Genomic DNA, 57,671 nt, shown 5'->3' with positions numbered 1-57,671 from the left:
TCATCGATGTGCCAACAATGATTAAAATATCAGCCTTAGAAACGATATTTGAGGCCTCTGATATGGCTGGTACAGCTTCTCCAAACCAAACGATGTGTGGTCTTAAGCGAGAACCTTTTTCACACTTGCTTTCTGCAGTCAGCTCCCAGCTATCTAATTCATAAATAAGATTTGGATCTACAGTACTTCTCGCTTTTTTTAACTCTCCGTGTAAATGGAGTATTTTTGAACTTCCTGCTCTTTCATGCAAATCATCCACATTTTGAGTGATGACTTCAACATCGAAATATTCTTCAAGTTCATGTAGAATTAAGTGACCATCATTGGGTTGACACTTGAGTAGTTGTTGGCGCCTTTCATTATAGAAACGTGTAACTAACTCAGAATCTTTCTCCCAGGCTTGAGGGCTTGCGACTTCCATAACATCGTATTCTTCCCATAAACCTCCCATTTCCCGGAAGGTTCTTAAACCACTTTCAGCGCTAATTCCAGCTCCGGAAAGCACAACAAGTTTTTTCTTAATAGGCATGTTTTCTCAGTTTAATCTCGTTCAGAAATTAAAGATAAGAAATTCGATGTAGATAAAATAGGGTGTTAAAAATCTCAGCTCAGGAAATGAACTGATTTGTAAGAAATATAATAGAGGGAATGCTTGTCTTGATAGACTATTTCACAAGCGTATTCTTGTTTTGAATTTTGCTTGTAGCTTCTACAGCTTCAAGTTCTTCAGAATTGTAATGGCTTGGAAGTGTGAGGTGAAAAGTAGAACCTTTACCTAATTCTGATTCAAGTTTTAAAGAACCTTTCATCAATTTCATATAACGGGAACATAGGCTTAAACCAATGCCAGCACCAGATTGCTTACGAGTATATGAGTTGTCAACCTGATTGAACCTTTCAAAGATTGACTGTTGTTGCTCTGAACTAATTCCTAAACCAGTATCCTTCACAGTGATGTTAATCTTCTGATTATCATGTAAGGAACAAGAAAGTCGGATTTCTCCAGATTTGGTAAAATTAATGGCATTATCTAATAGGTAGCTGATAGATTTCTCCAGCTTTTCACCATCAATTATAATGTTGGGATTAAGGCAATTGACCTGATAATCAATTGTAATGTCTTTGCCTAGAACTTTTATCTTCTCTTCGTAGATTGTATATAATCTAGTGATAATAGCTTCTAGATCAACTTCGGATTCATTGACTTGCATGATGCCTGAATCCAATTGGGATAAATCTATAATTCGATTGAGTAAATCGAGGAGTGAACGACTGCTAATATTCAGGATAGAAGCAAATTCATTTCGTTCGTCATTAGTTAATGATTCGTCTCGTAGGATGTCCGATGCTCCTATTATAGCATTCATGGGCGTGCGTATTTCGTGTGAAATATTCGCAAGGAAAGAATTTTTTAAATCTTCTGCTCCTTCTGCTCTTAGTAATGCCTCTGCTAACTGTTCTTCAAGCTCGCAGTAAGTCGGACGTTTATCCATTCAGTAATCTTTTCTAATGGTACTATGTTGTGAGAGTTTGTGATAATAATTGTATCACTTATTTATTATAACTTGGAAGGGGAACTAAACGATACACTCTTCAACAACATCTTTTTGTGTAAGTTCATTATGACCACCTTTTACTTCTAATAATTGCTCTGCACTAAGAATTTCAAAATTATTCATAATAGTAAGTTTTGGAAAATTAATAAAAAAATCAAACGATACACTCTTCAACAACGTCTTTTTGAGTTAGCTCATTATGTCCGCCTTTTACTTCTAATAATTGCTCTACGTTAAGAATTTCAAAATTTTCCATGGTTATTTAAATTATAAAGTGAATATTGGAATCGTTTTACATCCCTTTATTCCCTTTTTGGTTAAAAAGTAACCCAGAAAGTGAAAGTTTTTTTTGAAAAACATAAATAAGTTCTATGTTTTGAATAATTTTGCAGGGTCTATTTGTCACAAATTCAGCTTTTTAAAACTATTTTTCTACAGTGAAAAAAAATCAAGAAATATTTCGATATCTGCTGATTACTGCATGTTTTTTTGTGTTTTCTGGATTCAATTTTCATGTAAAAGCATCAAAATCTTCACCAATTTTTCAATCAGATGTGTGCACATCTGCTGATTCGTCCTTGCTCATTTTATTAAATAAGGCAGTAAGTGAATTACGTTCCCGAAACAATAAGGGGGCGGAGAGCTATTTTCAACAAGCAGAAAGCACTATAAATGAAAGTGAGTTGAAGAATTTTCAACTCCTTTATAGATTTAAGGTCAATTATGGGGTAACTCTTATAAGGTTAGGGAAATTCAAGGAAGCTTTGATTAATTTTAATGCAGCAGAGGCTATTTGCAAAAAATACTTTGGTGAGACATCCGGGAAGTTGGCTCCCATATATGTTAATATGGGTAATATCTATTTTAATTCGAAGGATAATTTAAAAGCTCAAAAATATTATGAGGCCGCTCTTTTTATTATTGAAAAGAATCCAGATGCCATACGTTGGAGAGATCGAATAATTAGTAATCTTGGCTTGGTATCAAAAAGCAATAAAAAATATAATAAAGCCCTCAAATATTTGATAGAAGGTCTTGAAATCAAGAAAGCTAGGAATGTGAAAGATCTTTCTTCTAGTTATACTAATATAGGTAATTGTTATCAAGCATTGGGCTATGATAAGAAGGCAAATCATTATTTCCAAATGAGCATAGAGGAGTCCATCAAACTGAATGGAGATGGTAATTCAGATTTGGCTAACTTTTATTTGAATTATGCCATATTTCATTCTTCGAAGGAAAATGGAGGATTGGCTAAAGAGTATTTAAATAAATCATACGAAATTTATATAAATAAGTTCGGTTTGAGACATCCTGACACGGCTCTTTGTTTGAGGAATTTGGGTGGTATATATTTTAAGGATAAAGATTATATTAAAGCGTTGGAGTACTACCAAAAAGCGCTTGTTTCCAGTACTTATGACTTCCAAGGTGAAGAGTTTGATAAGAATCCAGATATACAACAAGTTGATGGTCAGTTGTCGACATTTGATATATTAAATGATAAGGCAGCAACTCTTCAGGAATTATATGGTGAAACAGAACAAATCAAGTATCTGAAACAATCCTTGAGTACATTCGATTTGTGTGTTGAGATTATTGATCAAATCCGAATTGCCTATCAGGATGAAGAATCAAAGTTGGCATTAAGTGCCAATGAAAATGAGACCTTTTCTTCCGCTATTGAAGTGGCTGCTAAATTGTTTGAAATTACGGGTAAGCCTTTTTATAAGGAAAAAGCTTTTGGATATTCGGAACGTACTAAGGCATCTAGTTTGCGTAACTATTTAAATGATGTCGACGCTAAAACATTTGGAGGTATTCCTATCGACCTTCAAAATTTGGAGCATAAATTAAAGCAAGATATAGCTGATTATCGTGATAAGATCTATCAAGAGAGAAAGCAGCTTCATCCGGTTGAGGATTCTATCTCGAGTTGGCGTCATACTCTTTTTGGTCTGAATGCTGATTATGAGCATATGGTGAAGCGTTTCGAGACGGATCATCCAGATTATTATGCCTTAAAGTATGATAATGCGAGTATTTCAGTAGAAGAGCTCCAAAAGCAGTTGAAGGAAGATGAAATTCTGGTTGAATATGCCTTATCTGATTCTACTTTGTATTCTTTTGCCTTAGGTTCTGATCTTTTTGAAATGAAAAAAGTCACCTTAAGAAAAGGAGAATTGGAGAAAAGTATCAATAATATTCGAACCAGTTTAAAGACCAATGATTTTACTGGCAATAGTATGAAATATTATCAGGATTATATTGATGCAGCTCACAAGCTTTATCTATTTATGCTTGAGCCTTACGAAGATGTGATTCGGAATAAGCATTTAATTATTGTTCCTGAAGGTAAATTGGCCTATGTACCCTTTGGTGTATTGCTGAAGGAAAAAGGAGATCCTGAGAGCTTGAATTACCGCAATTTGGATTATTTGATACGGCACAACCCTATAAGTTATCAAAACTCAGCTACGATTGCTTACAAGCGTCCTAAAAAAGGATTTTATTTGTCTTCAGGAAAAAGACTATTAGCCTTTGCGCCTTCCTATGATAATGTGAGCGATTCAATTCTTGTAACCAGACAAGTTCATAACAATAAGCTTTACCCTTTACCTGGCGCTAAATTAGAGGTTGAAAATATTTCTAAAATATTTGCAGGTAAAACTTATATCGATGAGCTTGCTTCTGAAACGAATTTTAAGAAAAATGCAGAAGATTATGATATTCTGCATTTAGCCATGCATACCATTTTAGATAATGATAACCCTATGTATTCAAAACTGGTTTTTACTCAAACAGATGATAGTTTAAATGATGGTTTACTAAATACGCATGAGATCTATAATATGAATCTTAAAGCAAGAATGGTTGTTTTAAGTGCTTGTAATTCTGGAGATGGTAAATTCCTTAAGGGAGAGGGTGTCATGAGTTTGGCTCGTGGTTTTTTCTATTCTGGTTGCCCAAGTTTAATTATGACATTATGGACTGTGGAGGATTTATCGGGGGCTAGCTTGATGTCTTCATTTTATAAGTACTTAGCCCAAAGCTTTCCTAAGGACGTTGCTCTGCAGCAAGCTAAACTTGAATACCTTGAAACTGCTGATGCTCTGAAATCACATCCTTATTTCTGGTCAGGCTATGTTGCCATTGGAGATACAGAAACCTTGTTCAGATTCAGTATGATTCATAAGATTTTGATGCTTCTGGGACTAACTCTTCTGTTTGGTGGTATCTACTTCATTTGGCAACGTTCAGGCTCTAAAAAGATCAATGAACAAACTCTAGATGAGTTCCACTTAGTTTAAACCAGTTTAAGTCTCTTTTAAGGCTTTTAGAAGAATCAAATTATTGACTTAGGTCTTATCTTAAAGAAGTGTGAAAACGTCTCTATTGTGGGAAATTTACGTCTTAAAAAGACTGTTTAAAAGTTTTTATACAAAAGAAAGGACTGCTCCTTTGAGAACAATCCTTATATATTAACGATAGTATGACGAATTGATTTATTCCAGTTTATTAAGAATTTCTTTAGCCTTAGTTCTGTAGAAACTATTCCCTTTGGCAATAGCGCTATAAGTTTCCTTAGCCTTTTCTCTTTCGTTAGTCATTAGGTAGCAAATTCCTAAATACCACTCAGATTGCTCTATAAACAGGTTGTTTTTGTGTTTTAATACCCGAATAAAATTCTTATTCGCTTTAGGGTATTCCTGGACTTGAATATTAGAAATACCGGAATAGAAATTACTCGTTATATTGGTACTATCCTTATCTAGTATTGTTTGAAATAATGATAAGGCAGCACGATAGTTCTTAGCCTCATATGATTGGAGAGCTTCTTCTAGAACTTTATCTGTATTATCAGCATCAGCAGCGGAACGTGTATTGATCAAAATACCGTATGGCTTGTAGTAGTTGCTGATTATCTCTTCATTGGTATATGTTTTATTGCCAAGCATAGAATAGATACCAGCCATACCAATAAAAAGAATCATAGAAGCAGCAGCAATCCTCCATTTGCCTTGGAATCTTACTTTGCGTTTTTCAATAGGAGCTGGAATATCAATAGCTTCGAGTTTGCATCTAAGCTCCATGACATCTTCTTCCATAATCGCGTCGTTAATCTCGTTATGAAGATTTAATTCCATCTCCAAATCTAAATCATCCATTAGATCTTTTTCAAAACCTAAGATTTCATTTTCGTTAAGCTGATCGTCTAGATAATTTTCTATGCGATCAAAGTTTTTTTCGTTCATCATACTTCGGTAAATTGATTATCGCTTTTAATATTCATTATAAGTGTTTGCTTGCACTTATACTTCCTAGATTTCACGTAATCTTCTCCGGCAAAGCCCATTTTTTTTGCAATTTCTTTTGCAGATACTTTCTCAAGATACAGTCTCATTATTTCCTGACAATCAGCAGGCAGTTTCTTAAAATGCTTCTGATACAGACGGTACTTTTCAGTTTGCTCGTAAGATTGACTTACATCGTCAACCTGTTGGTCGAGTACTACATCTGATTTGATAATGTCAAGATTATCATCTCTCTTCTCAAGTTTTTTTAACCACAATAGTCGGCATACAGAGTAGATATACGTTCTAAAGTTACAAGTCAGCACAATAGGTGCTTTCTTCATCTTTCGAAAGATTACAATAATAGCCTCCTGAAAAAGGTCGCGTGCGTCCTCACTGGTTCCACTATTATTTTCAACGAATCTGCAAGTGTCAGGAAAGAACTTGCGATAGATGTAATTCAATACATCATTATTGCTCATTCCAATTCCTTCTAGAATTGCTTCTGTTGTGTAATCCATGTTATCTACCCCTTTATTCCTACTTTTTGTAAAAAGTAACCCAATAAAATGAAAAAAAAATAAATGTCAATTAATTATATTATACAACACTCATATTATGAGTGCGTTGTGTATTAAGAAAAAATTATATTTTTTCTTAATCTGTACATAATATGATGGGAATATTAAATAATAAAAACTCAATAAATATGTGACGAAGTTATTTAAAATACTGATGAATTCTTCCTTTATTTGTGTGAATGTAAATATATGCAAATAAAATATAGTTTTTGATAAATTGATAAACCCTTTTTTTTTTTGACATAAACATTTAAGATGCCTTCCGAGTGTTCAGAGCGCATGCATTGCTATCAAATTTATATTAAGTTTTTTGAGTTTTATGACTTGAAGGTGAAGGATGGAATTATTATTAAACATTTCTGTTTAATAGGAACATATTTAGAAGAGGGTGTAAAATAAAAAAAGGAAATTTTCATGTGAAAATTTCCTTTTTTATTTCTCGAAGTGGGCGATATAGGATTCGAACCTATGACCCCTTGGGTGTAAACCAAGTGCTCTGAACCAACTGAGCTAATCGCCCGAGAAGACTGTGTGTATGTAATACAATTGTGGGCGATATAGGATTCGAACCTATGACCCCTTGGGTGTAAACCAAGTGCTCTGAACCAACTGAGCTAATCGCCCTTTCCCTTAATTGCGATGCAAATATAGGAGGGAATTTTTTTATACGCAAGCCCTAATTGAAAATAATTCAAAAAAAGATGCTTACAGCCCTTTGTTTTTGGTGAAATTCTCTACTTTTAGGACTCATAAAAAATTGATTAGATGGACAATAATTTAGAAAGTGACTGGAATAAACTTTTATATAAAATTTCTGAAGAATTTAATGTTGATGCTGATTTAAATGGCACTTTGTTGCTAATTGGCATCCAAGAACGTGAAGAAGGCTTCAAAGAAAATTATTCGAAAGATGATAAAATGGCCTTAATTAATCTTGCAACATGTCGTTTGTTGATGAAATGGAACTACTATTCGATAGATGGCTATGATGAAGATAAATGGCCAATCTTCAAAAAGAATAAAATGATACCTCCTTTTTCTAAGGAAAAAGAAGAGCAACTTTTGAAATCTTCAATCGTTGAATATTTTAAAGAGAACGCTTATCTTGAGGCATAATTTTTATTAATCTTACTTTTACTCAAAATAACGATTCAAATAAATACGAAACAAAAAGCTATGAACAAACTCATCACTCTAAGTTTAATTATTCTTTTGGCAGGAGCTTATTCTTGTAAAACTGCAGTAAAGCTTGGTAAAAAAGATCGCATTGTTCAGATCGATACTGAATATGGGGCTGTTAAAATTAAATTATATGATGAAACTCCAGGTCATCGAGATAATTTTATCAAGTTGGCTCATAAGGGTTTTTTCGATGGGACTCTATTTCACCGTGTAATCGATGGTTTTATGGTTCAAGGTGGTGATCCTGACTCTAAGGGTGCAAAACAAGGTATGATGTTAGGTGAAGGAGGTCCGGGTTATGATATACCCTCTGAATTTCATCCTAATCTTTTTCATAAGAAAGGTGTGATTGCAGCGGCTCGTGAAGGTGATCAAGTTAATCCTAAAAGGGAATCTTCCGGATCTCAGTTTTATATCGCTCAAGGAAAAGTTTATGAGCCTAAAGCTTTGGAGGCCCTAGTTGTTAGTATCAATAAGAAACGAGCTAATGCTGTTTTCGAGAATCAAAGAGCTCAATATAAGGAGGAATTGACTCAACTACAGAAAGATGGTGAATTTGATAAATTCAATACCAAGATGGAGGAGATGAAGCTGAAGATAGATTCAATTTCTAAATCTCAATTCCTGATTTTAACTGATTCAATGAGGGAAGCATACTCAACTGTTGGTGGTATTCCTCACCTGGATCAAGCCTATACGGTTTTTGGCGAAGTGATTGAGGGACTGGATATTATTGATAAGATTGCTGCCGAGGAAACTGACGGTAATGACCGTCCTTTAAAGGATATGAAAATGAAGATTACGATCGTTCAATAAACAATTTGAGATTATAATTTTGAAAAAAGCTTCGAACATTCGGAGCTTTTTTGTTTTTTTGGATTGACTAAGTTAAATTTCGCCATGACTCAGATTAAGAAGATATTATTACTTGCTTTCCTATTGTTCATTTTTTGTTCAAAAGGAGAATTAATGGCTCAGGATAAGCGTACAAATTCAATTGTAGTAATTGAAACGAATTTGGGTAATATGAAATTGATGCTTTACAAGGAAACACCTAAGCATCGTAAGAATTTTTTGCAGTTGATCGAAAATAAGCACTTCGATGGGACCTTATTCTATCGGGTGATAAAAGGATTTGTCCTACAAGGAGGTTCTCAAGATTCGAGAAATGCATCCGCTGGAAGACAGATTGGTTATGGAACTTCAAACAGAACCATTGAGTCTGAATTTCGTCCACAATATTTCCACAAAAAGGGAGCATTGGCCGCAGCTCGCCAGCCAGACAAGGTCAATATTTTCAAGGAATCGGATGTTTCGCAGTTCTATATCGCTCACGGAAGAGTTTACACGATGGAAGAATTAACTGCCATGGAAAAAGCTGTCAATAAGCCTTTAAGAAAACAGATTGTAAAGCGATATCTAACACCTAAAAAACGCCACTTACTTGATTCACTAAAAAAATTGAAGAAGGTAGAGGAATTCAGAGAGATCGCAGGAAAGATAAAATCCAACATTAGTTTTGCTTATGAGAGTTCCCATGAAAAACTTGTATTCACTACAGCCCAAAGAAAGGCTTTCACAACTGTAGGAGGTGTCCCTCACTTAGATAAAAATTATACCGTTTTTGGTGAGGTTATTTCCGGTTTCGATGTGATGGATAAAATTGCAAATCTAAAAACGGATAATCACGATAGACCTTATCAGGATGTGAAAATAAAAGTTCGAATCCTGAAATATTAACTTTCTTAGAGTTTTTTAAATTATCAGATAAATTAATAAAATCCTTTAAAATTTATCTGATAAATGAGGTGTACTTGATTGAAATTATCTGATAAGTTATTTTTCGAACTCTATGCATTGAGACTTCTATTTGCACTGTATTAATATTCAACAATCTTTTGTAACTTCGCCGCCCTATTTAGTTGACTAAACAATACAATGATGGTAGGTAAGATAAACGAATTATTAGAGGAATTAAGAGCTTTTTCAGCGACTAATCTCGACGAGGTAGAGCAATTCAGAATTAAACATCTTAGTAAGAAAGGAACAATTGCTGCTCTTTTTGGCGATTTTAAGAATGTGCCAAATGAAGAAAAGAAGGCTGTAGGACAACTTTTAAATGAGTTGAAAACTACTGCACTTGATAAAGTAAATGAACTGAAAGATAGTTTTACTAATTCTGATTTTGACAAATCGGGTTTAGATTTAAGTCTTCCTTCTGATTCAGTAAAGTTAGGATCTCGCCATCCATTGTCATTAGTTAAGAATGAAATTATTGAGATCTTTTCACGTTTAGGTTTTACCATTTCTGAAGGTCCAGAAATTGAAGATGATTGGCATAACTTCTCAGCATTAAATTTCCCAGAGGAGCATCCAGCTCGTGATATGCAGGATACTTTCTTTATAGAGAAGGATCCAGATATCTTATTGCGTACGCATACATCATCGGTTCAGGCTCATGATATGTCTGAAATGGAATTGCCAATTCGTTGTTTGACTCCAGGTCGTGTATTCCGTAACGAAGCTATTTCGGCAAGAGCACACTGTATTTTTCATCAAATTGAATGTTTGTATATCGATGAGAATGTTTCTTTCGCTGATTTGAAGCAAACGCTTAGTTATTTTGCAAAAGAATTCTTTGGTGAGAAAACTGAGATTCGTCTTCGCCCATCCTATTTCCCATTTACTGAGCCATCGGCCGAGGTTGATGTAACGTGTTCACTTTGTGGAGGTGATGGATGTAATGTATGTAAGGGTACAGGATGGTTAGAGATTTTGGGTTGCGGTATGGTTGATCCAAATGTTTTGGATCTTAACAATATCGACAGTAAGAAATATACAGGTTTTGCATTGGGAATGGGTATCGAGCGTATTACCATGTTGAAATATGGAATTAAGGACCTTCGTTTGTTCTTTGAAAATGATATTCGTTTCCTTGAGCAATTTTCTGCTGCAGGATTCTAGATTATACATAATCATAATATATAGATCCCGAGAGCTTTATAAGCTCTCGGGATTTTTTTTTAAGTAAAGTTTTAGAGCTTGTTTTTCTCGAAGTTAAATTGCTATATTTATCTGCCCATTTAGGAAGCGAAATACCATTCTAAAATGATCTTTCAAAACCGAAATAAGTATGTATAATGGGCTTTTTTGATGTGTTGAAAATTTAGTTCTTTAGATTTTAATAGCTTTGAAAATGAATCAAAATCAAGCTTTTCCAAATTGTGATCAATTAGCCGAATGTTTTGCCAAAAGGTTTAAACATTTAAATGGCGATCAGATGAATCTTCTTTTTTGGGAAGAGGAATGCGAATTGCTGAAAAGGGGTAAGGTCATATATGCTGAAGGCGATTCTGCACGTGGTTGTTATTTTGTTTACTCAGGTGTTCTGAAAGTCTTCAAAACAGGACTTGAAGGTAAAGAACAGATCATTCGTTTTGCTAAATCAGGCGATATTATTGGATTCCGATCTGCTCTTAGTCATGAGCCAGCATGTACCTCCACTAAAGTAATTGAAGATGCTCTTGTTTGTTTCATTCCTAGCCATACTTTAACTCAATTGATACAAGAAAACCCTGAGTTCTCTATGGAGTTGATTAAAATGACTTGTAAGGAACTTGGAGAAGCTAATAGTTATATTACTGACATAGCACAGAAATCGGTTCGAGAACGCTTAGCAGAGGTCTTAATGCAATTGATGGAGACCTTTGGTCTTGCTCCCGATAATACACTTCAAATTTCTCTAACACGCGAAGAACTTGCCAATATGGTTGGAACTGCAACAGAATCAGTCATTCGTTTGTTATCCGAATTTAAGAATGATGGCTTGATTGAGATAAAAGGTAGAAAGATTAAGATTGTTGATGTTCGCTCACTCAAAAGAGTTGGAGGCGTTTATTAATATTAATTTGTAGACTTTGGATTGATGATTTCAATCTGACTAAAATATACTAAAGCACTGTTCGTTTATTCGGATGGTGCTTTTTTTTATATCCAATCCCGACAGATTTATTCGCGTTCTGCTGTTTAATCTGTCAAGTTTAATATTACAGCACTATGTTAAAAGATGTTATCTACATCTTGATTCTACTATAAAAATAGTAGATTTGATTTTGTTAACCCAATTCTCACTACCCAATTAATTATCATGAAGAAGACCCTAAACTTATTAATCATCTTAAGTTGCCTTCAATTCACACTTTTTGCCCAGAATACTGAATTACTTGAGCTCTGGCAAAAGAAAGATTGGAATAATCTAATCACGACCTCTAACGCGAAAATACGAGCGAATCAAAGCAATTACCAAGCCTATTATTGGAAACAATATGCCTTACTTGAACAAGGTCAGAATGCTGATGCCATAGAGGTTTTAAAAGCTGCATTCAAATTTTGTGAAAACAAGCTGGAGATTAGAAGTGAATTGGCAAATCTCTATTTTTCGCAGGGCATGTACCTGCAAGCTAGAACTGAATTAGATGTACTACTTAAGGAACAGAGACCAGACTTTAGAACTTTTGAGCAACGGATTTTAATTCATGAATTTTCTAAAGAACGAATTGCCGCCATAAACTTGCTTCACAGAGGGAATAATAACGATGCTTCTCAAATATTTTATTGGATTCATTTAGGAGATAATTACAAGCAACTAGGTGAGTACGACGATGCGATTAAGTATTACGAAATGGCTATGGATATTAATCCATTAGACTATGAAACCAATAGTAAATTAGCTCGTGTTTATTTGAAAGTTGATCCTGATGCAGCTCTCGATGTATGCGATATGGTGTTGGAAAAAGATTCAACCAATATCCGTTTTATTCAAATTGCTGCATCGGCATATATCAAGATTGATCAAGAAAAGAAAGCACTCAAGCAATATGAAAAAGCCCTAAGTCTTGGAGACTCAACCATAAACACCATGCGTAATGCTGGTATTCTTTATCAAAAATTTCAGAAATCGGATAAAGCTTTAAAGCTCTTAACTAAAGCTTATCAGGTAGATAGTACTAATGTGAAGGTTGTCTTCTATTTGGCCATGGCTGAATCACATCTTTTCAATCCTGATAGGGGCTTGGAGTTGTTTGATGAATCATTGAAATTGATGCGACCCGACTCTTCCATTCTTTCAATAATTCATAAAGAGAAAGGAATTATTTTTGCAGATAAAAAACAACATAAAGAAGCATTGGATAATTACTTAATTGCTCATAAACTAAACCCAAAAAAGAAGTTCTATTTATATTTAATTGCTGAGCAATACGATGCTTTGGATAAAAAGAAAGAAGCTATAAAATTCTACCAACTAGTGTTTGAAAGTATTGATGAGAAGAAGGGGCTTGATCTTTTATCCGCTTCTATTCGTGATTACTCCAAATCAAGAATTGATAAATTGAAAGAAGATCTGTTTATGGAGCAATAAAATATTATTGGTATGTTCTTAGTTTAACCTAGTAAACTACATTAATGAATAAGAAAGTTATAGGATTAGCATCAATAATTGTGCTATCAATTTTGGGATTTTACATGTTTCATGATAAAGAGTTAACTATTAAAGAAACACAATTACAAGATAGTTTGTCTTTTGAACTGGCTCTAATTTATGGCTCAGATCAAGGGATTAGAGACATGAAACTTATAACACGTAAAGAGACTGGTGCGATAAAGCTTTCCCCCTATTTAGATTCCATTAATTTCTTTAAAATTTTAGATTTTGTAAAAACACATGGTATGCCGTCTGAGAAATTATTAGGGAAGGATAACTTTTCTCGTGAATGTGTACAGTCTGCTTTTGTAGCTGTTATGTTGCATAATCCACACATGCTTGTAAATCAATGAAGAATATTTGTCATTTTTCGTTGATTTGGTGAAGAAGGGCGAATTAAAGGAGGGAACTTTATAGTCTATTTTGGATAAATACTATTGGGCCAAAAATTCACGAAGAGTTTTATATGGATCTCAATTCTGAATGCCACATATAGAGGATAAAGTGAAAACTAATAGGGCCAGAGCTGAGCTTGGTATTACTCCCCTTCCCGATTCTCTTTTTATTAAACATTAGTGATTTTACCACCTTGTTAGAGCTGTTTATCCATCAGATTTTGATCTTGACCATAAATACTTTCTAAATTATAGCTGAAAATTCAATTTTCAGCTATATTTTTAAGCTTTACTAAACACATGTTTTTTATAATCAATTGATTTGTTTGTAAATGACTGGTCCTGATCTATGAAAAAGAAATTTCCCCATTTTCGTCAACTCGATGCCATGGACTGCGGGCCGACTTGCCTGCGTATGATATCGAAGTTCTACGGTAAAACCTATAGCTTACAATCCCTACGTGACAAATCCTATATCACTCGTGAAGGTGTGTCGATGATGGGTATTGCTGATGCGGCCGAGAGCATCGGTTTTCGTAGTATGGGGGTACGAATCACCTTTGATCAGTTGGCTGACCAAGCTACATTGCCTGCTATTTGCCATTGGAACCAAACCCATTTTGTAGTGGTTCACAAAATCGAGAAAAAGAAGAATAAAACTATCGTTCATGTTGCTGATCCAGCATCTGGCTTACTGAAGTTTACCAAGGAGGAATTTGTAAAAGCCTGGGCATCGACTAAGGTTGATGGTGAATTGAAAGGCTTGTGTTTATTGTTGGAGGCAACACCTGATTTTTATAAAGCGAAGGATGAGAATGGCTCTAAGAAAAATAGTATTGCCTTTTTATTACGCTACTTAAAACCCTACAAGAAGTTTCTTTTTCAATTGTTCTTGGGCATGCTTTTCGGAAGTATGTTGCAGCTTATTTTCCCATTTCTGACTCAATCGGTTGTTGATATCGGTATCAATACGCAGAACCTCAGTTTCATTTATTTGGTTCTGATAGCCCAGATGGTACTTTTTATATCGCGCATATCAGTTGAGTTTATTCGTTCCTGGATACTTTTACATATATCAACCCGAATCAATATTTCCTTGATATCCGACTTCCTAATAAAGTTGATGAAGCTACCTATTGGTTTCTTCGATATTAAGATGATTGGTGATCTTTTACAACGTATACAGGATCATACCCGTATTGAAAACTTCCTTACATCATCGACCTTAAATATTTTGTTTTCGATGGTGAATTTGTTGATTTTCGGTGTGGTGTTGGCTATTTATGATATGACCATATTTCTTGTTTTCCTTTTGGGATCCAGTCTTTATATCATCTGGATTAACCTCTTCCTTAAAAAACGTCGTGAATTGGATGGAAAACGTTTTGCTCAATTATCAAGCAATCAGAATTCTCTAGTGCAGTTGATTACTGGGATGCAGGAAATTAAGCTGAATAATTGCGAAAAACAAAAACGATGGGAGTGGGAGAATATTCAGGCAGAACTCTTTCAGGTAAGAACCAGAGGACTTGCACTGAATCAATATCAGGTGTCAGGTTCGGTATTCTTTAATGAAACCAAAAACATTGTCATCACCTTTTTAGCTGCACAGGCCGTTGTTAATGGCAGCATGACCTTGGGTATGATGTTGGCTGTGCAATACATTCTTGGTCAGTTGAATTCCCCAATCGATAATTTGGTGCAGTTTATCCATTCCTGGCAAGATGCTAAGATTTCACTCGAGCGTTTAGGTGAGATTCATGAAATGGATGACGAGGAATTGGATAAGGATGAGAAATTGATTGAATTACCAGAAGATAAATCCATCCATATTGAAAAAGTAAGCTTCCAGTATGAAGGACCACATTCTGAGATGGTGCTGAATGAGGTTGATTTACATGTGTCAAAAGGAAAAACAACGGCTATTGTTGGTGCTTCTGGCTCCGGCAAAACAACTTTAATCAAACTCATGTTGGGATTCTATCCCGCAACCAAAGGGAAGATTAATTTGGGTGGTGTATCCATTCAGAATTATAGCTCGGCCATGTGGCGTCAGAACTGTGGTGTGGTGATGCAGGATGGTTTTATTTTCTCGGATACTATTGCTAAAAACATTGCAGTAGGTGATGAGATTGTCGATAAAAAACGTCTGCTTTATGCCGTTCAGGTAGCCTGTATACAAGAATTTATTGACGGACTGCCTTTGCGATATAATACTAAAATTGGGGCTAGTGGTCATGGTTTGAGCCAGGGACAGAAGCAAAGAATTTTAATTGCCCGTGCTGTTTATAAGAACCCAGAATTCCTCTTTTTCGATGAAGCGACCAATGCTCTTGATGCCAATAACGAAAAGGCTATTATGGAAAACTTGGATGAGTTTAACGAAGGTCGAACCGTTGTGGTTGTTGCCCATCGTTTAAGCACGGTTCGCAATGCTGATAAAATTATTGTGTTGGATAAAGGGCAGATCGTTGAATACGGAAACCATAAAGACTTGACCCAGTTAAGAGGCAGGTATTATGAATTGGTGAAGAATCAACTTGAACTTGGAAATTAATTAGGTTTATGGAAAATGATACAAACATAGAATTAAGATCGGAATCCGTTCAAGAAATACTCGGTAAAATGCCTTCATGGATCGTTCGTGTTGGTTCGGGATTGGTGTTTCTTGTCGTGCTGATATTAGTCATCGGCTCTTGGTTCTTTTCTTATCCTGAGGTTATTGAATCAAAGCTTGTTTTGACGACTGAGAATCCTCCTGCTGAGTTGATCGCTCGTGTAAATGGTAAGATTGTAGAATTGAAGGTAGAAGATAAGCAGAAGGTTGTAAGAGGCGATCTGCTCGCTGTCATCGAAAATCCAGCGAATTTTGAAGATATTTTCAGCTTACGCGATGAGCTGAGAAAAACGAGCGCTCTTCTTGATGAGACAAAGCAGATAGGTCTTGTTTATGCAGGTAAGAATTACAGACTTGGAGAAGTTCAAGTACAGTTTAATAACTATTTAAAGGCTTGTGCAGATTTCAAACGTTTTGTTGAGTTGCAATATCACAAAAAAAAGAAAGCTTCTTTGATTCAGAAAAGAAGTAATTATCGCATGTATTACAATCGTCAGTACAAGCAGCGTGATATTTTGGAGCAGCAGCTATCAATTGTTGGCAAGGAATTTAATCGGGATTCTCTGCTCTATACCCGCGGAGTGATTTCAAAAGCCAATTATCAAAAATCTGAAAAGAATTTCCTACAACAGAGCTATGCTTTTCATGGTTCACGTTCAACCCTTTCCTCAACTCAAATTCAGATTAATGAGGTTGATCAAGATATTATCGATCTTGATCTTGATAAGGAAAATCAGAGAAAGGAATTACAAGATATCATCCTTCATGCCAATGATAATTTAGTAGCTCAAATTGATATGTGGGAACAAAACTATCTACTTAAATCACCAATTTCTGGTGCTGTTAGTTTCAACCGATTTTGGTCAGCTAATCAGAATGTTAAAGAAGGCGAAAAGGTTTTTACAGTTCTTCCATCTGATTCGACTCGTATTATCGTTCGTGTTGATTTAGGTATGAATCGATCTGGTAAGGTGAAACTTGGACAACGAGTAAACATTAAGCTTAATAGTTATCCTTATATGGAATATGGGATGCTTGAGGGGCGCATTCGTTCCATTTCTGAGGTTCCAGATGGCGATAATTATAGCTTGGATGTCGAGTTAACCAATGGGCTCATAACTAGCTACGGAAAAAAATTAAGATTTGCTCAAAAGATTGAGGGGATTGCCGAAATTATCACTGAAGATCAACGCTTACTTCAGCGCATCTTTAATCCACTGAAAGCACTTCTTAAGGAACACGTCGTGACGAATAAGGATTAGTAATTATCGATTAACTAGTTATAATCACTAATTGTTCATCATCAATTGTTCATTACTAATTTGACTTAATTATTTCATCCTGCGATAATTGTTAATTGTCAGGTGTCCATGCTTTTGAATTTCCTTACTCTTTAACCTTTAGATTTTTTCCCCATTAACCTTTCGTATCTTTGCTCATCTCAGGCTTTTATTCTAAATTAGGTGGAAACAGGAGATTAGACTCATGCAAAAACTAGCAGTAGGGATAGACATTGGTGGTACGAATACCGTTTATGGGTTCGTAACTGAGGCCGGTGTTTGCCTTTTTCATTCTTCTTTTTATACGCCCAACTACCCTATTTTCGAGAACTTTGTTCGTGAACTATCCTTGCATATAAAAACAAATTTTAATGCCTTTGCCGATCAATACGAATTGGTTGGAGTTGGTGTCGGTGCTCCGAATGCTAACCATCTTACTGGCTGTATCGAGCATGCTGTTAACCTAATCTGGGATAAACATCTTCCTTTAGCTAAACTCCTTGGTGAAAATTTACAACTATCCGTTATACTTTCTAACGATGCCAATGCTGCAGCACTGGGCGAAATGTATTATGGTAGAGCTAAGGGGATGAGTAATTTCATGTTAGTAACCCTTGGTACTGGTTTGGGATGTGGCCTTGTGATGGATGGTAAAATTTATCGTGGTCATGAAGGTTATGCTGGTGAAATGGGGCATATTATTATCCGCGATCAAGGACGTTCATGTTCTTGTGGACGTAAAGGTTGTTTGGAGACATATGTGTCGGCTACGGGTATAAAACGTACTGTGAGTAAGTTCTTAGCTAAATACGATGATAAGTCTGTTCTTCGCGATATACCTTTTAATAAAATATCGGCTAAAAAGTTGGCTATAGCAGCTTATGGAGGTGATAAGGTTGCGATTGAGTCATTCGAATATACCGGTCGATTATTAGGAAGGGCTCTAGCTAATATTGCAGCATTGAATAATCCAGAAGCGATATTTCTTTCAGGAGGTCTGGCAAAAGCGGGTGATTTAATATTAAAACCGACCCTTTATCATATGGAGGAAAATCTTCTTTCTGTCTTAAAAGGTAAAATAAAAGTCGAACTTTCATCAATTGATACCAATGCAGGTGTTATGGGATCAGCAGCTTTAGTTTTTGCAAATGGGCATTAAGAGCTCTTCTGTCGTATAGAGTTCTTCATTAATCTCTTCAATTGGTACGATATTTTTATATAACAAGTAATCGTTTAATTCGATCTTATTCTTAAATTTTATTTTCGGTTCAATTCTATCTTTCAGGTAGTTAGTGAGTGATCGTATTGTCCTGAAATAGCGATAATATTTATCTTCAAAATTATAAACGTAACAGATTTCTTTCTCGTCTTTTAACAACAATTCGTAGGTTTCGATTCTTCTTTGAGGACGTAAATACTCAATATTGAGTAGTGTTATTTTGTTCATATCAGAAGTTTATACTTTTATTTTGGATGCTAAATATAAAAAAAAAAATGATGTGTAGTTTAATTTATCACTGTAATTTGTTTATTAATCTATGATATTTAACCATTCATCATCTTATTTTGAATCCTATTGACATGCTTTTATACATGTATTATGTTTTGTTGTTATTTGATTTTTAGAGCTTTACTTCAGCTTTAAATATTTTTTTTTTTTGTGATAATGATTTTATGAACCCAAACCTGTATTACACTATCAGTTCATTTTTGTTCGATTTAAAAGTATTATATCGAAATAAAAATGTGCATCTAAAATATTGGCAAACAGATACAATCGGTCAGTATATTTAGGTTTATCCCTTAAACATGAATTTGGAGTCGTTATTTGAAAGTATTTTAAAACTGAATTTCATACTAGTTATATATTTCAATTTTTTTGTTCTAGTGATAATCCTATTCCTATTCATAACGTATCAATACCTTTCTCACTCTATAATCCGTGAAAATTTTTGTCGCCTTTGACTACTTAAATATTCCAAGTATGGAAAATAATTGTTATGTATTTTTTTATTTGGTTAATTATTTGTAAATTAACATAGTAAATGATTAAGAATACATCTAATTGTAATACATATAACAACTATAACCATAATTTTGACACGACTAATTAAACTACAGATCCTCTGATTATCTTTTCAGGGGATTTGTTTTGCCCGTTTACATTTTTTCGTTTTGCTTCTTAAGCTATTCCAAATATTATTTTATCTTGCTACTGTTTCATCAAAATTATATTTTGCCTTATGGCCCGATTACTATGTCTCTTTCTTTTTTGTTTGAGTTCATTAGTTGGTTTTACACAGTCGGATGTAAAGCCTTTTTTGTCTCATAATCAGAGTCCTTTAGTTCATTTTTTTGGTATTCCTAATGCTGACGGTGGACATATAATGTCTAAAAATAAGCTATCAATTACCTCTGTATTAAATTTGACGAGTAATAGTACTAACGCATTTCGTTCAAACGAAATTGTCTACTTTGATGGTGAAATGGCACGTTTGGATTTACAAGCACGTTATGGTATCAGTTCTCGTTTCGAGATTGGTTTAAATTTGCCTTTTATCAAACATTCCAAAGGGTTTATGGATTCTAGTATTAATGGCTTTCATAATTTTCTTGGTCTGTCTGGAGGCTCACGTACTGATACGCCTATTGGTCAAATTTTTTATGCTTATGAGCAGAATGGTCAATCACTCTTTAATATCAATGAAAGCTTTTTTGGAGTAGGAGATATCTCTTTTGAGTTAGGTTTTAAACTTTTGGAATATAAATCACATTCTATGGCTTTACGTGCTTATTTTAAGCTTAATAATGCCAATAAAACAAAGCTACTAGGTAGTGGAACTTTTGATTTCTCTACCCAGTTTTCAGGTCAAATTACGGGTAAAGGTGTCAGGCCTACTTATTTTTTCTATTCCTTTGGTTACTTACGTGTTGGAGCAGGCTCTTTGTTACAAAAAATGCAAATAAAAAATATTGCATTTGCTTCATTAGGATTGGCCGTAAAAGCAAATACATGGTTAGCACCAAAGATGCAAATTGACTATCATTCTCGATTTTATAAGAATTCCTCAACTCAGGAATTAGGTGATTATGGTATGCAACTTCTTTTAGGTGCCGATTTTATTCTTAGTAAAAAGACGATTTTAACTGCCGGATTTTCAGAAGACATAAAAATTAATACCTCACCCGATTTTGTTCTTTATATGGGTTTGAACTATGCTTTCTAATAAAGTGATGAAAGTTTTAAAGTGGTAAGCTTGTATGTTGTTTAGTGTAGTTAATAATTGCCCCGAAATCAATTGATAGATGATCAAACTAGCAAAACAATTTTTCACGAGTTCTTAATTATCCATTGATAATTGTACATTGTAGCCATAAATCATAAATTCAAAATAGTATGAGTATTATAGGAAACATTATTTGGATTATTTTTGGAGGTATTTTTATCTTCTTAGAATATATTATTGCAGGAATACTAATGTGTTGCACCATTGTTGGGATTCCTTTTGGTTTAAAGGCTATTCAGCTTTCTGTTCTTGGCTTGGCTCCTTTCGGTCAAAAGGTTGTTCCAAACGAAAGTGCGGGTGGTTGTTTAAGCATCATTTTAAATGTTTTCTGGTTGATTTTTGGTGGCTTTTGGATTGCTCTAACTCACCTGGTTTTTGCCATTCTATTTGCTATAACCATTATTGGTATTCCTTTTGCCGCTCAGCATATTAAGTTAGCTGGATTTGCTTTAACTCCTTTTGGTAAATCACTTAAATAAGGCTGAAAAATTACAAGTAATTATCAATTAGTGATGAATCGTTTTTTTTATTACTAATTGATAATCTCTATTCCTAAATCTTCAAGAGGTTTTACCATCTTACTGTAAATACAGTTTCTCCTATTGTAGATCTGCATATTAGGCTACCACCATGTGCACGTAAAATTTGACGAGAATAGCTTAAACCAATTCCAGAGCCATTTTCCTTGGTTGTGAAAAAAGGAATGAATATTTCTTCGATAATTTCTTCTTCAATACCCATTCCGTTATCGCTGACTCTGATCTCGGTTATGTCTCCTTTTTTAACTGTGTTTACTAATATTTTTGCTTTGATATTTGATGGTGATTCATGACTATTGAATGCTTCCGAAGCATTCTTTACCAGATTGATAATAACTTGAACCATCATTTGCTCATCAGCAATCAACTTAAAATTAGTTCGAGGCTTTAGTAGTTTAAGCTCTCCCTCAAAATTCTCTTTAATGGGTGAAAGTAATATACTCAATCTATCGAAAAAGGCATAAATATCCATACTATTTAATTGTGGTTCGGGAGCTTTTGAAAGCATGCGATAGGATTGTACAAAATGCACCAAATCTTCATTGGTCTGGCAGATAACCCCTAAGCCATCCACTGTTTTTTTGACATCAATATCATTTTTTTTATTAGGTTCGGTCAGTTGTTTTTGTTCCCAAATTCGTTTTAATGATTGAGAGATAGAGGTGACAGGTGCAAGAGAATTCATAATTTCGTGACTCAGTACACGAATCAGTTTTACCCAGGAATCGATCTCTTTACGTTCCAATTCACCGCGGATATCTTGCATCGTGATGAGCTTCACATCTTCATTTTCTATTCGGATGATAGAACATCTTGCAATCACTTGTATACGCTCTTTATTTGACAGAAGATCCAAAACTTTTCTTTGCCTGTTTTTTAATTCAGATAAAGCAAAAGTGAATTTAGGATCTATACGTTTGAGTTGATTGATATGGGTAAGGGTTTGTAGCCCTGTCAATTCCAATGTTGATGTGTTAACGTCTGTTACGTAGCCTTCTTGAGTCAAGACGATCACACCTGTAGCTATATTCTGAAGAATCTCACTAAAATAGGTTTCTTTAATCTTGCTTTTGACTTGAACCTCGTGCAATATACCATTCAATTCGTTCAGGCTTTGGTGTAATTCATTGATTATTTTGTTGCCTGATTTTTTTGGAAAGTGTAGAGTCGTATCCTTATTTTTTATGGCCTGTACAAAATAGGACATAAGTTTATGAGTTTTGTTCAGAAATTGAATAAAATTCCAGCTTAGGAATAGTTCAATGATGAGCGCTATTACTAGGGTGTAATAGTGTAGATTGGCAATACTATATCCCACAACTACTGCCAAAGCGATTAGGCTAAGCAAGTATAGAAACAGAATGCGGTTGTAGTATTTATATGCCATATTTTTTGATTTTATTGTAAAGTGTTTGGCGGGAGATACCCAGCTGTGTTGAAACAGCACTTAGGTTGCCCATTTGTTTCTCAATGGCAGCTGTAATGAGTTGTTTTTCCATATCTTCAAGTGTACCACCATAGGCATCTACTTTGGCAATCTCATCTATTTTAAAGACAAAATCCTTGGCTAAAATTTGCTTGCTTTCGCTAAGGATGATTGCTTTTTCAACGGCATGTTGTAATTCTCTGACATTTCCTGGCCATGAGTATTCCTGCAGCTTGCTAATGGCTGTATTTGAAATGCTGACGTCTTTTTTATTGTATTTATTGGCATATAGCTTAGTAAAATATATAGCCAATTCTTGAATATCCGTTCTTCTATCGCGAAGAGGAGGCAATTCAATTTGTATCGTATTTATTCTATAGAGTAAATCCTGACGAAATTTGCCTTCAGGCACCATTTCATTAAGCTTGCAATTTGTTGCACATATTAATCTTAGGTCGACATCAGTTGCCGTGTTCTCACCAAGCTTGGTTAAGGATCTGTTTTGTAATACCGATAAGAGTTTAGCTTGCATAGGAAGGGATAGGTTTCCAATTTCATCTAAGAAAAGTGTCCCCCCATTAGCCGCTTCAATTTTTCCCATCCTATCGGTATGAGCGTCAGTGAAAGCACCTTTCTTATGTCCAAATAATTCACTTTCGAAGAGGCTTTCAGCAATGGATCCCATGTCGACGCTTACCATTACTTTTTGAGATCGTTTCGATAATCGATGTAGTTCTCGTGCAACCAGTTCTTTTCCAGTTCCATTCTCACCAGTAATCAATATGTTGGCATTAGTAAGAGCTACTTTTTGAACCAAATTCATAACCGATTTCCAGCTCGGTGAAGAACCAATTAATTGATTTTTATTGTGGTTGATTTCAGCAATAAGTTCGTTTTCTTTAAGGCGCAGTTTTTTCACTTCCTTTCTAGAACTACTGAGCTTCCATGCCATATCAATTGTGGCTAAAATCTTCTCATTTTCCCAGGGTTTCAGTACAAAATCTACTGCTCCCGACCGAACGGCTTTTACCGCTAATTCAACATCACCATAGGCTGTAATCATCACCACGCTTATGCCTGAATTGTATTCTAAAATTTGATTCAACCAATATATCCCTTCGTTACCCGTATTAATCCCGGCTTTAAAATTCATATCCAAAAGCACAACATCGTAATTATCTAGTTTCAGTTCAGATATTAAAGCATTTGGAGTCGAAATGCATTTTAATTTTTTACATGAATTTGATAATAAAAGATCCAAGGCGGAAAGTATGCTTTTATTATCGTCAACAACTAATATTTTGGCTTCTTTCATTCGGGTTTTCTATATAACAAGATCTATTTTTTATCTAAAGTAGAAACCTTTTCAAAAAATTAGACAAGGCCTGTCTAATTATTTTACACTTTTATTAATTGAAATTGATATAAATTAATGACTGCGTGATAGTTATGGGGCTTGGCATAAAATTGGATACGAAGTTGATAGAACCTATAAATCAATATGATATTTAAATTGATTAATTAAAAGAAGAATTGAGTATGTCGATGGATCGAAAAATTATAAAGAAGAAAGGCTTAAAAGCAAAGCATATTTATATTGGCTTACTCGTTGCTGTTGTACTAGGCCTCTCGATTAAAATAATATTTGGGGCACAATCATCCACTTTCAGAGCAGAAAAGGATAAACTTGATATTGCTGAGGTTACCCTAGGGAGTTTTAAGGATTACATCTCTATCGTTGGAATGGTAGAGCCTAAAACGACCATCTATTTAGACTTGGAAGAGGGCGGTAAGGTTGTCGAGAAATTAATTGACGAAGGAGAAACAGTGAAAAAAGGAGATGTGATTGTCAAATTGGTAAATAATGATCTCAAGTTACAAATTCTTAATACAGAATCTTCCTTAGCCTTTCATTCGAACGAATTGCGAAATACGTTCATAGGCATGGAGCAACAGAAGATAAATAACCTACAGCAATTGCTGAGTATTGATACCGAGATTGTCAGACAAAAGCGCCATTATGAGCAAAACTTAATGCTTTTTGAAAAGGGTTTTATATCAAATGAGGATTATTTGATTTCTAAAGAAAATTATGAATTTTCCCGCCAAGATAGAGATCTGAGATACCAACGTATGGTTCAGGATTCCATTTTTCGTGAAAACCAGAAACTGCAGATGAATAGCAGTTTAAACAATATGCAACAGAATTTAGAGATGGTTCGTCAGCGATTGGAAAACCTAAATGTTAAAGCACCTGCCGATGGTCAATTGGGAAGTCTGGAAGTTGAGATTGGTCAATCTATAAATCGTGGACAACGAATAGGGCAATTACATATTTTAAACGACTTTAAGATTGTTGCTGATGTCGACGAACATTATATCGATAGAGTCAGAAGAGGCCTTGCTAGCTCCTTCATTCGAAATGAAAAAGAGTACAAACAAATAACAAAAAAAGTCTACCCAGAAGTACGAGATGGTCGCTTTAAAGTAGATCTGGTTTTTGATGGACTAACACCTAAAAATCTTAGGACTGGACAGACCTATCATATAAAGCTTGAGCTGGGACAGCCTGTAGAAGCCATCTTACTACCTAGAGGAGGATTTTTTCAAAGCACCGGTGGGCAATGGGTATTTGTTTTGGATAAATCGGGTACATATGCTACCAAACGTCACATCAAAATTGGTCGACAAAACACACAATACTTCGAAGTATTGGAAGGTTTAGAAGCTGGTGAAAGTGTGATCAGGAACAATTACGATAGCTTTGGAGATAACGATAGAATAGAGTTTAAATAATTTAAGGAAATATATACGCTTACTTATAAAAACAGAAATATGATAACAATTGAAAATTTATCGAAGGTTTTTCAGACAAGTGAAATTGAAACTTTAGCTCTTAATAACATCAATTTGAGAATAAACAAAGGTGAGTTTGTAGCCATTATGGGACCTTCTGGTTGTGGTAAATCGACACTTTTAAATATTCTAGGTTTGTTAGACAATCCCTCAGAAGGTCAGTACACTTTTAACAATACAAAAGTTGCAGGTTTAAAAGAAGGTCAGCGTACCGATTTAAGAAAAGGTAATGTTGGATTTGTATTCCAGAGTTTCAACTTGATTGACGAATTGAATGTATTCGAAAATGTTGAAATGCCATTGGTTTATCAGGGATTTAGCAGCAAGCAACGCAAGGAAATGGTAACCAAAGTACTTGATAGAATGAACATGAGCCATCGTGCAAAACATTACCCACAGCAACTTTCGGGAGGACAGCAACAACGTGTCGCTATTGCTCGTGCTGTGGTTTCCAACCCAGGATTAATCCTTGCCGATGAGCCTACAGGTAACTTGGATTCAAAAAATGGACAGGAAGTTATGGAATTACTTACTGAATTGAATAGAGAAGGTACAACCATCATTATGGTAACTCACTCTTTAAAGGATGCTGGTTATGCTCACAGAATTATCAACCTGTTTGATGGGAAAATTGTAACCGAAGAGGTTTTGATTGAGGAGCACGCTCAAATGTAGATAGCCACTCTAGGTATTGACAGTGGGTTTTACTTTGTAGAGATCATTGCTATGGGAATTGCTCTGCTTACGGTCTCCATTCAATCGTGGCGGGCCGCAACTTGGAATCCTGTGGAGAGCTTGAGGTATGAGTAATTTATTATTAACAACTGAAGGTGGGAAGACAACAATATGATCTGTAAACTTAAATAAATATGAAAAAAACATTCAGAAGTATTATTCAAAATAAGTTAAGCAGCAGTCTAATTTTTATCAGCACACCTTAATTATCCTTATAACTAATCAGCCTAAGTCAAGAAAATATAATCGAGACAGGAGGCATTAAAATATGATCAGTAGAGTATTGAAAGTTCGTGAGTAGAGTCATTATTAAAAACTTAAAATCATGATAAAGATTAATTTTAAGATCGCCTTTGCAAACTTGGTTAAAAGTAAAGCTTATTCTTTAATCAGCATATCCAGCCTTACGATAGGTTTGGCTGTTAGTATTTTGCTTTTAATTTATGTTTTGGATGAATTGAGTTTCGATCGTTATCATGTTAAAGTAGATCATATCTATAGGTTGTGCCAAGAGCAACATCCTTACCAATCACCTCAAACAGCAAAATACTTAGATGATAATCTTCCAGAAATAAAAACTCATGCTCGGATCTTATCTCGACCATATGAGATTCTTCAGTATAAGAAACTCCGATTTAGAGAAAGCAAAGTTGCCTATGTAGACGCTGAATTATTTCGGATTTTCTCCTTTAAATTTAAAAAGGGAAATGCTAAAACGGCACTAGATCAACCCGCCACGATTGTGATTTCCGAAAAAATTGCACAAAAGTATTTTGGCAATTCGAATCCTATTGGGGAAACATTCAGGTTAAATAATGAGTATGATTATACGGTTACCGGCGTCATCGAGGATTTACCTCATAATTCTCATTTTCGATATGAAATTTTTGTGACATTGGCGGATGCCAATACTGTTTATGGCGTTGAATCTATGAACAATTGGGGCTGGCTAAATTTTCTGGTCTATTTTGAGATGCAAAACAAATTTTCAAAACCTGACGTAGAAGCAAAAATAAGCCAGTTACTTAGAAAGGGGCAAGACGCAGATCCAGATAGTCCATTGGCAAATTATACGATACAGCCATTAAAAGATATACACCTTTATTCTTCCCATTTCCTAGGGGATATTCAACCACAAAATAGCATTACTTATATCTTGATATTTTCAAGTATCGGTCTTTTAATTTTATTGATTGCCTGCTTTAATTATATCAACTTATTAACCGCTAATGCTTCAACACGTTTAACCGAAATTGGCATCAAGAAAACTTTTGGAGCTTCCCGAAATCAATTGGCAGTGCAATTTATTTTAGAATCAATAGTTGTGTTTTTTATATCATTAGGGCTAGCACTTCTAATGGTTAAAATTAGTTTGCCAATTTTTAATACCCTTGCTGAAAAAGAGCTGTCTTTTTCGACACTATTCGACATCAATATAAGCTTCGGTATTTTTGGTATCATGTTTATTGTAACTATTCTCGCAGGATGGTATCCTGCTTTCATCCTTTCATCCTTTAATCCGATAAAAGTATTAAAGGCATTAAAAAGTAGTAGCAGTTCTAAATTTAAAATCAAAACAATTCTTGTGGGCGCTCAATTTACCATTGTAATTGCCCTAATAGCTTGTGCAATTATTATGTCTCGTCAAATCAATTTACTTCAACAAAAAGAATTGGGATTCGATAAGGAATCTGTCCTTTTATCAGTGGTTGATTTTGGTGATGAAGAAAAGTACAATACACTAAAGGAAGCACTACTCAATCAGAGTTCTGTGAGCTCTGTTTCTTCGGCTAGCAGGGTTCCTTCAGGCTCTCTTGGTAATGAAGGTGCGGTTTTACTAGAGGGGCAAACAAAACAAATCGCAATTGCATATGTTCATATTAACTTCGATTATTTTAAAACGCTGGGCATAAATGCAATGCAAGGACGATTATTTTCCAATCAGTTTAGAACAGATAAGACTGAGGCTGTCATTTTAAATAAAGCTGCCGTAAAAAGAATAGGGGTAAAAGGTAATCCGATAGGACAAACGCTCAGATGTAATTGGCCGAAATCCAACAGGAAGATTGTGGGGGTTATTAATGACATTAATTTCGAATCATTATATGACAGAATTAAGCCAGTCGTTTTTGTTATTAAGCCAGATGAGTGCTACGAGCTTATGATTAAGATAAAACCTTCGTCTGTAACAAACTCGAGAAATTCCATAACGCAAATATGTGAGAAACTTTATCCAGATCAGGTATTTGATTTTTACTTTTTAGATATGCAATTGGAGCAACTCTATCAAAAGGATAAAAAGACTTTTCTGCTTCTGAGATATTTCTCAGCATTGGCAGTTATACTTGCCTGCATGGGATTGTTAGGTATGGCATCCTTTATTTTAACAAGCCGAACCAAAGAAATTGGAATTCGCAAAGTAAACGGAGCCAGAACAAAAGAAATTCTAATCATGCTAAATAAAGATTTTGTAAAATGGGTTGCTATAGCTTTTGTGATTGCTTGCCCCATTGCCTACTACGCCATGAATAAATGGCTCCAAAATTTCGCCTATAGAACAGAGCTTAATTGGTGGGTTTTTGCCTTAGCAGGGCTTATAGCTATGGGAATCGCCTTGCTTACCGTTTCGCTTCAATCGTGGAGAGCAGCAACACGGAATCCGGTTGAGAGTTTGAGGTATGAGTAAAATATCAAATCATTTGCAATCGATTCTAAGTAAGATACCAATCAAAAAAATAATATGAACTGGCCAATTAATCTTAAATTATCAATTCGTAGTATCCTGAAAAACAAAGTGCAATCCATCATTAGTATTTTGGGATTGGGTATCGGTTTGGGCTGTGTTTTCTTACTGCTTTTGTTATACATTCATGAAAATTCATTCGATAGATCAATTCCTCAAAAGGAAAATTTGTATCGAGTTATTCGGGGAAATGATTGTAGTACCACCTATCCTTTAGGGAATACTATAAAAACTGAACTTCCTCTTGTTAATAGCTTTTTTAGAATTCACCAAGAGAATCAAATTGAATTAATTAATACAAATAATGTATTGCTTAAAGAGGATAATTTTGCTTGTGCAGATAGTAGTATATACAAGAGTTTAGGCATTAAAATTCTGAATGGTAGAGTATCAGAATCTGTTAACGAAATTTGTGTGTCTTCATCCATAGCTGACAAATATTTTGCTAAGGAAGACCCTATCAGTCAAATATTGAATGTTAAAGTAGGTGATCAGTTTTGTAATTTAAGTATTTGCGGTGTTTACAGGGATTTTCCTGCCTATTCAAGCTTACATCCCAACTTTATTGGTCACATTGATTTAATCGATAAATTCTCATCTCATAAGAGAAAAAAATGGGGGCATTACACATCTTCAAATCCAAATTTTAAAGACTGGAATCATTTTGATTTGCATACCTATATTCGTTTGAACTCAAATGCAAATCCTGAGCAAGTAGAACAAAGTTTACAAGCTTATAAAAATCGTACAACCGATGAAAAAATTAAGGATTTAGATTATCATTTACAAGCTGTTTCTGATATTTATCTCCACTCGAATGACCTAAATGGTAATTTTTATACTCGTAATGGAAATCCAAGCGAGTTGATCTACTTTTTGATGATATCGTCTCTAATTTTATTTATTGCAATCGTCAACTATGTATTTCTGACGAAGGCCAAGATTGAAATTCGTATTAAAGATCTAGGGATACAGAAGGCAATGGGTGCTTCTAGTTTGCATATTTTCAAACAAGTTTTATTGGAATCGAATCTTCTTGCAATCATCAGTCTTATTCCTGCATCATTGATTGTTATATTTGGAATACCCTTTTTAAACACGACTCTTAATCGTACACTAAGCATCGATATCTTTACCCTTTGGCAAAGCTATTTTGTCCTTATTTTAGTCGTCCTTATTACTGGAAGCATGGCTGGCTTGTTAATCGGATTTCGCATTTCCAAAATCTCATCTGTACTACTTATTAAAGGTAAACTGATAAAATCTATAAAAAGAAAACAGTGGGCTAACTCATTCTTAATTGTACATTTTACAATTTTTGTTTTACTAGTTGTTGGTGTAATTAGTATTAAAAAGCAATTGGATTTTGCTCAAACTGGATCAAAGAATATAGATACAGAAAACATCATTGTCTGTGAACTTAATTCTGAAGAAATAAGCAACCAATTTCAGATGATTAATAACGAAGTTAGAAAAATACCAGGTGTACTTAAAGTTGCCGGATCATCGTTTATACCTCCCTTTAAGGATTTTCTTCCGGTTAATATGAGGTGCGAAGACGAGAGCGTTCGTTTCGATGGTTTGATTATGGGTAAAGGTATGATCGATCTACTGGGTTTGGAGCTTGTGGATGGAGAGGGGCTAGGTGATTTTCACGATAATAGGAACGAAATGGTTTTTAACGAATCAGCTGCAAAAGAGCATAACCTTAAAGTTGGTTCTCTATTCAATGGTGCATTTTTGGTCAGGGGAATTGTGAAAGATTTTAATGCGCACTCCTTTCATGAAAAAATCCGCCCGATGGTAATTCTGCAACAAGATCCTAAAAAGCTATACCTATTGGCTGTAAAAACGACCGAGAACAGTCATAAAACTGTTCAAAATAAATTGGATCAATTTTTCAAAAAAATTGCTCCCGATAAAATCATCAAAATATACTCCCTACAAGATCAAATCAATCAATTCTATTATAAAGAAGAACAGCAAGTAAAGATTATCAGTGCTTTCTCTCTTCTTGCTATTACTTTATCGATTATGGGTTTATTAGGTATGGTATTAAATGCCATATCCTTAAAAAGGAAAGAAATCGGTATCCGAAAAGTCAATGGAGCCAAAACAATCGAAATAATTAGAATGATCAATCTTGATTTTATGAAATGGGTAATTATTGCTTTTGTATTGGCCTGCCCCATTGCTTGGTTTACTATGCACAAATGGCTCGAGAATTTTGCCTATAAAACAGAATTAAACTGGTGGATTTTTGCCTTAGCCGGGCTTATAGCTATGGGAATTGCCTTGCTAACAGTCTCTGTTCAATCGTGGCGAGCTGCGACGAGGAATCCGGTGGAGAGTTTGAGGTATGAATAAGAATAAGTCTAATATCTAGTGATTAAAAATGTATAATTATGCCGTATAGTGTAAAAACTTCGTTTAGAAGTATTCTTAAAAGTAAAACCCAATCGTTGATTAGTATACTTGGATTAAGTATAGGTTTGGGCTGTGTTTTTCTTTTGAGTTTACTCTACATTCATGAAAATTCTTTTGATAGTTTTATTCCGAAAAAAGAAAACTTGTATCGTGTTTTGCAAGGAACTGAGAGTCTAACTTCTTATCCATTGGGAAGTACAGCACAAGAGGAAATACCACTAGTTGATAACTACTTTAGGTATTTCCAGGATGCGGATGTGGAGTTAAAAAACTCTCAGAATGACTTGGTTAAAGATGAACGATTCGCCTATGCCGATGCTTCTCTCTTTTCTTGTTTGGGAATTAAGATCCTCAAGGGAAACACGTCCCTATCAGAAAGAGAATTATGTATATCAGCTTCAACTGCCAATAGGTATTTTGCTAAGGACAACCCTATTAATCAAATTATTCAGGTTAAAATCAACAACCAATTTTTACCCTTAACGGTTTGCGGTGTGTATGAGGATTTCCCTCAAAATTCTAGACTATATCCCAATTTTATTTGTCATTTGGATTTACTGATCGAATCCATTGGGCGTAGTCAAAAACATTTAGAGGATTTCAGACCTGCTCCCGAGTCTTTTAAAGACTGGGATCATTTTTTAGTTGAGACTTATCTGCTTTTGAATGAAAAAGCTGAGCATGAAAATGTCTTGCGACATATGCAAGAATATAAAAACAATACGGTTAATGAAACGAGAAAGGAGTGGGATTATGATTTGCAACTTGTTAGTGATATCCACCTGCAATCATCTGATTTAAATGAAAGAATTGAAACTCGAAAAGGAAACCCTACGCAACTGAAATATTTACTTGTCATTTCCCTATTTATTCTACTGATTGCCATTGTGAACTACGTGTTTCTGACGAAATCAAAAATGGAGAATCGCCTGAAAGATTTTGGAGTTCAAAAAGCTATGGGAGCTTCAATTAATTCCATTCTTAAACAAGTTTTGCTGGAATCGAATATGCTTTCAATCATTAGTTTACTTCCTGCTTCACTAGTTGTTATTTTGGGTTTCCCATTTATAAATGAGACACTTGAATGTACTTTAAACGTAGAAGTTTTTATGATATGGCAATCATGGTTGTTGTTATTCTTGGTTGTGATTATAACGGGATCAGTTTCGGGTCTTATAATCGGATTAGCTATTATTAAACGATCTTCAGTTGATCTGATTAGGGGAATAAAATTGAATTCATCGAAAAGGAAAGGTTGGACTAATTCTGTTTTAAGTATACATTTTGCAGTCTTTATTATTCTTGTTACTGGTGTTTTAACAATAAAGAAACAGTTGCACTATGCTCAGACGAGTTCTAAGAATATTGAAACTGAAAATGTTATTATTTGTGAACTCAACTCTCGTGAATTAAGCAAGAAACACCAGTCAATAACCAACGAAATTGAAAAAATACCTGGTGTTATATCTACAGCGGGTTCACTTTTGATTCCTCCAAACATGGCAAATGCATCGATTTCTTTTATGTATGAAAACAATGTAGTCCAATTTGATGGTTTATTTACAGGAAAAGGCTTGTTGAATCTTCTCAAAATCGAATTTCTTGACGGAGAAGACTTTTATGAATATCGTAAAAACAACATCATATTTAACGAGTTTGCGGCAAAGAAATATAATCTAAAAGTGGGAGAATCGTTTAATGGGTTTAAAGTACGTGGAATTGTTAAAAATTTCATTGGTCATTCATTTCATTCTAAGATTCAACCTTTGGTCATTCTTCAGCAACATCCTCAAAATATGAGCTTGCTTGCCATTAAAACTTCAGGACTTAATAACGATGAAATCAAAAGAAAACTCACCCAATTTTTTAAAGAATTATCGCCAGATGGGATTGTAAATATTTATACACTAACCGATCATGTCAAACAATTCTATAAAAAGGAACAACAGCAGGTTAAGTTGATTAGCGCATTTTCTTTGTTAGCCATTGTTTTGTCAATTATGGGCTTGCTAGGAATGGTTTTAAACACCATTTCAAGAAAAACTAAAGAGATTGGCATTCGTAAAGTTAATGGTGCTAAAACTGTTCAAGTGATTCTAATGATTAACCGAGATTTCATTAAATGGGTTATTATAGCTTTCATTATTGCCTGCCCAATTGCCTATTATGCGATGAGTAGATGGCTCGAAAATTTTGCTTATAAAACAGAACTTTCGTGGTGGGTTTTTGCCTTAGCAGGGCTTCTCGCTATGGGAATTGCATTGCTAACAGTTTCTTTCCAAACTTGGAGAGCGGCTACTAGGAATCCGGTAGAGAGTTTACGCTACGAATAAACCTAAAACTAACCTAAAACAAACAACATGCTTTGGTATCATTTGAAATTATCGGTTTTACGTCTGCTTAAAAACAGAACTTTTTCGCTAACTAATATACTCGGTCTTAGCTTTGGTATTGCTTCCTTTCTTATCTTGTTCATTCATGTGCAAAATGAACGAAGCTACGATAGGCATATTAATGATTATCAAAATATCCACCGGGTAATTTCTACACCATCACATATAAATGATTCATGGGCACGAAGTTTAGGATTCATTAAGGAAGCAGCAATACAATTCCCGGAAGTAGTAAATGCAACACAGTTTTCTCATTGTAAATCTGGAACAATTAAAATCAATGAACAAAGCATTTCTCAAAAAGATATCTTATCTGTTGATACAAATTTTATAAGCATGTTTGGTATTGAAAGTTTGATTGGGAATTTGTCTGAGATCACAAAACCCAATGTTGCATTCATTTCTGAACGATTTGCTCAAATGTATTTTAAGAATGAAAATCCAATTGGTGAGTACATTGATGTTGAAGCATTGCAATATAGTAGAGATCTTGGTAACTATGAGATTGTTGGAATCATTAAAAACACACCCATAAAAACTCATTTTAATTGCGAAATACTGCTCTCTCAAAAAGGTGCTCTTGAAGAACGTTATGCCTCTTTGTCTGAAAGAAAAACTCAATGGGTTTACAATTACCTAAAATTGAATAAGGGTGTTTCACCTACAATTGTTGAAAAGAAAATCCTGACACACTTTAATAAAAGTAGTTTGAGACAAACACGAGGCCCAGAAGATTATAAATTTGGACTTGTTAATCTTAGCGATATTCATTTAAAATCAAATTGTAGATTTGAATTAAAGGAGAGTAGCACTAAAATAAATATCAATTTATTCACCATTATCGCTTTTGTTATTTTATTGGTTTCTTTGATCAATTTTGTTAGCTTAATTACAGTAAACCTCTTTAAAAGGTCAAAAGAATTTGGGCTTAAATCATCTATCGGAGCTCACCGAAAACATTTGTTAACACAAGTTCTTATCGAAGTCTTACTTCTTTGTACTGTATCAATTGTTATTTCATTGTTTTCAATTGAACTAATAAAATCCTTCATCAATAAATTCTATGAAATTCAGTTCGAACTTTTTTATTTTGAACCAATTATCTACTTGGCTATTTTGCTGGTTCTTGTTTTTAGTGGCGGGATAAGTGTATTCTTTGTGCGCTTCTTTATTTTGAAAAACAATACAACCAGTGAGATTATTAAAGGTTTAACACCTTTTACAGGAAGACGTCTCTTGCAACCTTTAATGATATTCCAAATCCTGATCGTAATTATTCTGATTTCATCTACGATGCTGGTAAACAAACAAATAGCCTATGTGTTAGATAAATCTCTTGGTTTCACACAAGACAATATTGTTATCCTCCATCAAAAGAATTTTACTAAAGATCCCAATGTATTTGCTAATGAGTTAGAGAAAAAACCTCAGATTGAATCTGTTGGATTTACAAGACAATACTTTGGACACCCTACTCAAACCATTTCACTTGATGGGTTTGGGATTGAAGGGAATGCCGAAATGTCTTTTGCGAATTATAATTTTCTGAAAACCATGGATATCCAATTTATTCATAACAGCATTAATGCATCAAGAGATACTATTGAAGGGATGGTAATTAACAAGCATTTGTACAAAAGATTACTTGAAAAGCATAAAAGTTGGGAAAATCTGAAAATCCATATGGCAAACCGACCAATTGAAGCTGATCAAGTAAGATTTGAGATTTTAGGAGTGGTTGAAGATTTTAATTACAGTTCAGCACATGAGAATATTGGCGACTATATTTTTTGGCTAGGAGAAACGTGCAGAGATGCACGGTACACACATGTTCGCATGGCTCCCGGAAATATTAAATCATCTATGGCAACAATCCAGGAAGAGTGGAAAAAACATTATCCCAATCAGAAGATGGACTATTTCTTTATGGATGATAAAATTGCTCAACAATACAAATCTGAGAATATTCTGAGAAAGATCTTAATGAGTTTTTCTATTCTTGGAATTATCATAGGAATCATTGGTATTAGTGCTCTTTCTTATTTCACCTCCGAGCAACGAACCAAAGAAATTGGTGTTCGAAAAGTTAACGGAGCTAGAACCCATGAGATTATAAGAATGCTAAATCGTGATTTTGCAAAATGGGTAGCTATAGCCTTTGTTATTGCTTGCCCTACTGCCTGGTATGCTATGCACACATGGCTAGCAAACTTTGCCTATAAAACAGAACTAAGTTGGTGGATTTTTGCCTTAGCAGGGCTTATAGCTATGGGAATTGCCTTGCTCACGGTTTCGCTTCAATCATGGAGAGCAGCGACCAGGAATCCGGTTGAGAGTTTAAGATATGAGTAATATAAAATGAAACATCCCGACTGGGGGTACCAATCGGGATGCTCACAAAATACTTAAACAACAAACACTAACATAAACGTTCCTTAAACGCGTACACCACAAAGATGAGCATTAAATATGGTTCTTGAAAGTGATTTTCAGGCAGATAAGAGCGCAAACGTTATAGAGTAATCTCGAAAACGTTTGTGGGGGTGTTATTTATATGAATTTTAAATAAGGGGCTTTTTTGTCTTTCTTTTTAATGAATTGCTCCACGTGGAGCAATTTTTATATCATCACTATGAACCTTTTAGTGAACAAAAATTTCAGATATTGATCTTATTCAATAGTTGATAAAATCAAAAATACCTTGAATCTAAAAGGCGTTTAGCTTCATTCTTCCATTATAAAATTTCACTCAAGATCAATCCTTATTTTCGCTATATTTGTCTTCTTATAAAGCTTGCTCTAAAGACAATCAGTCTCAGTGTTTTTTTCTGATTGATAGTGGCAATACTTTTTTGAAACGAAGATGATTTTAATTCCAAAGAAGATATTTTGAATCCATTAAAAAAACTTGCTGGCGAAACGGCCATTTATGGCGTAAGCTCAATTCTCGGAAGACTGCTAAATTGGCTATTAGTGCCTTTATACACCATTATATTTGCCCTAGGGGAGTATGGAATTGTAACCAATCTGATGGCTTATGTGGCCTTAACCCTAGTGATTCTGACCTATGGTTTAGAGACAGGCTATTTCAGATTCGCCAATGACGAAAGCTATCGCGAGCAGATTTTTTCCACCACTTTTTTTTCAGTTGTCAGCACCAGCTTGCTTTTTCTCCTAGGGGTATACTTTTTTATTGATCCTATTGCATCATTTCTGAATGTGGGAGACCGATCTGTTTTCATTATTCTTTTAGCTTTGACATTGGCTCTAGATGCCATAACATCTTTGCCCTTTGCCCAGCTCCGTCAACAGAACAGACCCGTAAGATATGCGTTTATAAAGCTGAGTAATATTGGAATAAATCTAGGACTTAACCTTTTCTTCCTATTGCTTTGTCCGAAACTAAATGAATTCTTTCCTGATCTTGGTGTAACTCGTATTTGGAATCCTGAATTTGGTATTGGCTATATTTTTATTGCCATGTTTGTGGCTAGCCTTTTCAATTTGATTCTACTAATACCCGATTTGGTAAAGATCAAATGGCAGTTTAATGTGGCCTTGCTTCGCAAAGTGCTTACTTATGCTTCCCCAATTTTGGTGGTTAGCATTGCTGCACAGATTAATCTGAATGTGGATAAAATGCTGATGCCAAAGCTGATTTCTGATGCCAATGAGGCTCTATCTCAAACGGGTATTTATGGAGCCAATTTTAAATTGGCTGTTATCATGACTTTATTTATTCAGGCTTTTCGTTTTGCTTTCGAACCTTTTTTCTTTTCGCAAAATAAGGACGATAATAGTAAGAGACTCTATGCTGATGTTCTGAAGTATTTTGTAATATTTGGTCTACTTATTTTTCTTGGGGTGATGTTTTATCTTGATCTTGTGAAAATCTTAATAGGACCTGAATATCGTGATGGCTTAGACATTGTACCTATAGTACTTTTAGCCAACTTCTTTTTGGGAATTTTCTTTTCATTATCTCTATGGTACAAGCTTACTGATAAAACACGATTTGGGGCTTATATGGCCTTGGGAGGTGCGGCAATAACATTGACTTTAAATATTATTCTAGTGCCCAAGATGGGCTATTATGGGGCTGCTATTGCAATTTTAGTCTGTTCAATATTCATGACAATAACCAGTTATATTTTAGGACAGAAATACTATCCAATACCTTACGAATTAAAACGAATCGCCATGTATTTTGGATTGGGTATGTTGCTTTATTTTGCCAGCACCTACATTCAGATTGATAATCATTGGCTTAAGATGTTAGCCAAAACTCCATTAATTATTCTATTTTTAGTAGTCGTTTTCCAAAAGGAGAAATTGTGGCATGTGATAAGAAGGATAAAGGATAAAGGATAGGCCAGCTATGCTTGTCTCGAGGATCGGGAATAAAGGGGCAACTTTTAAAAGATCTGCGTTTATCAGCGCAATCTGTGGGAAAAAATAATAAAAACTAAACAAATATAAAGATGAAGGTTAAAATCATTAATAAATCGAAGCACGATTTACCAAAGTACAGTACTGCTTTATCAGCAGGTATGGATTTAAGAGCTAATATTAGTGAAACTGTGATGTTGCAGCCACTTGAGCGAACCTTAATTCCTACAGGTTTGTTTATTGAGTTACCTGCAGGTTATGAGGCTCAAATTCGTCCTCGAAGCGGTATGGCTTTGAAGGAAGGTGTTACCGTTTTGAACACGCCTGGTACAATTGATGCCGACTATCGTGGTGAAATCCGTGTGATTTTAGCAAACTTGTCAAACTCGATGGCAGAGATAAATGATGGTGATCGTGTTTGCCAAATGGTGGTTGCAGCACATGCTACAGTAGAATGGGAAGCGGTTGAAACACTTGAAGAAACTGTGAGAGCAGCAGGAGGATTCGGACATACAGGTAAAGAATAAATTGATTTGAGGATGTGATGATGAGTTAATAATATTTTATCAATAATACTTGTTCGCACATTTCTAATTTGATTTTCTCCAAGCGTTAATAAATATTAATGCTCAATTTTACTAGAACTTATTCAGTAACTTTGATTTTGCCTTTATAATACCCCAGTTTTGTGTGGTTTGGGGTTGGCACAATCAAGACATTATAAAAAAACTAACAAAGAATATGAAGATTATTGTTCCAATGGCAGGAATGGGTAAGCGTATGCGCCCACATACTTTAACTGTACCAAAACCTCTTATTCCTATTGCAGGAAAACCAATTGTTCAACGCTTATTAGAAGAGATTGCAAACGTTTCTGGTGAGGAAATTGAAGAAATCGCTTATATCGTTGGTCATTTTGGTGATGAAGTTGAGAATCAGTTGAAGGAGATTGCTTCTGACTTAAATGCTAAGGCAAGCATTTATTATCAAACTGAAGCTTTGGGTACGGCTCACGCTATTCACTGTGCTGCAGATTCTCTTGAAGGTAAAGTTGTTGTTGCTTTTGCTGACACTTTATTTAAAGCTGATTTTGTTTTAGATAATGAAGCAGATTCAGTAATTTGGGTACAGAAAGTTGAGGATCCATCTGCATTTGGGGTGGTTAAAATGGACGATAACAATCGTATTACAGATTTTGTTGAGAAACCAAAAGAATTTGTTTCTGACCTAGCTATTATTGGTATCTATTACTTTAAAGATGGTGCAAATTTGAAATCAGAACTGCAATATTTATTAGATAATAAGGTGCTTGTGAATGGTGAGTATCAATTGACTGATGTTCTTGAGAATATGAAGAACAAGGGACTTAATTTTGTTCCTGGCCAGGTAATTGAGTGGATGGATTGTGGAAATAAAGATGCAACAGTCAACACGAATCAACGTATACTAGAGTATCACAAAGATGATAAATTGGTTGCTGATACTTTCGTAAATGAAAATGCAGTGATTATTCCTCCATGTTATATTGGTGAGAATGTTGTGATCAAGAACTCAGTAGTTGGACCTCATGTATCATTAGGCGATAACTCATTAGTTGAGAACTCTTTGGTTTCGAATGCTATTGTTCAGACTAACACAAAAATTGCTGGTGGCAATATCAAAAATTCTATGTTAGGAAATTTTGTTGAAGTCACTGGTGAAGCAAAAGAATACAGCGTTGGTGATTATACCAATTGCTAATTAATTGGATTAAAGTTTTGATTCTGAGGTCTGTGAATGCAGGCTTCAGAATTGATTTGTATATATGAGCTTTATCGAATTGAAACACAAAACAGAAAGATGGGAAGACAATTTATAGTTTATATGCTTGCTGGAGCACTAACCTTTGGTTCTTCTGTTGCATTAGGACAAAAGAAGGGAAAGAATAAAAAACAGACTAAAGTCGAGCTAACTGAACAGAAACGTCTTGAGTTTGATTATGCGTTTCATGAAGGTGAAAAAGCTCTTGTCTTAGGCGAATACGAGAAAGCTATTTCTTGGTTTGCTACCTGCCTCAAGTTAGATAACACCAGTGCTGTTGTTCGCTACGAATTGGCTAATATCTATATCAGTAAGGAGAATTTTAATTCGGCCCTTGAATTGGCTCGCGGAGCAGTAGCTCTTCAACCAAAAAACATGTGGTATCAGGTTCAGCTAGCTGGTATTTACAAGGCTAAGGGTATGATCGATCAATCTTGTGGTGTTTATAAAAATCTGGCTTCACAATATCCTAAGCGCGATGATTTCTATCATATTCAAGCTGAACTATATGCTTCTGTTGAGAAATTTGAAGAAGCCCTTGAAGTTTATCAAAAACTAGAGAAGAAAATTGGAGTAAGTGAGCAGATCAGCATTAATAAGCATTCGCTTTATCTACGTTTAGGTAAGAGAAAAAATGCCTATTCTGAACTCAATAATTTGACGAAGAAATTTCCTTTTAAAATCGAAAATTACGGTCTTCTAGCCGATATGTATCTTCAAGATGGTTATAACGATAAGGCACTGGAGCAGTACAAAAAGATTGTAGAAATTGCACCGGAAAATGGTTTAGTACATTTCTATCTAGCTGAATATTACCGTAACGAAAAGCAAGAGGAAATGGCTTTGAACTCTCTAAAAAAAGCCTTTGGTAGCGATTTGGTTAACCCAGATAAAAAGATTCAGTATTTGATGGGTGTGATTATGGCAGATCAGGAGAATAAACTATCTGATGATAACCTAAAGACATTATTAGATCTATTACTTAAAGTACACCCTGAGCATATGCATGTTAATGCACTTTATGCTGATTATCTACGCCGCCAGAAAGATAGTGCTGGAGCACGTAAACTTCTTCGCAAAGTTCTTCAGCAGGATAAAAGTAATTATGTCGTTTGGGAAGAGCTGATGTTTATTAATAATGAATTATTAGACTTCGATAGCATGCTGGATGATAGTGCCGAGGCAATCAAATATTTCCCTACTCAACCCATGCTTTATATTTTTAACGGTGTTGCTGCAGCTCAAAAGAAGAATTATGAGACAGCCGTTAAATCCTTGACGACAGGTTTCAATTACGTCGGTGAAAACATACCCATGAGAATTCAATTCTTAACCTATTTGGGTGATGCACAATACGAGCTTGGTCATACCGAGAAAGCTTTTAAGTCCTATGATGAAGTTTTACTTTTTGATCCTGATAATGTGATTGTTTTAAATAATTACAGCTATTATTTGTCAGTTCTTGACTTGAAATTGGAAAAAGCCAAAGAAATGAGCTTTAAATGTGTTGAAATTGAAAAAGAGAATTCAACCTACTTAGATACTCACGCATGGGTTTTATTTAAACTAGGCTCTTTCTCTGACGCTAAAAGAGCTATGGAAAAAGCGCTTCAATTTGGAGGACGTGAATCGGCAGTAATTGTAGAGCATTATGGTGATATTCTTTTTCGTTTAGGAGAAAAGGAAGCCGCTATGACCGAATGGCAAAATGCCGAAAAAATTGGAGAAGGATCAGAACAATTATTAGAAAAGATTAAAACAGGGGTGATTCCTGAATAGATAATGAGAATAATTCGAACAAAAAACAGCCTGCTTGGCATTGCATTTCTGCTACTAGTTTTCTTGCAGTTCTCGTGTAAATCAACCTATGAGCTTGGTCAGAAACGAGCACATGGTATGAGTGATAATAAACTCTATAATCAAGTTTTGGATAGTAGTTTATTCTACAATACACTTTGGGTTAAGCGCTTTTCAGCGCATTACGAATCAAAGGGGAAATCCCAAAATATTAGAGGATCAATCCAAATTTTAAGAGACAGTATTATCATGGTGAAAATTAATGCGCCAACTGGAATTCTTGAAGTGGCTCGTATTTACATTACACCTGATTCTGTTAAGATGTTAGACCGTTTGAAGAAGGAGTACATAGCAAGTGATTTCACTTTTTTATCGGAAAAACTTAATATGGATGTTGATTTCTTTACGCTTCAGAGTATTTTAACAAACGAGATTTTCCAATTGCAAGGTCTTTATGAAAGACAACGTCCTTTTGTTAGAAATTTTAAGGGGAAAGTGATCGATGATAAATATGTATTCATCTCAGATAAAGCATCTAAGGTAGAAAGAAAGCTTAGGAAAGATAAATATTCTAAGCTTTATAAGTTCAATTACCAACGCTTCGAAATAGACCCATCACTGATGAAAATTACGGATGTTTTGGTCAGATTGTTTGGTGAGGAACGGGATATAACATTAAAGTATCGTGACTTTATTGATTTGGAAGGGCAAAAGTTTCCAAGCGAAATGGTTTTTAAGGTAAAGGATTCATTACAATCCTTATCTTGTAAATTGAAATATAATAAACTTGTATTGAATCAAGAAATTAAATTTCCATTTAGGGTTTCAAGTAAATATAAAAGAATCTATCCAGAATAAACTATGGGATTTCTTAAAAGTCAGAAGTCAATTCTATTTTTCATTATCACTTTTCTACTGCTGAACAGTTCGGTAACTGCACAAGATATATCCAAACTTAAGAAGCAAAAGGAGCAGAATGCTAAAGATATAGCCTATACTCAAAAGCTTTTGCAGAGTACTCAGAAGAAGAAAAAATCAAGCTTAGGTCTCTTGTCAGTACTTAATAGAAAGATTAAACTACAAGAGAATTTGATTCTTAATATCCAACATGAATTGGATTTTACGGACTCTAAAATTGGGAATACGAATAAGGAGATTTCAAACCTGGAAAAGAAATACGATAAGCTAAAAGTCCAGTATGAAAAGCTTATTCTATATGCCCACCGTCAAAAGAATTCTCGCGATAAACTGATGTTTCTATTTGCCTCAAAAGATTTCAATCAGGCTTATATGAGGTATAAATACCTGCAACAATTTTCTGAATTTACTCGTAAAAGTGGTGAGCAATTGGTTGAAATTAAAGTTGATTTAGATTTAAAACTTGATCGATTAAAACTTGCAAAAAAAGAGAAGCAGGTTCTTTTGGCTCTCAATACAAAAGCATCAACAGGTTTATCGACTCAGAGAAAACAACAATCGAGTGTGCTTTCTCAATTGAAGAAAAAGGAGAGAACGCTTCGTAAGAATTTGACGACTCAGCGTAATAATGATAGAAAGCTAGAAAAGAAGATTCGCAAAATTATTGCTGATCAAGCTCGTTTGGCCAAGAAGAAAAAGAATACCAGCGGTGCATACGGTTTAACACCAGAAGAGAAAGTTCTAGGGGCGAACTTTAGTCAAAATAAAGGAAAATTACCCTGGCCAACATCTACTGGTTTCATATCTCAGAAATTTGGACAGCATGCTCACCCTGTGCTGAAACATGTGAGAGTAAACAATGATGGTATTGATATAACAACGAAACCGAAGTCAATTTGTCGATCAATTTTTAAGGGAGAAGTGACGCATATCTTATCTATGCCAGGATTGAATATGGTTGTTATCATTAAGCATGGCGATTATATGACTGTCTATTCAAATTTAGCTAAGGTCACTGTTAAAAAGGGAGACTTGCTTTCTGCTAAAGAGGAAATTGGTTTAGTTTACACGGATGAAAAGGAGAATCAAACGGTTCTTAAATTTCAGATGTGGAAATCAACCAGTAAGCTGAATCCTTCTACATGGTTACTGAAGAAGTAGTTAGTTTTGCTGACTTTAATCTTTTTATCTATTTTCAAGTAAATGGAGTCCAACCAAGATATATTTATTGAAAAACTGGATAATTTTATCCGGAAGTATTATCAATTTCAAATTTTGAGAGGTCTACTACTGACTATTCTCTTCTTAATTGGTCTTTATTTGAGCCTGAGTGTTTTTGAATACCATCTCTATCTATCTGCTCGAATTAAAACAATTTTGGTTCTTATTGGAGCTAGTTTGCAGCTCATTGTTTTTATATCATTCATTATTCTCCCTTTGAGGGGACTTCTTAATAAAGGGGCTCGGATTTCCTATAGAAAAGCCATTTCTATTATATCTGTTCATTACCCTGACTTGGAAGATAGATTGCTTAATACCTATGAATTAAGTGAAGATGCTTCGAGGAACCCTGAAGAAAATGCACTTCTTATTGCCAGTATCAACCAGCGTATTTCGACCTTAAAATTCTTATCCTTTCGAGATAGTATTTCATTTAAGGATGCTTCTATTTATTTTAAGTATCTCCTGGGCATTTTGATTCTTTCATTGGTGATTTATATTGCTTTCCCCGATTTTTATCCAAGTAGTGGGCAGCGTCTTATCCATTTTCGAGAAGAATTTAAAGCGCCGTCCGATTTTGAGTTTATCCTTGAGAGCGATTTACTGGCAGAGAAAGGAGAGAATTATCTTTTGAGTGTTCGAACTGAAGGTAAATATTTTCCTGAATCAGTAGAATTGATTTTTGGTGGACAAAAGTATTTGATGCTCTCAGATGGTATCGGCAACTTTACTTATGAATTTCGTAACATCAATTCTGAGATTTTATTTTCTCTTCAATCTGGCAAAACAAAATCACAACTTTATCGATTACATGTTAAGTCAAAACCCATTTTAGATAAGCTAGAAATCAAGATCAATCCGCCATTATATACAGGTTTACCTTCACGTACAGAAAACCAAATAGGTGATGTGAGCTTTGCTGCTGGATCGAGATTAGAATGGCTTATAGAGGCTTACGATGCCGATACTCTTGGGCTCCACTTTGTGAAGATGGATAAGTCTATTTTCAAATCAGACTCCAAATTGCAATTTGAAAAAACTGTTTTCGAATCTGATACCTATGAAATATCACTAGCCAATAGTGAGTATAATAATGCCATTTATGCGCGTTACAAGTTGGAGGCTTTGCCTGATCAATTTCCAAATATTGGAATAAGTTTACAACAAGATTCTTTGAATGCATCTGCCTATTATTTTAAGGGTGTGATTAAAGATGATTACGGTTTTAGCAAATTGCGTTTTGCTTATGAAGTCGAAGGAGAATCTGCTAAATTTTTAAGAGTCCCGATTCAAAAAAATCTAAATCGCCAAGAATTTTATTTTGCCTTCGATTTTTCTTCGGCTAATCTGCCTCAAGGAAGTCGAGTTCAATATTATTTTGAAGTGTTCGATAATGATGCCATCAATAAACCCAAAAGTACAAAGTCCGATTTTCTAAATTACTACTTACCAAACGCCGAACAGGTTTTTGAACTGAATTCTCACATTCAGGATAGTTTGACTAGTAAAATGGAGAAAGGAAAGGAAATAAGTCGTTCTATACAGCAGGAAGTCCATAAATTACAGAAGAGTTTATTGGATAATTCAAGTGATCAATGGCAACAAAATCAGATGTTTCAGGAAATTGAAACTCAGAAAAACCATCTTGAGAATCTCTTAAAAGAAATTAAGAAGGATAATGCCCGTAAAAATCAGCTTATGAAAGCGGCAGGATTGCAAGATTCGTTGCTTTTAGACAAACAAAAGAAGATTGAAGAGCTGATGGAGAAAATTTTGGATGATGAGCTAAAAAATCTTTTCGATGAATTTAATAAATTGGCAGAAGAGCTAGATAGAGATAAGATTAACAAATTGGGAAATCAATTGAAAATGTCTATGGACGATTTTCAGAAGCAGCTTGATCGAAATTTACAATTACTGGAGCGCTACGAAATTGAATTGGGTGTGAAGCAACTTTCTTCCCGAATTGAAAAATTAGCTGAAGAGCAAAAAGCACTTTCTCAATTTAAGAGAAAAGATAAAGAGCTTGCCATCCGAAAACAGGTCAGTGCAAAAATGGAGTGGGAGCGTATCGAAAAGGATCTGGATGGTATGATGAAGAAGAATTCAGAAATTCAAAAACCTTTTAAGCTCGGCGATTTTAAAAATGAAAAATATGAGATTCAGAAGAGCATGCAAGAAAGTCTGGATCAACTTCGCGATAATAAAATGGGTAAGGCTGGAAAGAGCATGCAGAATTCTTCTCAGAAACAATCTCAGATGGCGCAAAAGCTATCAAAGGCGATGGCTGGAAGCATGTCTATGCAGGTGAGTGTCGATACGGATATGTTAAGTAAATTACTAAATAACCTAATAGATTTTTCTTTTCAACAAGAAAAGCTTATTTTAGATTTGCAAAAAACAAACTATCAGAACCCATTATATGTCAATATTATAGACAGGCAGGGGCTTCTGAAAGAAGAATATCAATTATTACAAGATTCTTTATTGTCTTTATCGAGTCGTACCCCTCAGGTTGCTGCTCTTATTGGTAATAGAATTTTTGATTTGGAGGATTTATTGAGTCAGAGTCTCGACGAGTTGAATAATCGTAGGGCTTATCAGGCCAGAGTGACTCAACAGAAGTCGATGACAGAGATTAATGAGTTGGCTGTTTTTTTATCAGAAGCTTTAAAACAGCTTATGGAGCAAATGGCCAATGGCATGCCAGGTAGCCAAATGGGAGATAAGAAAGGTAAACAGCCTTCTTTTTCAGGTATGAAATCGCAGCAGGAATCTCTAAAAAAGATGCTTGAACAGATGATTAAAGGCATGAAAGATGGAAAAGGTAAACCTGGGCAAGATGGTGAGAAGATGGGGAAATATTTGCGAGAGCAAGAAATGTTCCGTCAAAAGATGAATGAAATGATTCAGCATGGTGGGCATGGTGAACAAACAGAGAAAGTTTTGAGAGAAGTGATGAGAATGATGGAGCAAACTGAACGTGAAATCTCAAATTTCTCCATTAACAGGCAGACTATCAGTCGTCAAAATAAGATAATGACTCGATTGTTGGAAGCTGAAAATTCGTCACGAGAGAAAGATTTTGATAAGAAAAGAGAAAGTAAATCGGGACTTAATCATAAATTGAGTAACCCTAAGGCAATTTTTAAGTATAAGAAAACAGATACCGAGTTCGATGACCTGTTTAATGATTCGAACGTGAAACTCATAGACTACTACAATAAAATTTATTTAGACTATCTTATTCGATTAAACGATGGCAAAAGCAGATAACTTATTAAAGTTTCCTTCACGTATTGATTATTTGAAACGCGTCGAGAATCTAATTAGTAACCTGTCTTCACATTACAAAATCAGCCCCGAAGCTCGCGATAAAATTTCATTAGCAGTTCTTGAAGCTGTGAACAATGCTATTTTGCATGGCAACAAGCTCGATCATAAAAAGAATGTTTCGATCCGTTTTCAGGTAAATGAACGCTGTATATCTTGTGTTATCAAAGATGAAGGTGAAGGATTTGATTTTTTATGCATACCAGACCCAACTCTTCCCGAAAATATTGAGAAAATCCACGGAAGAGGCTTATTTTTGATGAATCATTTGGCCGATTCAGTGCATTATAGTGCTGAGGGCAGACATGTTAAAATGATTTTCAATCTATAATCAATGGAGATAAGTTACAATACGTGTGAAACTGAAATGCCTGAAATCAATCAGGAAAGAATCAGTTTGTGGATCTCTCAAGTCGTAGAGAATTTCGAATGCGAGATAGGGGAGATTAATTATTATTTTTGTTCTGATGATTATTTGTTGGAGATGAATCGTGAACATTTAAATCATGATTACTTCACTGATATCATCACTTTTGACTATACCGTTGCGGATATCATTTCGGGAGATCTTTTTATTTCTGTGGATACCGTTCGTGATAATGCTGAAGAATATCAGGTTGATTTCTTCGATGAACTACAACGAGTGATTGTGCATGGTGTACTTCACCTACTTGGGATTGATGATAAGTGTGATGAAGATCAGGAAATAATGACCCAAAAGGAAGATGAATCATTAGCTTTACTTTCCAAGATTCATTAAGTTTGTGAAATTTTCGAATTAAAAAATTGATTATTAGCTTTTTACATTGTCTTTTTATGGCATTTAAAGAGGTGATATATAATATATTACCCTAAATTTCGATGGTAAATATAGGTGTAAAACACTGAAAACGTATATGTTAGCTAAATATGATGTTATAGTAGTTGGTGCAGGTCATGCAGGTTGTGAAGCCGCAACGGCAGCTGCCAATTTAGGTTCCTCGGTGCTTCTTATCACCATGGATATGAATAAGATCGCTCAAATGTCTTGTAATCCTGCTATTGGTGGTATTGCTAAGGGCCAAATTGTGAGAGAGATTGATGCATTAGGAGGACATACTGGTATTGTTACCGATAAGTCATCCATCCAATTTCGAATGCTGAATCGTTCTAAAGGACCTGCCATGTGGAGTCCAAGAGCACAATGCGATCGAATGGTTTTTTCTGCCGAGTGGAGAAGGGTTGTTGAGAATACCGATAACTTAGACATGTGGCAAGATGCCGTAGTAGGTCTTCTTTTTGAAAATGAAAAGGTGGTTGGTGTTAAAACAAAACTGGGAATTGATATCAAATCTAAATCAGTTGTTTTAACCAATGGAACTTTCTTGAATGGTCTGATGCATGTTGGGCGTCAACAAGAAATGGGTGGCCGTTCTTCCGAACCAGCTTCGCTCGGAATTAGCGAGCAGTTGAAATCCGTAGGTTTCGAAGTTGGCAGAATGAAGACTGGAACACCAGCTCGTCTTGATGCAAGAAGTATTGATTTTTCAGTGATGAAGAGACAGGATGGGGAAGATGATTTTCATCAATTTTCATACCTAACAGATCATGTAGATAAGGAGCTTATTCAGCGACCTTGTTACATTACTTATACCAATCCAGATGTTCACGCAGCACTTGAACTTGGCTTTGAAGAGTCTCCTATGTACGATGGAACCATTCAGAGTACAGGGCCACGTTATTGTCCGAGTATCGAATCGAAGTTGACCACTTTTGCAGAGAAAAAAGAACATCTGTTATTCTTAGAACCAGAAGGTGAAACCACACATGAATATTATATTAACGGATTTTCTTCTAGTTTAGCTTGGGACATTCAGTTGAATGGTTTAAGGAAAGTGCCTGGTTTGGAGAATGTTAAAATGTATCGTCCGGGTTATGCTATAGAGTACGATTATTTTGCCCCGACGCAGTTGTTTCATACTTTAGAGACTAAGTTGATTGGGAACCTCTATTTTGCAGGTCAAATTAACGGAACTACGGGCTACGAGGAAGCAGGCGCACAAGGTATGATGGCAGGTATAAATGCAAGTTTAAAAGTGCAAAATCGTGATCCATTTACTTTAAAACGTAATGAAGCTTATATTGGTGTTTTGATTGACGACCTAGTGACTAAAGGAGTTGATGAACCCTATCGTATGTTTACTTCGCGTGCTGAATACAGAATTCTATTGAGACAAGACGATGCAGATGTGAGGTTAACTCCACGAGCGTTTGATTTAGGATTGGCAAATCAGGATCGTATGGATTTGCTTCAGGATAAAATTGTATATAGAAATAGACTGATTGACTTCTGTAAGGAGTTTGGCGTGAAACCCAAATATATCAATGCTGTACTTGAAGATTTGGGAACAAGTCCTCTTAAGCAAGGCATGAAACTTTACGATGTTATTTTGAGACCTCAGGTCCATATCACAGACTTACTTGATACCATTCTTCCTCTGAAAGAAATCGTAGAATCGATACCTAATAGGAGAGATGAGATTATTGAAGCTGCTGAAGTTTTGATTAAGTATTCAGGCTATATCGAGAGGGAAAAACTAATAGCAGATAAGCTGACTCGACTTGAGAAAATTGTGATTACAGATCGTTTTGATTATACAAGTTTACAATCATTATCGACTGAAGCGCGTCAGAAATTAGATAAAATTAAACCTGAAACCATAGGTCAGGCTTCACGTATACCTGGGGTTTCCCCAAGTGATATAAACGTGCTTATAATCCTTATGGGGCGTTAATGTTCCACGTGGAACGCACAGGGTGTTTGAGAAAGAAATGCCCTCTGAGAGCTCGAAAATGCCTTATCTTTATTGTAAGATGGGTGTTTTCGAGTTTTTAGTATAATAGATTTGGATGAGAAATATCAAGTATATTTTAATCCCTATTCTTTTTAACTTGATACTTGAGTATCTTGTATTATAATTTGAAAACTTAATGATATGGCTGAATCAAACTTTACTATAGCAGGGAATATTGTCGATGTTGTCTCCAGGAGAATCTTTAAGGGAGAGATAGAAGTTAAAGATGGTGTGATTCATTCAATCAAGGAACTTGATGATGTTCCGGATTGCTACATTCTTCCTGGCCTAGTTGATTCGCACGTTCATATTGAAAGTTCTCTTTTAATACCAAGCCGCTTTGCTGATTTGGTTGTTAGAAAAGGAACTTTAGGTGTTGTGACTGATCCGCATGAAATAGCAAATGTATTGGGAGAGATAGGGATTGACTTCATGATAAATGACGCCGCAAAAACACCTCTAGAAATTCGCTTCGGTGTTCCTTCTTGCGTTCCTGCTACACCATATGAAACTTCGGGTTTTAAATTGGGACCTAATAAGGTCGAGAGTTTGTTGAAAAGGGAAGAGGTTGTCTGTCTTGCCGAAGTTATGGATTACCCTGGTGTGATTCGAGGTGATCTTGATGTCATGAAAAAGATTGTTGCGACCAAACGATTAGGGAAGAAAATTGATGGGCACGCTCCTGGTGTCAACGGAGAGGATCTTAGAAAGTATGTTGCCGCAGGTGTTTCTGCAGATCATGAATGTTCGACTTTAGACGAAGCTCTGAATAAGATACGTCTTGGAATGATGATACAGATCCGAGAGGGAAGTGCAGCTAAAGATTTTGATGCTTTGTATTCCCTTATAGAAACGCATCCTGACCGTGTCATGTTGTGTACGGATGATACACATCCGGATGATTTATTCGAAAGAGGACATATTGATAATCTTATTCGTATGGGCTTAGAGAAAGGCTGTGACATTATGAATTTATTACGTGCTTCATCCTATAATGCCATCAAACATTATGGTCTCAATTTAGGATTACTTCAAGTGAGAGACTCTGCAGATTTTATTGTCATTGATAATTTTGAATCATTTCAAGTGAATTCTTCTTATATGAAAGGAGAATGTATCTATAAAGAGGGAGAGGTGTTCTTCGATAGTCACAATGAGATTATTTTGAATAATTTTTACCGTAAAGAAATAGAGCTCGTGGATATTCAGCTTGAAGCTAAGGACTGCGATGTACATGTGATGACGGTTAGTGATGGTGATTTGTTGACCGGTTGGACAAATGGACGCCCAAAAACTGAAAATGGTAAGTTTGTTTCAGATACAGAACAGGACCTACTCAAAATGGTTGTGATGAGTCGTTACAATAATGAAAAGCCAGTTGTCGGTTTCGCTAAAGGATTTGGTTTTAAGAAGGGCGCTATTTCGGGTAGTATTGCTCACGACAGTCATAATATCATTGCTGTTGGAACGAACGATGCCGATTTATTAAAAGCCTTAAATTCGCTAATTCTGATGAAGGGTGGGATGGTCGCCTGTGAGCAAAATGAATGTCGATCTGTAAAGCTTGATGTAGCTGGCTTGATGTCGAACAAAAGAGGCGAAGATTTATTGGAGATCTATATGGAGATGTCTAATTTTTCAAAAAGCTTTGGGAGTGGTTTTCACTCGCCATTTATGACCCTGGCTTTTATGTCTTTACTTGTTATACCTAAATTGAAACTTTCTGATAAAGGTCTATTTGATGTCGAGCAATTTAAATTGATTGATTTGTATTGTGAATAGTCTTGTTTATATTGCTTGCTGATCCATTAGAAACTATTATCTGTGATAGAAAACAAACACATTGTTCGCTTAAAAGAGCTTATTGCTGCCTTGCCAGATGAACCAGGCGTTTATCAGTTTTTTGATGAGCAAGAAAAGATTATATATGTAGGAAAGGCTAAGCGTTTAAAACGACGTGTAGCCTCTTATTTCAATAAGGTGCATGATGTTGCCAAAACGAATGTGATGGTGAAGAAAATTGCAGCTATTACACACCTGGTTGTGGAAACGGAGGAGGATGCACTTCTTCTGGAAAACAACCTAATTAAAAAGCATCAGCCTCGTTACAATATCCTTCTCAAGGATGATAAATCATACCCATGGATTTGTATAAAAAAGGAAACTTACCCACGTGTTTATACTACCCGTCAATTGGTGAAAGATGGGTCTGAATACTTTGGACCTTACACCAGTGTTCGTATGGTAAGAACTCTTATGGATCTTATTCGTTCTTTATATAAGCTACGGACTTGTAGTCTAAAATTAAGTGAGGAGAGTATTGCACAAGGGAAGTTTAAGCTTTGTCTGGAATACCATATAGGAAATTGTAAAGCACCTTGTGAGGGCAAAGAATCATTCGAAGAATACCGTCAGACTATAGCAGATATTCGCCATATTCTCAGAGGTAATATTAGAACGGTTACTAATTTCCTTAAAGAAAAGATGCAGACTCTAGCTGATGATTACAAATATGAAGACGCTCATAAACTTAAAGAGAAGTTAGATCTTTTGGAGAAGTACAAAAGTAAGTCAACTATTGTTAGTCCAACGATTGACAATATTGATGTTTATTCAATTTTGGCTGATGAAGATACGGCCTATGTCAATTTTATAAAAGTCGTGAATGGTGCCATTATTCAGGCTCATACCATCGAAATCAAAAAGAAATTGAATGAGAGTGATCCGGAACTTTTATTGATGGGGATAATAGAGATTCGACAAAAATTTGGGAGTACAGCTAAAGAAATAATAGTGCCTTTCCAACTGGATATGTCCATGCATAATGTTGGATTTATAGTGCCTCAAAGAGGTGATAAAAAGAAGCTTCTTGACATGTCTTTACGTCATGTGAAGTATTTCAGACAGGAAAAGTTGAAACAGCTGGATAGGATACAACCAAAGAAACATGCCGATCGAATAATGGAAGGCATGAAAAAGGATTTCCGCTTGCAGGACTTGCCAGTTCATGTTGAGTGTTTTGATAACTCGAATATTCAAGGGGAGTATCCTGTGGCATCTTGTGTTGTATTTCGAAATGGGAAGCCTTATAAAAAAGATTACCGTCATTTTAATATTAAAACTGTAGTTGGAGCCAATGACTTTGCTTCCATGGAAGAGATCATTTACAGGCGATATAAGCGCTTGCAGGAAGAGGAGAAGTCATTGCCTCAGATGATTGTTATTGATGGTGGGAAAGGGCAGTTGGGAGCCGCATTGAATGCCCTTGAGAAACTTGACTTAAGAGGTAAGATTGCGATAGTAGGTATTGCAAAACGTCTTGAGGAAATCTTCTTCCCGGGAGATCCTTACCCTTTGTATCTGGATAAGAATTCGGAGAGTTTGAAAGTGGTGCAGCATTTGCGAAATGAATCTCACCGATTTGCGATCACCTTTCATAGATTGAAGAGATCGAAGGCTTTTATCACCTCAGAACTGGATGAAGTATCTGGAATTGGCCCGAAAACCAAGCAAAGCTTGATTTCTACCTTTAAATCGGTAGAAAATATCAAAAAAACGAGTTTGGAAGATCTTGAAAAATGTATAGGAAAAGCAAAAGCCATAAAGCTCTGGAAATATTTCAATTAGAATATTCTACTTACAGTAATAAATGATATTTTAGCCAATAAATTATTGACTAAAATATGGCTTTGATTAAATCTTCGATTTCTATTTTTAAGAAATAGTCATTTAAATCGATTTGTTCCAGTTCCTGGAGCAAACTTTCCTTGTGATGGGGGACATTGATAAGTTTATTTTCCAACTCATTAATATTTCCCATCTTAATACAATTACCCAAAATTTCAGCTCTGACGATTCGACCTTTTTCTATATCAAGTTCAATTTCCAGAATATAACCATTAGCAAAACTAATTAGCCTTTCGAATTTGTATTTTGGGGAGTAACCAAAGTTCCATTCCCATTTCAAATATTTTTCATCCATCAACTTCTGAATAGCCTGATGATCTTCTTCAGTCAGTTCGTAAGATTTCACTTCTGGGAAGAGATTTTGAACGTGTTCAATGATTTTGTTTTGAAGCTCATCAATACTCAGAGGAGTGGAGAGGTGATCACTGATGTTGCATACGCGACTTCTAATCGATCGAATACCTCTGTCTTTAAACGTAAGTGGATTAACCTTTAAAAGGCTGTTTAGTCGACTCAAATCGCTTGAGAAAAGCATGGTGCCATGTTGCATCACTTTGCTTCTGTAGATGTGGGAGGCATTACCCGAAAATTTCATCCCATCAATGGTTAAATCACTTTTCCCTTCGAATTTGGCATTCACATTTAAACTCTGAAGCACATCGATGACAGGTTGTGAGTATTTTCGGAAATTGATTAATTCCCCTTTTGTGCCATTGCTGATGAAGCAATAGTTTAAGTTTCCATCGTCATGAAAAACAGTACCACCTCCCGAAAGACGACGCACAATTTCAATGCCTTGTTCTTGACATTTATCCAAATTTATTTCAGCTAAAGCATTCTGATGCTTCCCAATAATCACCGCTGCTTTGTTGCGGTAGAGCATATAGAAATTCTCATCGAAATTCTTCAATAAGTATTCTTCTGTTGCTTGATTAAAGGCGGCCTGATTGCTATTGCTGATATAGTAGAACATGTGGTATTTATAATTTTAGACTTGTTGTTTTGGATTTAAACGTCGATTATGAAGTCCGAAATCATCAAGCTTTCTTCTTCGATTGCTTATTACAAATATGCTCAATAAAATCGGATTGTCTTTATTAAGATTTGATTTTAATAGTCGGTTTATGTTGTTTTTCTATTTATAAATCAGCAAAAATTTAACTTTGCTAAACGAGAACTTAAAATTTAGAACATGCGTGTAGTTATACAGAGAGTGAAGCGGGCTTCAGTAGAAGTTGAAAATCAAGTTGTCGGAGAAATCGGGAAGGGACTTATGATTTTAGTAGGTATTGAAAATGCCGACGGACAAGAGGATATTGATTGGCTTTGCAAGAAGATTTGTGGTCTGAGAATCTTCGATGATGAAGCTGGTGTGATGAATAAATCTCTAATAGAAATTGGAGGCGATATTTTAGCTATTAGCCAGTTTACCCTGCATGCTCGCACTAAAAAAGGGAACCGACCTTCCTACATCAATGCAGCTAAACCTGACATATCAATCCCCTTATACGAATCATTTTTAATGGCCTTGGAAAAGGAGAGTGGCAAAACACCTCAGAGAGGGAAGTTTGGCGCTGAAATGCAAGTTTCATTGGTTAACGATGGCCCTGTGACCATTACGATTGATACTAAAAACAAAGAGTAATTGATGCGGTAATATGCTGATGTGTTGATTTGATAATGTGATGATCTGATAAAACGATGATTGGTTGATGTGCTGATTTGTTTTGATCGTTTCTTTGTGTCCTTTGCAGTAATATTAGCGTTCCGATTCATCGGAATTGCGGTTGAATTTATTTTGGCAAACATGTAAATTATAAGAAGTGATGAATGAAGAAATAAGTATAAAAGAGGCACAAGAGCAGGTTGATACCTGGATTAAAAAATACGGTGTGCGTTATTTCAGCGAGTTGACCAATATGGCCATCCTTACCGAAGAAGTGGGAGAGGTGGCCCGAATTATTTCGAGAAAATATGGCGAGCAATCCTTTAAGGCTGGAGAATCGGATAAGAATCTAGGAGACGAAATGGCGGACGTTCTTTGGGTTCTCATGTGCTTGGCCAACCAAACAGGTGTGGATTTAACTGAAGCTTTTAAAAAAAATATCGAAAAGAAAACGAGTCGTGACAAGACCCGTCACTTAGAAAATGATAAGCTTAAGTGATTATTTGGTACAATTGAGGAGAGTATGAAGTGCTAAATCTATTTAATTGAGATATTCTTGGGAAGATACATATCAATTCAGTCGAAATGTGAATTGATCAATATATTTATTAGTTTTGATTAAGTGATTTCAAGTTAATATGATCATTCAATCATAAATCTCTAAATGAAGCTAAGCCTATACCTATCTCTATTTTTTCTTCCCTTTTTCTCTTTATCACAAAGTAATACGGACTTTGATCTGATATACGATCGGGGTGAAGCCAGCCTGATATCCAATTTTGATAGCTGTTCAAATAGTATTGAGCATCTTAAAAACCTCCCTGACTTAAACAATCTTCAGAGAATTAGAATTGAGTTTCTGGAGACCAAAGCCAAGTGTCAACTGCAGAGCATTGATACGACTATGCTTATTCTCAACAAATGCCTGGAAAAGCTTAGCCAGTCTTATCCTGAGAATATGACGCAGAAGGCGGAAATATTAATGCTTTTGGGAAGTATGAATTCGTCAAACTCGAATGTATGTGTTGGGATTCCTCAATTGATGGCGGCTCAGGAATTATTTTTAAAAACTGACGATCGCAATAAGCAACACTATTGCAGAATTAGAATAGCCGAAGCCCACAGAGTTAAAAAACAGTTCAAAATTGGCTTTGATTTACTTTATGACTTGCTAAAAGAAAGAGATTTGTCCGTTCAAAATAGATGTAATTTATACGGACGCCTTGCCTCGTACTATGATGAATGTGTCACAGGAGCATTTAATTACAATGAACCAAGTTTTAATCGTTTGGATTCTACATTTAAATACACCAAGTTATCTGCCCAAATTGCCGAACAGTATAATTTTAAGGGCTTAAAAGCATCTTCTTACAATCAGCTAGGGCATTTTATGATGCACTATAGATCAGAAATTGACAGTGCTGTTATTTTCCTGAGTCAAGCTGCACAAACTTTTAAAGAGCTTGGAGATTACGCCAATTACGTGAATACCTCAAACAATATAAACAGTGCTTATCAGAAAAAAGGTCAATTTCATAAAGCCATTGCTACAAGCAAACACTTATTGACTATAAGAAAAGGAGAGGAGTACCCGCAAATATATCGCAAGACCTATAAGCATTTATCAGATTCTTACGATTCTATTGGTGATTACCGACTTGCAAAAAAATATTTGGAACGCGTGTATGCAATAGAAAAAGGCTTATTTAAAACCTACCTTAACAAAGAAGTGACTGCCTTAACAACAAAATACAATTACGAACTAAAGGAAGCCCAACTGGCAGAAGAACAACACAAGAGCCATTTTAGACTAGCCCTTTTTCTGGGTATATTTTTAATTACAATCATTTTACTGATTGTTGCTATAGTAGTGAACCGTCTGCGAAAAATGGTCTATATGCAAAAACAGCATCTTCTGATAAATAAAAATTCGATCTTGCAAAACAATATCATACATCATAACAAGACGCTTACAATGAATGCCTTGCGTTTTGTTCAGAACGACAACTTGCTGAATGAGATATCGCAGCAAGTGGGAGCGATGGAATATCTGAAAAAAGCTGATTTAAAAGAAGCCTTACAAAACTTGATTTCTGAAATTAGAGTGAGCAAAAAGAATGAAGTTTGGAACGATTTTGAGAAGAGTTTCAAAGAAGTACACGCTGATTTTTATAAAAACCTCACCAAAGAACACGCTGATCTGAGTTCAAAAGAACTGCGATTGTGCGCCTT

43 protein-coding genes and 2 tRNA genes (2 of these 45 running past the window's edge) are annotated in these 57,671 nt (G+C 35.2%); 34 read left to right on the top strand and 11 right to left on the bottom strand.

The features are described from left to right. The 3 genes from ACXR6G_RS05405 to ACXR6G_RS05395 all read right to left on the bottom strand — a co-directional run. Positions 1 to 529, bottom strand: partial view of an SIR2 family NAD-dependent protein deacylase gene (locus ACXR6G_RS05405; protein ID WP_458360381.1) — the 5' portion only. Its footprint begins 164 nt before the window's first position; the window shows 529 of its 693 coding nt (coding positions 1-529); its start codon is at positions 527 to 529; its stop codon lies off the left edge, out of view. Between the two features lie 136 nt (positions 530 to 665). Next, positions 666 to 1,493, bottom strand: coding sequence for a sensor histidine kinase (locus ACXR6G_RS05400; protein WP_458360380.1), 828 nt, complete (start codon positions 1,491 to 1,493; stop codon positions 666 to 668). Positions 1,494 to 1,710: 217 nt separating this feature from the next. Further along, positions 1,711 to 1,812 (bottom strand): bacteriocin class II family protein, encoded by a 102-nt coding sequence (locus ACXR6G_RS05395; RefSeq protein WP_458360379.1) that lies wholly within the window; start codon positions 1,810 to 1,812, stop codon positions 1,711 to 1,713. A gap of 181 nt (positions 1,813 to 1,993) precedes the next feature. On the opposite strand from ACXR6G_RS05395, the gene ACXR6G_RS05390 reads away from it, so the two are divergent. Then, entirely contained in the window at positions 1,994 to 4,867 is a 2,874-nt protein-coding gene (locus ACXR6G_RS05390) for a CHAT domain-containing protein (RefSeq protein ID WP_458360378.1), read from the top strand. A 195-nt stretch (positions 4,868 to 5,062) separates the two neighbouring features. Here the strand turns inward: ACXR6G_RS05390 and ACXR6G_RS05385 are convergent, their stop codons facing one another. The 4 genes from ACXR6G_RS05385 to ACXR6G_RS05370 form a co-directional block, all read right to left on the bottom strand. Next, complete coding sequence (locus tag ACXR6G_RS05385; protein ID WP_458360377.1) at positions 5,063 to 5,815, bottom strand: tetratricopeptide repeat protein; 753 nt, start codon at positions 5,813 to 5,815, stop codon at positions 5,063 to 5,065. Continuing rightward, a complete protein-coding gene (locus ACXR6G_RS05380; RefSeq protein WP_458360376.1) occupies positions 5,812 to 6,372 on the bottom strand; it encodes an RNA polymerase sigma factor in 561 nt (186 codons plus the stop codon). The genes ACXR6G_RS05385 and ACXR6G_RS05380 overlap by 4 nt, the downstream gene beginning before the upstream one ends. 505 nt (positions 6,373 to 6,877) lie before the next feature. After that, positions 6,878 to 6,952: transfer RNA gene (locus ACXR6G_RS05375), tRNA-Val, on the bottom strand. Between the two features lie 29 nt (positions 6,953 to 6,981). Further along, positions 6,982 to 7,056, bottom strand: a tRNA-Val gene (locus tag ACXR6G_RS05370). A gap of 141 nt (positions 7,057 to 7,197) precedes the next feature. On the opposite strand from ACXR6G_RS05370, the gene ACXR6G_RS05365 reads away from it, so the two are divergent. The 10 genes from ACXR6G_RS05365 (at position 7,198) to ACXR6G_RS05320 (ending at position 18,547) form a co-directional block, all read left to right on the top strand. Further along, on the top strand, positions 7,198 to 7,548 hold the full coding sequence (locus ACXR6G_RS05365; RefSeq protein ID WP_458360375.1) for a hypothetical protein: 351 nt from the start codon (positions 7,198 to 7,200) through the stop codon (positions 7,546 to 7,548). Between the two features lie 60 nt (positions 7,549 to 7,608). Then, a complete protein-coding gene (locus ACXR6G_RS05360) occupies positions 7,609 to 8,430 on the top strand; it encodes a peptidylprolyl isomerase (RefSeq protein ID WP_458360374.1) in 822 nt (273 codons plus the stop codon). A gap of 84 nt (positions 8,431 to 8,514) precedes the next feature. Continuing rightward, positions 8,515 to 9,354: a peptidylprolyl isomerase gene (locus tag ACXR6G_RS05355; RefSeq protein WP_458360373.1), complete on the top strand. Its 840-nt coding sequence runs from the start codon at positions 8,515 to 8,517 to the stop codon at positions 9,352 to 9,354. 201 nt (positions 9,355 to 9,555) lie between these two features. Continuing rightward, on the top strand, positions 9,556 to 10,578 hold the full coding sequence (gene pheS / locus ACXR6G_RS05350) for a phenylalanine--tRNA ligase subunit alpha (protein ID WP_458360372.1): 1,023 nt from the start codon (positions 9,556 to 9,558) through the stop codon (positions 10,576 to 10,578). 232 nt (positions 10,579 to 10,810) lie between these two features. Continuing rightward, complete coding sequence (locus ACXR6G_RS05345; RefSeq protein ID WP_458360371.1) at positions 10,811 to 11,515, top strand: Crp/Fnr family transcriptional regulator; 705 nt, start codon at positions 10,811 to 10,813, stop codon at positions 11,513 to 11,515. Between the two features lie 246 nt (positions 11,516 to 11,761). Then, positions 11,762 to 13,033 (top strand): tetratricopeptide repeat protein, encoded by a 1,272-nt coding sequence (locus tag ACXR6G_RS05340; protein WP_458360370.1) that lies wholly within the window; start codon positions 11,762 to 11,764, stop codon positions 13,031 to 13,033. A 44-nt stretch (positions 13,034 to 13,077) separates the two neighbouring features. Beyond that, complete coding sequence (locus ACXR6G_RS05335) at positions 13,078 to 13,449, top strand: hypothetical protein (protein WP_458360369.1); 372 nt, start codon at positions 13,078 to 13,080, stop codon at positions 13,447 to 13,449. Between the two features lie 391 nt (positions 13,450 to 13,840). Beyond that, a complete protein-coding gene (locus tag ACXR6G_RS05330; protein WP_458360368.1) occupies positions 13,841 to 16,048 on the top strand; it encodes a peptidase domain-containing ABC transporter in 2,208 nt (735 codons plus the stop codon). An 8-nt stretch (positions 16,049 to 16,056) separates the two neighbouring features. Next, a complete protein-coding gene (locus tag ACXR6G_RS05325) occupies positions 16,057 to 17,370 on the top strand; it encodes an HlyD family secretion protein (RefSeq protein ID WP_458360367.1) in 1,314 nt (437 codons plus the stop codon). 223 nt (positions 17,371 to 17,593) lie between these two features. Then, a complete protein-coding gene (locus ACXR6G_RS05320; RefSeq protein WP_458360366.1) occupies positions 17,594 to 18,547 on the top strand; it encodes an ROK family protein in 954 nt (317 codons plus the stop codon). On the opposite strand, the gene ACXR6G_RS05315 is transcribed toward ACXR6G_RS05320, so the two are convergent. Next, positions 18,524 to 18,835, bottom strand: coding sequence for a hypothetical protein (locus ACXR6G_RS05315; RefSeq protein ID WP_458360365.1), 312 nt, complete (start codon positions 18,833 to 18,835; stop codon positions 18,524 to 18,526). The genes ACXR6G_RS05320 and ACXR6G_RS05315 overlap by 24 nt on opposite strands. 796 nt (positions 18,836 to 19,631) lie before the next feature. Here ACXR6G_RS05315 and ACXR6G_RS05310 point away from each other — a divergent pair. Both ACXR6G_RS05310 and ACXR6G_RS05305 read left to right on the top strand, forming a co-directional pair. Continuing rightward, positions 19,632 to 20,615, top strand: a complete 984-nt coding sequence (locus tag ACXR6G_RS05310; protein WP_458360364.1) for a DUF3187 family protein — start codon at positions 19,632 to 19,634, stop codon at positions 20,613 to 20,615. A gap of 170 nt (positions 20,616 to 20,785) precedes the next feature. Beyond that, a complete protein-coding gene (locus ACXR6G_RS05305; RefSeq protein ID WP_458360363.1) occupies positions 20,786 to 21,154 on the top strand; it encodes a YccF domain-containing protein in 369 nt (122 codons plus the stop codon). A 91-nt stretch (positions 21,155 to 21,245) separates the two neighbouring features. Here the strand turns inward: ACXR6G_RS05305 and ACXR6G_RS05300 are convergent, their stop codons facing one another. Beyond that, on the bottom strand, positions 21,246 to 22,601 hold the full coding sequence (locus ACXR6G_RS05300) for a sensor histidine kinase (protein WP_458360362.1): 1,356 nt from the start codon (positions 22,599 to 22,601) through the stop codon (positions 21,246 to 21,248). Further along, positions 22,591 to 23,955 carry a sigma-54-dependent transcriptional regulator gene (locus ACXR6G_RS05295; protein ID WP_458360361.1) on the bottom strand — a complete coding sequence of 455 codons (1,365 nt, stop codon included), beginning with the start codon at positions 23,953 to 23,955 and terminating at the stop codon, positions 22,591 to 22,593. The genes ACXR6G_RS05300 and ACXR6G_RS05295 overlap by 11 nt, the downstream gene beginning before the upstream one ends. A gap of 230 nt (positions 23,956 to 24,185) precedes the next feature. Here ACXR6G_RS05295 and ACXR6G_RS05290 point away from each other — a divergent pair, with 230 nt between their 5' ends. The 18 genes from ACXR6G_RS05290 (at position 24,186) to uvrC (ending at position 53,713) form a co-directional block, all read left to right on the top strand. Continuing rightward, positions 24,186 to 25,436, top strand: coding sequence for an efflux RND transporter periplasmic adaptor subunit (locus tag ACXR6G_RS05290; protein WP_458360360.1), 1,251 nt, complete (start codon positions 24,186 to 24,188; stop codon positions 25,434 to 25,436). A 39-nt stretch (positions 25,437 to 25,475) separates the two neighbouring features. Then, positions 25,476 to 26,171 carry an ABC transporter ATP-binding protein gene (locus tag ACXR6G_RS05285; RefSeq protein WP_458360359.1) on the top strand — a complete coding sequence of 232 codons (696 nt, stop codon included), beginning with the start codon at positions 25,476 to 25,478 and terminating at the stop codon, positions 26,169 to 26,171. 385 nt (positions 26,172 to 26,556) lie between these two features. After that, a complete protein-coding gene (locus ACXR6G_RS05280) occupies positions 26,557 to 28,917 on the top strand; it encodes an ABC transporter permease (protein ID WP_458360358.1) in 2,361 nt (786 codons plus the stop codon). Positions 28,918 to 28,971: 54 nt separating this feature from the next. Continuing rightward, positions 28,972 to 31,341, top strand: coding sequence for an ABC transporter permease (locus tag ACXR6G_RS05275; RefSeq protein WP_458360357.1), 2,370 nt, complete (start codon positions 28,972 to 28,974; stop codon positions 31,339 to 31,341). 38 nt (positions 31,342 to 31,379) lie between these two features. Next, the gene (locus tag ACXR6G_RS05270) at positions 31,380 to 33,734 is read left to right on the top strand and encodes an ABC transporter permease (RefSeq protein WP_458360356.1); all 2,355 of its coding nucleotides are present in this window, start codon (positions 31,380 to 31,382) and stop codon (positions 33,732 to 33,734) included. A 27-nt stretch (positions 33,735 to 33,761) separates the two neighbouring features. Then, positions 33,762 to 36,146 (top strand): ABC transporter permease, encoded by a 2,385-nt coding sequence (locus tag ACXR6G_RS05265; RefSeq protein ID WP_458360355.1) that lies wholly within the window; start codon positions 33,762 to 33,764, stop codon positions 36,144 to 36,146. Positions 36,147 to 36,683: 537 nt separating this feature from the next. After that, a complete protein-coding gene (locus ACXR6G_RS05260; protein WP_458360354.1) occupies positions 36,684 to 38,165 on the top strand; it encodes a lipopolysaccharide biosynthesis protein in 1,482 nt (493 codons plus the stop codon). Between the two features lie 110 nt (positions 38,166 to 38,275). Beyond that, positions 38,276 to 38,710: a dUTP diphosphatase gene (dut, locus tag ACXR6G_RS05255; protein ID WP_458360353.1), complete on the top strand. Its 435-nt coding sequence runs from the start codon at positions 38,276 to 38,278 to the stop codon at positions 38,708 to 38,710. A gap of 214 nt (positions 38,711 to 38,924) precedes the next feature. Further along, positions 38,925 to 39,923 carry a sugar phosphate nucleotidyltransferase gene (locus tag ACXR6G_RS05250; RefSeq protein WP_458360352.1) on the top strand — a complete coding sequence of 333 codons (999 nt, stop codon included), beginning with the start codon at positions 38,925 to 38,927 and terminating at the stop codon, positions 39,921 to 39,923. 99 nt (positions 39,924 to 40,022) lie between these two features. Beyond that, positions 40,023 to 41,762: a tetratricopeptide repeat protein gene (locus tag ACXR6G_RS05245; RefSeq protein ID WP_458360351.1), complete on the top strand. Its 1,740-nt coding sequence runs from the start codon at positions 40,023 to 40,025 to the stop codon at positions 41,760 to 41,762. Positions 41,763 to 41,879: 117 nt separating this feature from the next. Beyond that, on the top strand, positions 41,880 to 42,638 hold the full coding sequence (locus ACXR6G_RS05240) for a DUF4292 domain-containing protein (RefSeq protein WP_458360350.1): 759 nt from the start codon (positions 41,880 to 41,882) through the stop codon (positions 42,636 to 42,638). A 3-nt stretch (positions 42,639 to 42,641) separates the two neighbouring features. Continuing rightward, positions 42,642 to 43,859, top strand: a complete 1,218-nt coding sequence (locus ACXR6G_RS05235; RefSeq protein ID WP_458360349.1) for a murein hydrolase activator EnvC family protein — start codon at positions 42,642 to 42,644, stop codon at positions 43,857 to 43,859. A 42-nt stretch (positions 43,860 to 43,901) separates the two neighbouring features. Beyond that, on the top strand, positions 43,902 to 47,195 hold the full coding sequence (locus tag ACXR6G_RS05230; protein ID WP_458360348.1) for a hypothetical protein: 3,294 nt from the start codon (positions 43,902 to 43,904) through the stop codon (positions 47,193 to 47,195). Beyond that, positions 47,179 to 47,583 carry an ATP-binding protein gene (locus ACXR6G_RS05225; protein ID WP_458360347.1) on the top strand — a complete coding sequence of 135 codons (405 nt, stop codon included), beginning with the start codon at positions 47,179 to 47,181 and terminating at the stop codon, positions 47,581 to 47,583. The genes ACXR6G_RS05230 and ACXR6G_RS05225 overlap by 17 nt, the downstream gene beginning before the upstream one ends. Before the next feature lie 3 nt (positions 47,584 to 47,586). Beyond that, positions 47,587 to 48,012, top strand: a complete 426-nt coding sequence (ybeY, locus tag ACXR6G_RS05220; RefSeq protein WP_458360346.1) for an rRNA maturation RNase YbeY — start codon at positions 47,587 to 47,589, stop codon at positions 48,010 to 48,012. A 136-nt stretch (positions 48,013 to 48,148) separates the two neighbouring features. After that, positions 48,149 to 50,026 carry a tRNA uridine-5-carboxymethylaminomethyl(34) synthesis enzyme MnmG gene (gene mnmG / locus ACXR6G_RS05215; protein ID WP_458360345.1) on the top strand — a complete coding sequence of 626 codons (1,878 nt, stop codon included), beginning with the start codon at positions 48,149 to 48,151 and terminating at the stop codon, positions 50,024 to 50,026. Between the two features lie 201 nt (positions 50,027 to 50,227). Next, a complete protein-coding gene (gene ade / locus ACXR6G_RS05210) occupies positions 50,228 to 51,868 on the top strand; it encodes an adenine deaminase (protein WP_458360344.1) in 1,641 nt (546 codons plus the stop codon). Positions 51,869 to 51,910: 42 nt separating this feature from the next. Continuing rightward, the gene (gene uvrC, locus ACXR6G_RS05205) at positions 51,911 to 53,713 is read left to right on the top strand and encodes an excinuclease ABC subunit UvrC (RefSeq protein WP_458360343.1); all 1,803 of its coding nucleotides are present in this window, start codon (positions 51,911 to 51,913) and stop codon (positions 53,711 to 53,713) included. Between the two features lie 49 nt (positions 53,714 to 53,762). Here uvrC and ACXR6G_RS05200 read toward each other — a convergent pair whose 3' ends face one another. Beyond that, positions 53,763 to 54,746, bottom strand: coding sequence for a lipoate--protein ligase (locus ACXR6G_RS05200; protein WP_458360342.1), 984 nt, complete (start codon positions 54,744 to 54,746; stop codon positions 53,763 to 53,765). Positions 54,747 to 54,965: 219 nt separating this feature from the next. Between ACXR6G_RS05200 and dtd the strand changes: the two genes are divergently transcribed. From dtd to ACXR6G_RS05185, 3 genes are all read left to right on the top strand, one after another. Further along, on the top strand, positions 54,966 to 55,418 hold the full coding sequence (dtd, locus tag ACXR6G_RS05195) for a D-aminoacyl-tRNA deacylase (RefSeq protein WP_458360341.1): 453 nt from the start codon (positions 54,966 to 54,968) through the stop codon (positions 55,416 to 55,418). A 181-nt stretch (positions 55,419 to 55,599) separates the two neighbouring features. After that, positions 55,600 to 55,938: a nucleotide pyrophosphohydrolase gene (locus ACXR6G_RS05190; RefSeq protein ID WP_458360340.1), complete on the top strand. Its 339-nt coding sequence runs from the start codon at positions 55,600 to 55,602 to the stop codon at positions 55,936 to 55,938. 165 nt (positions 55,939 to 56,103) lie between these two features. After that, a protein-coding gene (locus tag ACXR6G_RS05185; protein ID WP_458360339.1) for a LuxR C-terminal-related transcriptional regulator crosses the window boundary here: on the top strand, positions 56,104 to 57,671 show its 5' portion. Its footprint extends 145 nt past the window's final position; only the first 1,568 of its 1,713 coding nucleotides appear in the window; it begins with the start codon at positions 56,104 to 56,106; its stop codon lies off the right edge, out of view.

Source organism: Ancylomarina sp. YFZ004 (assembly GCF_054254355.1).
Note: the sequence above shows the minus strand (reverse complement) of the source record. Positions and strands in the feature narration are given on the sequence as shown.

What these genes read in the sequence shown, in the direction of transcription:
- ACXR6G_RS05250 (WP_458360352.1), top strand. Translation starts at nt 38,925, where the DNA reads ATGAAGATTATTGTTCCAATGGCAGGAATGGGTAAGCGTATGCGCCCA.
- ACXR6G_RS05245 (WP_458360351.1), top strand. Translation starts at nt 40,023, where the DNA reads ATGGGAAGACAATTTATAGTTTATATGCTTGCTGGAGCACTAACCTTT.
- ACXR6G_RS05225 (WP_458360347.1), top strand. Translation starts at nt 47,179, where the DNA reads ATGGCAAAAGCAGATAACTTATTAAAGTTTCCTTCACGTATTGATTAT.
- ACXR6G_RS05300 (WP_458360362.1), bottom strand. Translation starts at nt 22,601, where the DNA reads ATGGCATATAAATACTACAACCGCATTCTGTTTCTATACTTGCTTAGC.
- ACXR6G_RS05200 (WP_458360342.1), bottom strand. Translation starts at nt 54,746, where the DNA reads ATGTTCTACTATATCAGCAATAGCAATCAGGCCGCCTTTAATCAAGCA.
- ACXR6G_RS05230 (WP_458360348.1), top strand. Translation starts at nt 43,902, where the DNA reads ATGGAGTCCAACCAAGATATATTTATTGAAAAACTGGATAATTTTATC.
- ACXR6G_RS05240 (WP_458360350.1), top strand. Translation starts at nt 41,880, where the DNA reads ATGAGTGATAATAAACTCTATAATCAAGTTTTGGATAGTAGTTTATTC.
- ACXR6G_RS05295 (WP_458360361.1), bottom strand. Translation starts at nt 23,955, where the DNA reads ATGAAAGAAGCCAAAATATTAGTTGTTGACGATAATAAAAGCATACTT.
- ACXR6G_RS05315 (WP_458360365.1), bottom strand. Translation starts at nt 18,835, where the DNA reads ATGAACAAAATAACACTACTCAATATTGAGTATTTACGTCCTCAAAGA.
- ACXR6G_RS05305 (WP_458360363.1), top strand. Translation starts at nt 20,786, where the DNA reads ATGAGTATTATAGGAAACATTATTTGGATTATTTTTGGAGGTATTTTT.
- ACXR6G_RS05265 (WP_458360355.1), top strand. Translation starts at nt 33,762, where the DNA reads ATGCTTTGGTATCATTTGAAATTATCGGTTTTACGTCTGCTTAAAAAC.
- dut (WP_458360353.1), top strand. Translation starts at nt 38,276, where the DNA reads ATGAAGGTTAAAATCATTAATAAATCGAAGCACGATTTACCAAAGTAC.
- ACXR6G_RS05355 (WP_458360373.1), top strand. Translation starts at nt 8,515, where the DNA reads ATGACTCAGATTAAGAAGATATTATTACTTGCTTTCCTATTGTTCATT.
- ACXR6G_RS05275 (WP_458360357.1), top strand. Translation starts at nt 28,972, where the DNA reads ATGAACTGGCCAATTAATCTTAAATTATCAATTCGTAGTATCCTGAAA.
- ACXR6G_RS05345 (WP_458360371.1), top strand. Translation starts at nt 10,811, where the DNA reads ATGAATCAAAATCAAGCTTTTCCAAATTGTGATCAATTAGCCGAATGT.
- ACXR6G_RS05395 (WP_458360379.1), bottom strand. Translation starts at nt 1,812, where the DNA reads ATGGAAAATTTTGAAATTCTTAACGTAGAGCAATTATTAGAAGTAAAA.
- ACXR6G_RS05190 (WP_458360340.1), top strand. Translation starts at nt 55,600, where the DNA reads ATGAATGAAGAAATAAGTATAAAAGAGGCACAAGAGCAGGTTGATACC.
- ACXR6G_RS05325 (WP_458360367.1), top strand. Translation starts at nt 16,057, where the DNA reads ATGGAAAATGATACAAACATAGAATTAAGATCGGAATCCGTTCAAGAA.
- ybeY (WP_458360346.1), top strand. Translation starts at nt 47,587, where the DNA reads ATGGAGATAAGTTACAATACGTGTGAAACTGAAATGCCTGAAATCAAT.
- pheS (WP_458360372.1), top strand. Translation starts at nt 9,556, where the DNA reads ATGGTAGGTAAGATAAACGAATTATTAGAGGAATTAAGAGCTTTTTCA.
- ACXR6G_RS05360 (WP_458360374.1), top strand. Translation starts at nt 7,609, where the DNA reads ATGAACAAACTCATCACTCTAAGTTTAATTATTCTTTTGGCAGGAGCT.
- ACXR6G_RS05310 (WP_458360364.1), top strand. Translation starts at nt 19,632, where the DNA reads ATGGCCCGATTACTATGTCTCTTTCTTTTTTGTTTGAGTTCATTAGTT.
- ACXR6G_RS05285 (WP_458360359.1), top strand. Translation starts at nt 25,476, where the DNA reads ATGATAACAATTGAAAATTTATCGAAGGTTTTTCAGACAAGTGAAATT.
- ACXR6G_RS05365 (WP_458360375.1), top strand. Translation starts at nt 7,198, where the DNA reads ATGGACAATAATTTAGAAAGTGACTGGAATAAACTTTTATATAAAATT.
- ACXR6G_RS05320 (WP_458360366.1), top strand. Translation starts at nt 17,594, where the DNA reads ATGCAAAAACTAGCAGTAGGGATAGACATTGGTGGTACGAATACCGTT.
- ACXR6G_RS05340 (WP_458360370.1), top strand. Translation starts at nt 11,762, where the DNA reads ATGAAGAAGACCCTAAACTTATTAATCATCTTAAGTTGCCTTCAATTC.
- ACXR6G_RS05280 (WP_458360358.1), top strand. Translation starts at nt 26,557, where the DNA reads ATGATAAAGATTAATTTTAAGATCGCCTTTGCAAACTTGGTTAAAAGT.
- ACXR6G_RS05290 (WP_458360360.1), top strand. Translation starts at nt 24,186, where the DNA reads ATGGATCGAAAAATTATAAAGAAGAAAGGCTTAAAAGCAAAGCATATT.
- ACXR6G_RS05400 (WP_458360380.1), bottom strand. Translation starts at nt 1,493, where the DNA reads ATGGATAAACGTCCGACTTACTGCGAGCTTGAAGAACAGTTAGCAGAG.
- ACXR6G_RS05385 (WP_458360377.1), bottom strand. Translation starts at nt 5,815, where the DNA reads ATGATGAACGAAAAAAACTTTGATCGCATAGAAAATTATCTAGACGAT.
- dtd (WP_458360341.1), top strand. Translation starts at nt 54,966, where the DNA reads ATGCGTGTAGTTATACAGAGAGTGAAGCGGGCTTCAGTAGAAGTTGAA.
- ACXR6G_RS05235 (WP_458360349.1), top strand. Translation starts at nt 42,642, where the DNA reads ATGGGATTTCTTAAAAGTCAGAAGTCAATTCTATTTTTCATTATCACT.
- ACXR6G_RS05270 (WP_458360356.1), top strand. Translation starts at nt 31,380, where the DNA reads ATGCCGTATAGTGTAAAAACTTCGTTTAGAAGTATTCTTAAAAGTAAA.
- ade (WP_458360344.1), top strand. Translation starts at nt 50,228, where the DNA reads ATGGCTGAATCAAACTTTACTATAGCAGGGAATATTGTCGATGTTGTC.
- ACXR6G_RS05335 (WP_458360369.1), top strand. Translation starts at nt 13,078, where the DNA reads ATGAATAAGAAAGTTATAGGATTAGCATCAATAATTGTGCTATCAATT.
- mnmG (WP_458360345.1), top strand. Translation starts at nt 48,149, where the DNA reads ATGTTAGCTAAATATGATGTTATAGTAGTTGGTGCAGGTCATGCAGGT.
- ACXR6G_RS05380 (WP_458360376.1), bottom strand. Translation starts at nt 6,372, where the DNA reads ATGGATTACACAACAGAAGCAATTCTAGAAGGAATTGGAATGAGCAAT.
- ACXR6G_RS05330 (WP_458360368.1), top strand. Translation starts at nt 13,841, where the DNA reads ATGAAAAAGAAATTTCCCCATTTTCGTCAACTCGATGCCATGGACTGC.